At 42.3% G+C, this 57,009-nt stretch carries 33 protein-coding genes, 1 tRNA gene and 1 pseudogene; 14 read left to right on the plus strand and 21 right to left on the minus strand.

What is annotated here, in order from left to right; all coding sequences use genetic code 11:
- Nucleotides 1-220 precede the first annotated feature (220 nt).
- Nucleotides 221-655: an HU family DNA-binding protein gene (locus DWW90_RS13385; protein ID WP_115501430.1), complete on the plus strand. Its 435-nt coding sequence runs from the start codon at nucleotides 221-223 to the stop codon at nucleotides 653-655.
- A gap of 69 nt (nucleotides 656-724) precedes the next feature.
- A complete protein-coding gene (locus DWW90_RS13390; RefSeq protein ID WP_122345325.1) occupies nucleotides 725-1,174 on the plus strand; it encodes a glucosaminidase domain-containing protein in 450 nt (149 codons plus the stop codon).
- A gap of 253 nt (nucleotides 1,175-1,427) precedes the next feature.
- Here the strand turns inward: DWW90_RS13390 and DWW90_RS13395 are convergent, their stop codons facing one another.
- Entirely contained in the window at nucleotides 1,428-2,507 is a 1,080-nt protein-coding gene (locus tag DWW90_RS13395) for a mannose-1-phosphate guanylyltransferase (RefSeq protein WP_122345326.1), read from the minus strand.
- Nucleotides 2,508-2,672: 165 nt separating this feature from the next.
- On the opposite strand from DWW90_RS13395, the gene DWW90_RS13400 reads away from it, so the two are divergent.
- Nucleotides 2,673-2,756: transfer RNA gene (locus DWW90_RS13400), tRNA-Leu, on the plus strand.
- An 88-nt stretch (nucleotides 2,757-2,844) separates the two neighbouring features.
- Here DWW90_RS13400 and DWW90_RS13405 read toward each other — a convergent pair.
- From DWW90_RS13405 to DWW90_RS13465, 13 genes and pseudogenes are all read right to left on the minus strand, one after another.
- The gene (locus DWW90_RS13405; protein WP_122345327.1) at nucleotides 2,845-5,055 is read right to left on the minus strand and encodes an AAA family ATPase; all 2,211 of its coding nucleotides are present in this window, start codon (nucleotides 5,053-5,055) and stop codon (nucleotides 2,845-2,847) included.
- A 29-nt stretch (nucleotides 5,056-5,084) separates the two neighbouring features.
- Nucleotides 5,085-7,997 carry an N-6 DNA methylase gene (locus DWW90_RS13410; protein ID WP_122345328.1) on the minus strand — a complete coding sequence of 971 codons (2,913 nt, stop codon included), beginning with the start codon at nucleotides 7,995-7,997 and terminating at the stop codon, nucleotides 5,085-5,087.
- Nucleotides 7,998-8,002: 5 nt separating this feature from the next.
- On the minus strand, nucleotides 8,003-8,893 hold the full coding sequence (locus DWW90_RS13415; protein WP_122345329.1) for a site-specific DNA-methyltransferase: 891 nt from the start codon (nucleotides 8,891-8,893) through the stop codon (nucleotides 8,003-8,005).
- A complete protein-coding gene (locus tag DWW90_RS13420; RefSeq protein WP_122345330.1) occupies nucleotides 8,883-9,173 on the minus strand; it encodes a helix-turn-helix domain-containing protein in 291 nt (96 codons plus the stop codon). The genes DWW90_RS13415 and DWW90_RS13420 overlap by 11 nt, the downstream gene beginning before the upstream one ends.
- Nucleotides 9,174-9,406: 233 nt before the next feature.
- Nucleotides 9,407-10,723: a MobV family relaxase gene (gene mobV, locus DWW90_RS13425; RefSeq protein ID WP_122345331.1), complete on the minus strand. Its 1,317-nt coding sequence runs from the start codon at nucleotides 10,721-10,723 to the stop codon at nucleotides 9,407-9,409.
- A 224-nt stretch (nucleotides 10,724-10,947) separates the two neighbouring features.
- Nucleotides 10,948-11,853: a toprim domain-containing protein gene (locus DWW90_RS13430; protein WP_122345332.1), complete on the minus strand. Its 906-nt coding sequence runs from the start codon at nucleotides 11,851-11,853 to the stop codon at nucleotides 10,948-10,950.
- A 265-nt stretch (nucleotides 11,854-12,118) separates the two neighbouring features.
- A complete protein-coding gene (locus DWW90_RS13435) occupies nucleotides 12,119-13,309 on the minus strand; it encodes a primase-helicase family protein (RefSeq protein ID WP_122345333.1) in 1,191 nt (396 codons plus the stop codon).
- A 4-nt stretch (nucleotides 13,310-13,313) separates the two neighbouring features.
- Nucleotides 13,314-13,628, minus strand: a complete 315-nt coding sequence (locus DWW90_RS13440) for an AlpA family transcriptional regulator (protein ID WP_118866624.1) — start codon at nucleotides 13,626-13,628, stop codon at nucleotides 13,314-13,316.
- 172 nt (nucleotides 13,629-13,800) lie between these two features.
- Nucleotides 13,801-14,724: a DUF6043 family protein gene (locus tag DWW90_RS13445; protein WP_122345334.1), complete on the minus strand. Its 924-nt coding sequence runs from the start codon at nucleotides 14,722-14,724 to the stop codon at nucleotides 13,801-13,803.
- Nucleotides 14,725-14,732: 8 nt separating this feature from the next.
- A complete protein-coding gene (locus DWW90_RS13450; RefSeq protein WP_122345335.1) occupies nucleotides 14,733-16,070 on the minus strand; it encodes a site-specific integrase in 1,338 nt (445 codons plus the stop codon).
- 399 nt (nucleotides 16,071-16,469) lie between these two features.
- On the minus strand, nucleotides 16,470-17,306 hold the full coding sequence (locus DWW90_RS13455; RefSeq protein ID WP_115501448.1) for a hypothetical protein: 837 nt from the start codon (nucleotides 17,304-17,306) through the stop codon (nucleotides 16,470-16,472).
- A gap of 37 nt (nucleotides 17,307-17,343) precedes the next feature.
- Nucleotides 17,344-17,553, minus strand: a pseudogene (locus tag DWW90_RS13460) (ORF6N domain-containing protein); the annotation flags it as partial.
- A gap of 43 nt (nucleotides 17,554-17,596) precedes the next feature.
- On the minus strand, nucleotides 17,597-18,142 hold the full coding sequence (locus DWW90_RS13465) for a hypothetical protein (protein WP_122345336.1): 546 nt from the start codon (nucleotides 18,140-18,142) through the stop codon (nucleotides 17,597-17,599).
- A 167-nt stretch (nucleotides 18,143-18,309) separates the two neighbouring features.
- Here DWW90_RS13465 and DWW90_RS13470 point away from each other — a divergent pair, with 167 nt between their 5' ends.
- The 9 genes from DWW90_RS13470 to DWW90_RS13505 all read left to right on the plus strand — a co-directional run bounded on the left by DWW90_RS13470 (nucleotide 18,310) and on the right by DWW90_RS13505 (nucleotide 38,809).
- On the plus strand, nucleotides 18,310-19,098 hold the full coding sequence (locus DWW90_RS13470; protein WP_122345337.1) for a patatin-like phospholipase family protein: 789 nt from the start codon (nucleotides 18,310-18,312) through the stop codon (nucleotides 19,096-19,098).
- A gap of 28 nt (nucleotides 19,099-19,126) precedes the next feature.
- The gene (locus DWW90_RS13475) at nucleotides 19,127-20,290 is read left to right on the plus strand and encodes an acyltransferase (protein WP_122345378.1); all 1,164 of its coding nucleotides are present in this window, start codon (nucleotides 19,127-19,129) and stop codon (nucleotides 20,288-20,290) included.
- Nucleotides 20,291-20,449: 159 nt separating this feature from the next.
- Complete coding sequence (locus tag DWW90_RS13480; RefSeq protein WP_233547752.1) at nucleotides 20,450-23,539, plus strand: ATP-binding protein; 3,090 nt, start codon at nucleotides 20,450-20,452, stop codon at nucleotides 23,537-23,539.
- Between the two features lie 172 nt (nucleotides 23,540-23,711).
- Complete coding sequence (locus DWW90_RS13485; protein ID WP_233547754.1) at nucleotides 23,712-26,654, plus strand: PAS domain-containing sensor histidine kinase; 2,943 nt, start codon at nucleotides 23,712-23,714, stop codon at nucleotides 26,652-26,654.
- A 27-nt stretch (nucleotides 26,655-26,681) separates the two neighbouring features.
- Entirely contained in the window at nucleotides 26,682-27,893 is a 1,212-nt protein-coding gene (locus DWW90_RS13490; RefSeq protein WP_122345340.1) for a sugar MFS transporter, read from the plus strand.
- Nucleotides 27,890-28,042 (plus strand): hypothetical protein, encoded by a 153-nt coding sequence (locus DWW90_RS20520; RefSeq protein WP_158582842.1) that lies wholly within the window; start codon nucleotides 27,890-27,892, stop codon nucleotides 28,040-28,042. The genes DWW90_RS13490 and DWW90_RS20520 overlap by 4 nt, the downstream gene beginning before the upstream one ends.
- A gap of 589 nt (nucleotides 28,043-28,631) precedes the next feature.
- Nucleotides 28,632-29,582 (plus strand): site-specific integrase, encoded by a 951-nt coding sequence (locus tag DWW90_RS13495; RefSeq protein WP_122345379.1) that lies wholly within the window; start codon nucleotides 28,632-28,634, stop codon nucleotides 29,580-29,582.
- 747 nt (nucleotides 29,583-30,329) lie between these two features.
- Nucleotides 30,330-34,736: a DUF6383 domain-containing protein gene (locus DWW90_RS13500; RefSeq protein ID WP_122345341.1), complete on the plus strand. Its 4,407-nt coding sequence runs from the start codon at nucleotides 30,330-30,332 to the stop codon at nucleotides 34,734-34,736.
- A 20-nt stretch (nucleotides 34,737-34,756) separates the two neighbouring features.
- Nucleotides 34,757-38,809: an Ig-like domain-containing protein gene (locus DWW90_RS13505; RefSeq protein ID WP_122345342.1), complete on the plus strand. Its 4,053-nt coding sequence runs from the start codon at nucleotides 34,757-34,759 to the stop codon at nucleotides 38,807-38,809.
- A gap of 122 nt (nucleotides 38,810-38,931) precedes the next feature.
- Here DWW90_RS13505 and DWW90_RS13510 read toward each other — a convergent pair whose 3' ends face one another.
- From DWW90_RS13510 to DWW90_RS13535, 6 genes are all read right to left on the minus strand, one after another.
- Entirely contained in the window at nucleotides 38,932-39,810 is an 879-nt protein-coding gene (locus DWW90_RS13510) for a PfkB family carbohydrate kinase (protein WP_122345343.1), read from the minus strand.
- Between the two features lie 63 nt (nucleotides 39,811-39,873).
- Nucleotides 39,874-42,987 (minus strand): FAD-dependent oxidoreductase, encoded by a 3,114-nt coding sequence (locus tag DWW90_RS13515; protein ID WP_122345344.1) that lies wholly within the window; start codon nucleotides 42,985-42,987, stop codon nucleotides 39,874-39,876.
- A gap of 75 nt (nucleotides 42,988-43,062) precedes the next feature.
- Nucleotides 43,063-44,718, minus strand: coding sequence for a RagB/SusD family nutrient uptake outer membrane protein (locus DWW90_RS13520; RefSeq protein ID WP_122345345.1), 1,656 nt, complete (start codon nucleotides 44,716-44,718; stop codon nucleotides 43,063-43,065).
- 12 nt (nucleotides 44,719-44,730) lie between these two features.
- Nucleotides 44,731-48,045 (minus strand): TonB-dependent receptor, encoded by a 3,315-nt coding sequence (locus DWW90_RS13525; protein ID WP_122345346.1) that lies wholly within the window; start codon nucleotides 48,043-48,045, stop codon nucleotides 44,731-44,733.
- Between the two features lie 144 nt (nucleotides 48,046-48,189).
- Complete coding sequence (locus DWW90_RS13530) at nucleotides 48,190-49,179, minus strand: FecR family protein (protein WP_122345347.1); 990 nt, start codon at nucleotides 49,177-49,179, stop codon at nucleotides 48,190-48,192.
- 90 nt (nucleotides 49,180-49,269) lie between these two features.
- Entirely contained in the window at nucleotides 49,270-49,842 is a 573-nt protein-coding gene (locus DWW90_RS13535) for an RNA polymerase sigma factor (protein ID WP_122345348.1), read from the minus strand.
- Nucleotides 49,843-50,032: 190 nt separating this feature from the next.
- On the opposite strand from DWW90_RS13535, the gene DWW90_RS13540 reads away from it, so the two are divergent.
- The gene (locus DWW90_RS13540; RefSeq protein WP_122345349.1) at nucleotides 50,033-52,954 is read left to right on the plus strand and encodes an alpha-L-arabinofuranosidase C-terminal domain-containing protein; all 2,922 of its coding nucleotides are present in this window, start codon (nucleotides 50,033-50,035) and stop codon (nucleotides 52,952-52,954) included.
- A 25-nt stretch (nucleotides 52,955-52,979) separates the two neighbouring features.
- The gene (locus tag DWW90_RS13545) at nucleotides 52,980-55,220 is read left to right on the plus strand and encodes a DUF2339 domain-containing protein (RefSeq protein WP_122345350.1); all 2,241 of its coding nucleotides are present in this window, start codon (nucleotides 52,980-52,982) and stop codon (nucleotides 55,218-55,220) included.
- Here DWW90_RS13545 and DWW90_RS13550 read toward each other — a convergent pair.
- Entirely contained in the window at nucleotides 55,209-56,468 is a 1,260-nt protein-coding gene (locus tag DWW90_RS13550; RefSeq protein ID WP_122345351.1) for an ATP-binding protein, read from the minus strand. The genes DWW90_RS13545 and DWW90_RS13550 overlap by 12 nt on opposite strands.
- Nucleotides 56,469-57,009: the final 541 nt, after the last annotated feature.

Consider the following 57,009-nt stretch of genomic DNA (forward strand, 5'->3'; position numbering starts at 1 on the left):
ATGCGGAAGGTTGTTGTTGTCATTTTCTTGTGTTTTTAATTAATCAAATATACAGAATAAATCTCACATTATCAAATGTTTCCGGTGGTAATCGGTAATAAAAGGCGGGGATGTCACGCCCTGTCGCCCGTGTCTTCAAAGAGGGGTGGGCTGCGCTGTATCTTTACAGTGTAATTAATTACAAGACAGTCCTTATTAATCATTTAAAAAAGTAACGTTTATGGGAATAAAGTATCATTTGGTTTTGCGGAAGAACATAAGTAAGAAAGTGGAAGAGGGGAAGGAGTTTCTCTATTATGCACAGACACGCGCCACGCGTACCTGCACCTTTGACGAACTCTGCGATTTGATAGCGGAGAGCTCGACGGCTTCGAGTGGCGATGTCAAACTGGTGGTAGACCGGATGACAAAATTCATGGCAAAATCGTTGGAACGTGGCGAAGTGGTGCAGCTTGGCGAGTTGGGTAATTTCCAGTATATATTGGGCAGTTCCGGAAGCACGTCGGAGGATGTGTTTCAAGCGTCGCAGCTTCGCCGGCCCCGTCTCTGTTTCCGTCCGGGCACTTTGTTACGCAACCTGACACTGACGGTAAAAGGTGAACACATACTGCTGGAACCGGGGAAACCGCCTGTTGAGAGACCGGGAATCCTTTGAGAGTTGAGAGTTGAAAGGGGAAAGTTGAAAGTTTAAGATTAAGATTAAGAAATTAAGAATTAAAAGATTATGGAGAAGGGGGTGTTTGTGAAAGGGTATGGCGGGGCGGCGCGTATGGCGGGTGAGCTGTATGGGATGAATCCGGTGGTGATATTGGCGCAGGCGGCAATCGAATCGGGTTGGGGAGAGAGCACGTTAGCGGTGAAGTATCATAATTTCTTCGGGATTATGGGCTATGGGGTGACAAATGCGTACTGGCATGGCGGGAAGACGGACTTGGGGAACGGGGGCTTGTTGTTTCGCCGCTACGACACGCCGGAGCATAGTTTTCTGGATTTTGCCCGCCTCGTCTTTACCGCTTATCCGCAGGCGGCGGCAGTCAGTGCTTACCCGGCGGCCTATGCGCAGGAGATCGCCTACAGCCGCTACATCAGCGAGGTGAACGGCGACAACCGGGCGGCATACCGGAAGATGTTGGTGTCGATCGCACGCCAGATTCAATTATTAATCAGTAATTAAAAAAAGAAAGCGTATGAGTAAAGTAAGGTCGATTTTGGAGTTTGTGAGGTCACTGATCGAGTTCCTGTTGGGGTTGGGAAAGAAGAACGGTTAGTTTAAACGTGGCTGTATCAAAATATCCTTGTCCCCGCGCTTGACGCGGGGCCGCAAGAGAACAGGTCTTGTCAATCAGTTGTTATACTGCCAGTTCTAATGCGATCCCGCGTCAAGCGCGGGAACGAGGGGTTTTTGATACAGCCTTTTTGTTTATTATTTAATTGAATTCTTTGCCGAACTTCATCTGGACATCGGCTACATATTGTTTGATCCGCTGTTCGTCTTCTTTCTTGCAGATCAGAAGGACATTTCCGGATTCGGCTACGATGCAATCATTAAGCCCTTGTATGACGGCGAGGCGTTTGGGATTGTCGAGTGCAATGATATTGCCGGTGCTTTCGTACAACATCGCTTCGCTTTTGAGCAGCGCATTGTTTTGTTCGTCCCTCTGGGCGAGGTCGAACAGCGATCCCCATGTCCCTAAGTCGGCCCAACCGAAGTCGACGCACAACATATAGACATTATCCGCTTTCTCCATGATGCCGTAGTCGATGGAGATATTCAGGCAGTAGGGGAAGTTTTCGGTAATAAATCCCCGTTCTTCTTCCGTATTGAATTTCTCTTTTCCCAGGTCGAAACGGAGGGAAATATCGGGGAGGAATTTTGCAAATGCCTCCAGTATCGAGTTGACGTTCCAAACAAAGAGGCCGGAGTTCCAGAAAAACTCGCCGCTTTCCATGAATACTTTAGCTAACTCGATATTCGGTTTTTCGGTGAATGTCTTTACTTTGGTGAACTCTCCTAACATGACGTCGCTGCTCTGGATGTATCCGTAACCTGTCTCGGGGCGGCTCGGGCGGATACCTAAGGTCACTAAGGCGTTGTTGTCTTTTACGAAGTCGAGGCTCTTTTGCACGTCTTTCAGGAAGACATCTTCCTTCAGTATCAAATGGTCGGAGGGAGCAACGACAATATTCGCGTTCGGGTTGCAAGCCCTGATATGATAGGCTGCATAAGCGACGCATGGAGCTGTGTTCCGGCGTGCGGGCTCCAATAGGATCTGCCTTTCTTCCAGTTCGGGCAGTTGTTCTTTTACAAGTGATGCGTATTGTTCATTCGTTACGATATAAATATTTTCGACCGGAATAATTTTAGAGAAACGATCGAATGTCATCTGTAGCAGCGACCGGCCTGTGCCGAAAAAGTCGAGAAATTGTTTCGGGTAACTTTCTCTGCTGAAAGGCCAGAAGCGGCTACCAATCCCGCCGCCCATGATAACGCAATAATTATCTTTCATGATGATTCAGGTTGTTTTTTAGTTTTACTCTTACAAAGTTAACGAAATATTCCGGTATTTAGTCTGCCTTCAACTACTAAGAAGATATAAAATGAAAAAAAAGCGACAAACCCTTGCAGGTTTAAAAATAATGCCTACCTTTGCAACGCATTAGAAAAAACAAATGCCCAGATGGCGGAATTGGTAGACGCGCTGGTCTCAAACACCAGTGGATTCACTTCCATGCCGGTTCGATCCCGGCTCTGGGTACGAAGTAAAAAGCTAAGTGATTTATTGCCAAACACTTAGCTTTTTCATATTTTATGAATGTTCCCAAATTGTTCCCAATCGGCATTTGTTAACCAGCTTCTTCGATACCCATCATCATGTTATAATGCTGTACATGCCCAGTAACTTCAAAAACTTGTTTAAACACTTCTAGATATCTTTCAGCTTGCTCTTGGTCTGGAATTACACTATAATCATCGGGAACACAATGAGAGCCATCATTTACCCAGCATAACAGAGAGCGACATATTTCTTTTTCTTGCAAACTGGGAAATTTTTGCAGAATGTAATCATCATCATATTTCCCCAATACCTTAAAATAAGTTTCATAAACTCTTCGCATTGTATTTTGCAATGTTATAATTGAAATCTTGTCCTTATTCCTTAGCTCATTCCACAAAAGCTCATAAGACCCTTGAATTGGGTTTTCCTGCTCGAAGCATTGAATAGTTGTTCTATTATTATTCTTCCTTAAAATCCAAAACCATGTATCTTTATTCTTACCTGTCCTTCCATCAATAAATGAAACCTCTTTATGAAAATATACATTATGGGTTAATAATATCAACTGAAGGATATTACTTTCTCCTCTTTTTATCTTCTTGATTTCTTCCTTTATCAAGGAACTTACAACAAACAATATTGTACTATCTAGACTGGAAATAGGATCATCTATTACTATTATTCTATCGCTATTAGCTGTCTCTGGCGTTTTTCCTCCCTTAACTAACTGCATAAAATATAGAAATGTAATAAAAGTAATTTCTCCTTCACTTAATGTACTGTTAGCAATTTCACCATTTTCTCGTTTTATTTGATAATAATGTTCTTCAACAGGAACTATCGAAAAACTTGTGTATCCATATGCTGATAATGTCTTGTTAATTTCATCAACGGATGCTTGAACGCTTGTAACATTCTTATTACCTTCTTTGATTTCGTCGTTTAGTACAGAATATTGATAGCGCAAGTTATTTAACCCCTTATCAAGATTGGATATACCAGTCTCGCATCCAGACTTTATTCTCATAAAAGAATCGATTAAATCTTTTTCTTCCTTTATTATATAATTCCAGACATCATCTATTAGCAACTGTTTCTCCTTTGAAAAGTTACTTACAATATCATTATGTGATTTTATTTTATCATTAGCTTGTGTTATTGCCTCATTAAACCATGAAATTAAGTTCTTAGAACTCTGCAAAGTCAAACTACGGCTTGGCTCCTTTAATTTGTTTTCAATAATTTCTTTATTACGTGAAAATACCTGAATTAATGAAGTCCTGTTAGCATCGAAGAGATCTAAATCAAGCATAGTTGGTGATAGTCTTTCTCTTTCAAGAATATTAGCTAATTGATTAGAAATACTTTCTTTTAGTCCCAAATATAAGTTAGAAATTTCCTTTAACGTCCTTGAATCCTGTGTAAAAGTTTCGTCAAAGTATGCTTCAATATCTTCACGAAAACGCTGATCAATCGTCTTCTTCTGACAGAAAGGACAAACTTCAGAATCTTTTTCTAAAAGTAATCTACCATTATTTACCCAGTCGCTAATTCCTAAGCGCTCAATAAGAGGAGCGATAGCAACATCAGCTTTACCTACGATTTTCTTTTCCCAAATCACATTCTCTTCTAATTCTTGTATGTTTCCTACCTCCATTAATAGCGGTATGGGTTGTATAAGAGAGGGCATTTCGCCAAATAATGTTGCCGCACGAGAAACCAAATCATCATATTTGATTCCAGCACCACTCCCTGCTTTTTCGGCAGAAGCTATAACTTTTTGAGCAAAGTTTACTTTACTATTTAAGAAGCCTACGAAGGCTTCCTTAAATAAAGAATTATATTTGTTTTTTATACGCGTCCAACAACTTTCATAAAATTGTTTTTTTACTTCCTCCAGTTCTTGTTTCTTTTTTTCTAGCACATTTCTTTTTTGTATCCCTTGCTGGTTAAGCTCGTGCAGCTTTTTCTTCTTTTGTTCTAATTCTTCTATTTGTTCTTTAGTTGCTTCACCCAAAGTAAAAACTCCAGGGATATTATTCGTTCCAAAATTCTTTTCACGAAAGGCTTTATTATATACAAGAACATCATCCTTATTATCTGATATCCAAACAACAGAGCTATCTACATATTGATCTGGAGAAGCAATAATGTTAGATATGGTAGTTTTGCCACAACCATTTGCTCCGTAAATAAAATTAATCTTTTTGAGATTATCAATTTCCACACCTTCTGTATCAAAGGTTGCTGTATTTTTAATAACAATCTTTTGTATCATCCCATATGTCCATTATTCAACAATACATCCTATCTTCCAGACATAGAAACTCTATCTCTAACGGAAGTGATTAGAATATTATAAAGAATATCAAGTAAATTTTCGTCCAATCCAAAACACTTCATAATAGTAGTATCAAAATTACGTCTGTCAGTACGAGTTACTTCATCAATTACAGAATTAATGGCTCGGTTTTTTAATGGCTGAAATGCTGTGATTATTGCATCTGCATCTTTTTTACTCAATAAGTTAGGATTTAGAATATTAAGCTGCTTAAGGAAGTCAGCATTCAAATCTAAAGCACCTAAATTTCGTGAAGTGCCCCGCATTTCGAGAATTAAGAATGTAATGACAGAATTGAGCAAAGCCGCTATCAGTTCTACATTATAACCTTCTTGTACCTGCATTGCTATCAAACGCTGATCAATTACAAATGGCTCTTTAGAATACGTAAAGAAAAAGCGTTCGTATGGATTAACAGCAGTAATGATATGCGCCTTCTTTGGATTCAAAGAGTACCAATATGGACGATGCCCTGCGCATGCTTCAGGTATCGTCTGAGTTCCATTTTTATTTAGTGCTTTCACAAACTTATTAATCCACGATTTAGTCCCTTTATCCGTTGAATTTATTTTGTCTTGACAGACAAATGCTCTAAAGTTGTAATCTCCATCAAACTCTATTTGTTGTAGCTCCGATGAAGATTTCACATACGGAACTAAATACTTTTCGTTAATGTGTGAAGCCTTTACATTTTCTCCTTTGATAACAAACATTGGATTCCAACCTGTTCGCTCTCCTCTAAACACTTTTACGATGGCTGGATAATATTGGGTTAAACAACTTTCAAAGCTACCAAATAGATTGGTGGAAAGAAAAAACTGTCCCCAATTAGTCTTGCTTTCAAGACTATCTAACAAACATTCCTTAGATGCCAAGCAAACAGATAAACTTCCATCTTTACGTTTATATAGATCATCAAAGAAATTGTCCTTCTCCCACAAATCATTACGTGGGTCATTACAATTATCTATATCACTATAAAAATCTTCAATTTGCTGTATTTGTTCGTTTTTAGATTCTCCCACAAACAATTCGCTCAACTTACGATTGAGCGTGATAAACCTTGTTGGCTCACTGCTTTGTGTCTTGTCCAATACAAAATATATAGTGGACACCAGAGAATCCTTAAACCAGTGTTCTGCATTGCTCTTTACAACATACCGTATATGGAAGTTATCTAATAAGAACTTCTTGAATTGGAATCCATATTCTTTTCCTAACCACGCATTCGATGTTATTGCAGACAAACAACCATCAGGTTTAAGGAATCTATCTGCATTATAAACACAATATGTAAAATAATCAGAACGCTCATTGATTTTGAAAGTATTATCTTTCAAAAATGCCTGTTGCTCACTCTCAAATTGCTCTCTAAAGAAAGCCGACAGCTTTTCATTGGGAATATCCTCCTGCTGTATGAATGGGAAATTGCTTGCTATACCATCAAAAGTTGGTAGAGGTACATCAATATGCTTATTATGGTCATGCGAATCAGGAAAAACTACCTTTTCTCCAACTTCCAAATTAAAGAAATCATTACGCATAACACGAGGGAAGTTGTCTGTAGCCACTACATCTTGCTTATATAAGTTGATAACAGATAAAATTGCAGGGAAATGAGATACATCATTACCCCATATCTGCTTTAGTAGTTCCCCATGCTCCTTTGTACCTAAAGCTCGTAAAATCTCATAAAAAGAATTTAGAAAAGTACCAGTCCCACAAGTAGGGTCGAACAATACGTCCTTATTAGTCTTAACAACAGGGAAAGCCACAAGGTTTGCCAATACCTCATTAGTAAAATATTGACCAAATTTCTGCTTTTCATCATCAGGCACAAGGTTTTCCAATATATGTCCAATAACTTCTGTTGGTAACACCTTGAAATCAAAAGCGGTCAGCACCTCCAATAGAGCATAAATCGCTTTATCGGTCAAATCAGAATATTCTATACTATCTGTAAAATACGGTCTAAAGATAGCTTGATAATCTATCTTCTTTGCTTTGTCAAAATAGCTATTCAATAAATCTTTAGCAGACTCACTTTCATCAAAAGTAATTGGTTCCAACTCTCCACTTAAATTCTCACAAAGAGTCAAATAGAAAATGGTTTTGCCTATCAAGTTGTAGAACGTAAACTTTGCCAACACCTGCTCTGGTATGACATGTTCTCTCTTTCTTGATGAGGATTCTAAAATCTTCAAAGTGGAACTTTCATAAATTTTCCATTTATTAAACTCATCTCTAAACGCACGATTATTACCCTTCTCCTGAATTATCGCCTTTTGAAATTGTGGAATAATAATAGTAGATGCTTCTCGTACTGCAGAAATTATATTTTTAGAAATATCAAGCGCTGGTTTCAAAGCTCCATTGCGGTACAAAGAATCTAAATCATGCAAAATTTCCTCTGTACGTGCTTTCAATAATGGCTCATGCTGTGCAAACTTTATAGGATCGGCTAAGTCTTCACGACTATTGATTGTTGAAACTTTTGGATAAACCTTTAATTTTGACAGGTTGTCAAGTGTATATTCTTCATCGTTGATATGCCAAATTATAGCTTCTGCACCATTCCATGTAACAAAGGAATCAGAATGTAATTTCTGTGCCTTTTCAAGTGCATTCTCCAACATAACAGCATCATCAACAGCAGTATCTGGAAATTTCAATTCCCATCCATTGAATATTACACCAGAAGTCTTATCAACGAAAAGAAGAACATCAGGAAATTTAGTTCTTCCTGATTTCATCTTTACGCCAGTATCATTGGTCGCATCTTGAAAAACTGTAGTTTTTCTATCTATGGCAGACTTTATCCAGCTAATCAACTGCCCTGCCCAATCTCGCTCATTCCTCTTTATATCAAGTTTTGCCATGACTGCTATTTAACTGTTGATGCATATACTTTGTTATCAAATAAACCTTGTATAACAGGCTGTTTTTTTTCATCGTGCTGCCTTGCCGTAATCTCTGCAAGACGATCAGCACATACTTGAATGTAGTCTATTGCTTTGACTTTATGAAGCATTACGTTCTGATTTTTTTCGATTCCGATATACTTTCTATGCTCCATTGCTGCCGCAACTAAGAAGCTGCCACTACCACAAGCATTATCAAGAATAATATCCCCAGGATTAGAGAAAGTTCTTATTAAGTATCGTCCTAACTCAATAGGCTTTTGAGTAGGATGATATACTGGTCCTTCTGACTCTGCCGTTTTAACATACAAAAAGTCTTCTATTGGCAATTCATTATAGTCCATGAACAGAACGTCATTTGGATAACGCATACCATTACTTTGAACATGCCGTGGCTTAAAATCTCCATAACTTCCTGTATATTGATTTTTGCGAATACCCTTATCATAACTCTCTCCCTTTGTCATTTGAGGATTATATGTGGGTTGTTGTTTATAAAACACACAAATATCTTCATGTTTTCGCAAAGGCTGTTTCTTGGCATTTAAGAAATTCGTTGATTTTGATTTTATCCAAACTATTTTATATTTGAACCAATCCTCGTTGCTTAAAATCAGTTTTGCAGTAAAAAGACCTTGTGCTGTCAGGACAATAGCACCATTATCTTTTATTATACGCATATACTGTTGCCAAAGCTTATTTAAGTCAATGACAGAATCCCACTTATTTTGTGTTGTCCCATAAGGTAAATCGCACAAAATCATATCAATAGATTTGTCTGGAATATTTGGCATGACTTTCAGACAGTCATCTTCAATAACTTTATTAACAAAATCTTGAATATTATTTTCCATATTCGCGTATATTTTCTGCAACCATATTAATTACTCCATCAGCACAATCTTCTTCTGCTAAAACGTCATAGACTTTATCTGCGAGCCATAATTGCAAAAGTTCCTTTTCGTTTGCGCCAAGTAACTTTGCCAATAAAATGACTTGTTCTCTTTTGGCTTTTCTTTCCCCCCTTTCAATACGGCTATACATAGGGGTGTCTATCTCCAATGCAGAAGCCAACTGCCTTTGAAGCAATCGTTTCCCTTCCCTTAACTCTTTTAATTTATCAGCAAACAACATATTTGTCAACAATTGATTTGTCTTTATTTGGCAAATATAATACTTCTATTTGAAATAAACAAATTATTCTCACTTTTTTACTCATCATTATACTGTAATATAAAGAATGCCCCAAGATTCAATTTAACTGCAATAAACATAAATAGCCACTCTCTATGAGTGTAAAAGAGTAACATCCAACTTCAAAAAATAGAATTAGATATTACTCCTTTAATATGCGAAAATCATAAAATTTACATTCTTCTCCCCCTTGAAGTCCTCTGTAACCTTTCGATAGCTTCCCTTTGCTTCCTGTCAAGATACCATTGGTTACGCCTATTCTTTATCATATCATCAACAGATACGCCATTGATAAACAAATCACGATAGCCTTGCTTCACAGTCTTGGAAGAGAATACTGCATTATCGAGCTCAAACGGAACTTTCTCACCCATAGGTCTGAACTTTCCAGAACATAAAACACTTTTTCCACCCAATAACTGTTTGACAACCTCATCACTGATCCGATAGGAACATGAACACCTATTGGCAAAAGCCACATTGATGCAGATTCCAGGATACCATTTCTCTATATCTCGCCTAAATTGTTCCAATTCCTTTTCTGCTGATTCCACATTGCCTCTCTCCGTTTCAATCACAGCTTCACGTTCACGGATGGTATTCTTAAGCGTAGTGATTACCCTGTCTTTTTCGAAGAGCTGTTTGTTAAGGTCTGCTATAACCTGTTGGTCTTTGCTTGTGAAAAGAGAACCAATGGCACGAGCCACATTAGAACTCGCATTGCTAATGTCCTTTTTCAGGGTGGTCTGCTTCAGTTCTGATTTTGCCTTTGACAAATCTTCTGCTACTTTCTCCTTTTGCTCTGCCAAAAGAGAAATATCCTCTTTAAGATTTTCAGCCTTTCGGTATTGCTCGGTGTAATACTCACGAGTAGAGATGTGTCTTGCTTCCGAACCATCAATGCCACGCTCCAAACCAAAAGGCTGCATGGCATTGGCATACGATGTCTGGTAATTCTTCAACTTGGCTTGTGTCATCAAATCATCTGCACACAGTCGTGCGCCCTCTGCTTTCTTGCGATAATGCTTCTTCACGTTTTCCTCCGACTTCTTCTTTCTTCGAGTAGCCGTTACAATGGGAACGATGGTAGCATGGATATGCGGAGTTTTTTCATCTAAGTGCAAAACGGCTGAAACAAGATTTTCCTTGCCAAAGGTTTCCTGCATCCATTCTACCGATTGCTCACACCAATTATCAAGTCTGCCTTCCTGCTCAATTCTCTCCATTGCTTCAGGACTTGCAGAGAGCATCACACGGATGGCATGAACTTGATTCTTTCCCACCTTCCGTTTGAGGTTGGCATTCTTGATTCTGTGCTCGATGGCTGCCGACCTTGATTTCACACTTTCGGGAAAAGCAATCAACTCTCGGTCGAGGTGTATGCGACTTTCATCCACGTTAGCAGCAATGAAAGTCCGTTCGATATGGGCAGACATCTTGGCATCTGCCCCCTTTGCTTTCTCCAGATGGAGAACTACAAAATTTGCCATATCATAAAAATTTTTTAGTTCGTTGTAGAGGTACTTACATCATCAACTTTACAAGATGATGTAAGCACCGATTATTAAAACTGGAAGTCCAGAGGGGTGTAACGCCCTTGGCTCATTGGGAATTTTTAGCATTACTTGTAATGCGGCTCGAAAAATTCCCTAATGAGCTATGGCATTTTATTGCCATAAAAACTCCGTAGGCAAGAGGGAAAAAGACTATGGTTTTATAACCCTCTTCGTAAATTCCTAACAGGCTTCTGCGGGAGCGTGTTCTGACGGCAAAGGAACTCGTTGAGATCCTTGCAGCCAGCATAAAGCCTTGACGAGTCGGTGACATGAATTTTAAGATCGGTAAGCAACGCTTGGTATACTTTCCGTCCTGCTTCGTCATTATCCAAAAAGCATTGAACATGCTCATAGTGTGATAATGGCTCTAATGCCTTGTGAACATTCGATACGGAATTGAGTACCAAATAATCTTGCCGTTTCAGTCCGTCATTCTCTTTTCTTCGGAGCGTCATAAATGACAGAAAGTCCATGAAGCCCTCAAAAACAAAACATACTTTCTTCGGCTCCTCTGCATAGAAATGGCTGATGTCTTTTGGGGCAATGCAGCCTTTGAAGAACGGATTGCGTATTTCGTAGCCACCTGCGATATTGGGGAAACCAATACCAAAGTAATGTTTGCCCCTTGTATCAAAGTGCAGCTCCTTACATATGGTTCTTGCCGTTTCAACATCAATACACCTTTCTCCAAGATATTTGATTAGGGCTGGATGAATGAGAGGAAGCACTTGAAGATGCTCAAAGGAGTTCTGCGGTGTGATTGGCTTGGCTGTGGGCAGACTGACTGATACACTGCTTGGTGCATTACGCTCAATCTGACGAATGAGATAAGATACATCAGAGGAATTGTAGAGCAACTCTGCAAGGGTGATGATATTGCCACCCCTGCCAATACCGAAATCGTACCATTGATTGATTTCTGTATTTACTTTAAACGATGCGTGCTTCTCTTCTCTTAGTGGCGAGAGATACATGAGGTTTACGCCATATTGTTTTACAGGCTTACAGCCTATTGCAGCAAGAAAGTCATGCAACTTGATTTGCTTGATATCGTTGATATTCATAATTGTACGGTTTTGAAGAGTTGATAATTTTGATGAATTGATGAATGAGGATTTATCTGTGTGTTTATCAGATAGTTAACCTCTCATCATGTTTTCACCAAATTACTCGTCAAATAGATAATGCTGGCGAAAAGAAAAAATATCCTTTTCTTTTTTCATCAGCAAAATATCCATGATGAGCAAATGATGAAAGTATAAGTTGCTTGTATTATGTGCTTTATACTGATTATTCATCATTTCATCAAAATAATAGATATAAACTTGTTTAGAAATTCAATAGTCGTTCTTTGGTGATTGTATAAAATCTGCCAGTCCTTCGTATGGGCGAATAATACAAGGGAGTGTTGTAACTTAACTGATATGTTGTATAAGTCAGTGTATTGGACACAGGTGTGAGTTTCCAGATGTCCTGCACTATCCTCCTTATCTGTCCTTTGTCGTACTTGCATTGCGTGTTACTCAAAAGTGGCATCATGTCATTGATACAGAAAGAGACTTCCTCAACGTTATTCATTTCCATGATGTCAAGACACAGTTCTGACATTTCAAGTTCCAACTTGTTTCGGTTACTGCGGATGATGCGCTGCAAAGCTGGCGTAAAGGTCAGCTTGGGCGCAAACCACATACGGCTTTCCTTGTGGGTGGACAGCGTTCGGTGCTGCAGGAAATAGAGAAAGGCAGGAATTTCGGCTTTCAGCTTTTGCAGAAAGTCGGTGTCATCGCTTTTAAGACGTTCTATCTTTCTTACCCAATATCGGGTTTCTCCCATATCTATGATGACTGGGAGCAACTCGTTGTTGGAACACAGCACGAACTTGGCAAAGAAGGAGATTTCGTCTCGGTCTTTGCCTTTTGCTTCCACCTTATAGGAAAGCGTTGTGCTGAGATTCTTCAATCGTTCACTGTCTTCCTTGCGATTGAGCAATACCTCGTCCACCACAATAAGCAGTTTACCTGCCCAATCCGCATTGAACTGACTGCGGAAGTCTTCGTTGGTGTTGAAAGTTACGTTGTTCTGGAATACGGCTTTGAGGAAATTGAGGAACGTACTCTTACCTGTATTGCGTTCTTCTGACACCATCAGTAGGATGGGGAGTTTTTGCACTGGTTGGAGATAGAGTAACTGCAAGTAGTCCATACCTAACTCGTATTGTTCCCCGAAGATGTGTCTTACCAGGGAGTCAATATGCAGAAACTCTCCTTCTTTTGGCTGGTGTCCTATCGGCTCATAGAGATTCAGGAATTTATCAATCACAGGCTGATAATCCACATGATTAGGGACTGTGCAGAAACCATCGTACTTCGGGACTGTGGCAATGAAATCCTTGCCATAGTCCTGCCGTAGCGTCTCATTGTTCCACACGATACGCTTCTTGACAAAACCGCCATTGATGCGTGGTTGGTTTACAATCTTGTATAAGGTTGTGCCAACACGGATAAAATCTTCCTGTACCATGATATTAGATGTTTGAAGTGTGGTTTCCTAAAATCTTTTGCACGTCAGACATTTTATATCTGACTTTGTTACCAACCTTTATTGGCTTCAGGTAGTTCTTTTTACCCCAATGCCATAAGGTTGCATCACAGACACCACAAAGTTGTTTTACCTCTTCCTTTGAAAGAAAGCGTTCTTTACGTGCTTCTTCGACAATAGTAGTTAGCTCGTCTTTGGCACGGTTAATGAGGTCGTTCGAAAATGCCAACAAATCCTCACCAGAAACCTCTAATCGCACATGTGCGTTAGAGCCTTGAATGATAGACAAAATATCCGTCATAATTTTTAGACTCCACCTGCTTGTTTGACTTTCTGTTGTCGGTGGGTTAATAAACAAAAAGTCGCCACCTCATTTGAGATGACGACCGCAAAATTATATCGTGAAATGATTGCTTTTCAATGATTTACCAAACGCTTAATTCATATAAAGATTAAGCGAATTAAACGAACTTTTATTCTGATAAAAAGGCTTTGATTTCATCTATCGAAGTACGATCTTCTCCTCTGTCCATTAACCTTATTCCAGTCTTTCCTATGCTCTCGGAAAGTTCCTTGTAGGCATTCTGAACACCTCGAAGTCCTATTAGACGAACATTGAAATAGTCTGACAATGCTCTGTAGAACGGTGCAATATCACATTCTTCGAGTAAGCAATCCTCTTCCAAAGCAATTTTAAGATAAACAATGTCTTTCTCCTTTGGCTTGGTTAATATCCGAGTTCTTATTTTTGAAATCAACTCTTTCTTTTCTACAGGCTTTAGAAGCTCTTCTAAGGTTCTCTCATCTTTAGGTCTGCCACGCCTTTTACTACTTACGGCTGGTTTATCAATGATGGAGGCTCCCTCTTCTAAAGCAGATTCGATAAGTTCATCGGAGTCTATAGCTTTTTGGTATTGTTGAAACTCTTTCCAGTCTTCCTTTGTTCTTTCCCCCGATGATACACTTCTGCGAATAATGTATTTTATCATCAACGAAAGCATCCATTTGTGCAGTCGGTTGGTCTTGCTGTTTTGAATAAGGCTCTCACCATGTTCTACCATACATTCATAACTACGACCAAAATATAACCATGCAAGCATTGCTGGAACTATTGATTTCCTGTCAGTATTATGAAATTCATGTATCAAGCGTTCTGCAAGGTCTGAATTAGTTAGCATATTTTCCAAAGAGGAAAATTCCTTTAATGTATCGTTGAACATTCTTTTCTTGACCTCGTCTTTATATTTCGGTACAATCTTTACAACCAGCATAAAGACTTTTTGGAAACCTGCACTATCTTTACGGTTCATTTCCTCAACAAATGAGCCATATTCTTGCGGATGCGTATCAAGCCATTCTTTTATAAGTCGCTTAAAATCTTCAAAACTTTCTTTCATTGTTGGATTTAGTCTAAAAGTTTTACCAAGTCTTTCTTCATTTCTTCGTCAATATCTCTATAACGCCTAAATGCTTTACTTCCCTCCTTGTGTCCTGATAGCACAGAAACCAGATTGGGGTCTTTTACTTTTTTATAGATATTGCCAATGAATGTTCGTCTTGCCAAATGGCTACTTGCTACCTCATATATCGGTCGCTTCACCTCATCATGTGTCAAAGGATCTAAGATTGTTACAATCCTATCTACACCTGCTTCTTGAAAAATGCGTTTGATAGCCACATTATACTTTTGTTCTGATATAAATGGAAACAACTTTGCACCCCCATAGTCCTTATAGCGAGCTAATATTGTCTTTGCTTTGCTATTCAAGGGTACTCTAACAGTTACAGGATTACCCTCTCTGGTCTTTTTAGGGATATATTCTATAGCCTCATTGACTATGTTTCTTTTGGTCAGCCGATATAAATCGCTAACTCTACAACCTATCAAAGTTTGAAAAATAAAAATATCTCGTTGAATTGCAAGCTGTGGGTGTTCAGATAAGTCTGCATCAAATATTTGGTCACGCTCATCTAAGGTAATATAATAAGGTGTCCCATAGGTACATTCGTCTAATGGAAATTCATCAAATGGGCGATTGGTTGTGATTTTCTTATCGTAACACCATATAAAGAATGTCCTGATACGAGAAAACCTATCTATCAAAGTATTCTTGCCTCTTGGTAAAGGTATCCGTTTTTCAGGAAAAGCCTCATACAACTTAGGATATTTCTCATAGTAGATATGTTCATTTTCAAAGAAATCCCACATATCTCTCAAAGTATCAGCTGTTACATCATCAACATCAAGAATGAAGTCACGACGACCACGTTTGACGGTTCTGACATACATTTCATATCGAGCCAAAGAACGCTGAATAACTTTAAAGTTTTTCACACGTACTGCAGATAATTTGTGTTCAACAAGAAATTTAGCAAAGAGTTCCAAAAGTTTAGGCTTATTTTCCAACATCAACTCTTCCTCAGTCTTATATCGATTGGGGTGATGATATTTGTCGATAATCATTGCCAACCATTCATTATCAGCTTCTGCCGTATATTGCTCGGTAATCATTGACACAATATCTTGTACGCTTTGTGTCAAATGCAATTTATTCTCTTCAGAAACCAGCGCAACACGATCTTTGTAACCCTGCTTTTCACTACTCCAATGATTCGGATTGATAACAAGTTCACTTGCAGCCTTAATATCTTTCTTACCATCACGCAAGCGAAAATAGATTGTTGCCATACTATCTGTATCGTTCTTTTTTGCCGTCTTACGAATGAATGCTGTAACTTTCATAATTAATGCTTTTAGTTCTGCTGCAAAGATAATAAATTGTTCCCAAATTGTTCCCAATCATCCTAAATTTATTTTTATCTTTTTCAATCAGAATAAACATAATATTCTTTTATTACGTTGATTATAAGATAATTATGTTTAACTATTGAGTTTAATAGGATTAATTAAAATATTCCAATATTTAATATTTCAAATGCGGGTCTGGGTACTGAAACGGAGAAAGTAGGAATACTCTCTCCGTTTTTCTTTTCTACTCCTCGCAACTCGTTGGTTTGGGATATACTAAGTGAACCATAAATAATGATTTATCGGTGAGATCTGCCGGGCTTACAGCCCTAAGACAACGTCGCTATTTGGGCGGTTCGCGAACCGCCCCTACGAGGCCGTTATATTTGCCGATCATTGTTTTATACCCATCGAAAAATTTGTATATTTTAGTGTGTACTTTCCGTTGATAAACAGGATTTCCCATGGGTGAATAGATTTCAATGTCTCTTTGAGAGCTATTACCAAAGGATGATTGCCATCCTCTATTGTTTTTCGCATAGGACGTAGGGAAATGGAATATATTTCGCAATCTTTCAAATGTCCGTCATCGGTCATTTGAATATTTTTTATTGCAAAAATTATTTGCTGACCTTTATATTCAGGGAAACGCTCCCATGGAAACCTGCGAATAATTTCATCTTGTACATCCTTCATATTCAGTCCGGGCTTTTTATAGTTATGGAAAGTAGCCGTTTCCACTACTTTTCCATTGGTAATGTGTAGTATTCGCTCTGTTGCCATGTTACGGTCGAATCCCGAGTGTACATATCTTACTAAATCACCTTTTCCGGCTCGAAATTCACCGCTTAGCCAACGTGCTTGGATTTTTCCATTCTCATAATAGGAGGTAAAGGGCATTTGTAATGCTTCCGTATTGTATATCAATGTGGAATCTTCCTGGCCTGTCTTATCATATACATATACTTCTATGTGCTGCAGACAAAGATAATCGTCCTGTATTTCCCAAAAGGCTGTATATCCTTCCCAATTACCTGTTGAGACAATATGATTATCAGGAATAAAAGCCATCAAATGCTTATACAAAGCGGAATCCATATTTATCGGTTTAGCCATTAAAACCCAACTCTCTCCATCGAATGAGATAATATCTCCCGATAGCCCTGTTGCCTTGGCTTGTAAAAAGACGCACAGGGACAAGATAGCGATGAAATAATTTTTAATGCGCATAAGTCCTCCTTTTTAATAGTGTGTATTATCTTCAGTAGTTTGAGGACGCAATTTGCGACCTCAAACTTTCAAACTCTTCCTTCGTTAGTTCGAACATGAAATCGCTGGGGAAACGTTTGAGGTTTCTTCTTACGGCTTCTTTTAGTCGTTTGGTTTCACTTCCATAAAGTTCAGCCAAATCAAAGTCGAGCATCACCTTTTGACCTCTGACTTCATATATTTTATTCTGAATAACCTGTAATTCCATAATTTGATTCAAAGTTCATATTCTGGTACTTTGTACAAAAGTACTATTTTCGATTAAAAGGTAAAATAACCGGTTCTTTTATAATAGAGAATACACCGTATTGTGTGTCGATCTTTTTCCCGTTTAAAAGAAATTCCCGATTGAAAACAGGTTCTTTTTTCGACTTCCAGGTCAGCTTGCTTGAAAAGTTGATCACATCCTTAGTTCCGTCATTCCAGTCGATTACTACTTCTTCATGGTCAAAAGTATCATCGCCATTAAACTCCCCGAATGTTAGGATATACTGTCCGTTTTCAGCTTTTACCGTTTGCAAACCACCAAAGTGGGCCATATAAGCTTTCGTAGGATTTATGACAGAATCTTTTTCATAGGTAACGCCTTTATATATGGCTTTTATGCCGGAGTTGGCGATAGATCCGGGTGTTTCAGGATTCAACAGGTCATTACCCTGAGCATCTTGTACGGCTATCTGAAGGATAATCGGGTAAAAATCCCATATTAAATATTCGTCTTCATCGTCACTGCAAGCGGTGAAACAGGTTGCTGATAAAAACAGCAGCAACATTCCGTATAAATATCTTGCTTTCATATCTGATTAGATTTATTTTTGATGATTCGATGATTTACAAAGGTAACATAAATAAATTATTATTGAGTGTTGGATCGTAAAAAGAATACTTTTAATGGGATGTGTGTCCTGAAAATATTACTTTTATGCGCTGAAACAGTCTATTAAGATTGATTTTCTCAAGAATTATGGATAAACAAAAAGTAGCTTTAGTTCTTTCGACCGGTGGGGCACGTGGAATAGCCCATATCGGTGTGATTGAAGAATTGGAGAGGCAGGGGTATGAAATATCGTCGATAGCCGGATGTTCGATGGGGGCTTTGATCGGGGCGGCTTATGCTACGGGTAATTTGCAGAAGTGCAAGGAGGCTTTGTGCGGGCTCGATTTGCGCCGGATATGGAAGCTGTTGGATATTAGTTTCTCTAAGAAAGGCTTTCTGAAGGGGGATAAGATATTGAAAGAGCTGGAAGGGATTATGCCGGATTTGAATATCGAAGAGTTACCGCTCCCTTATACGGCTGTTGCGACAAATCTCCTGACTGACGGGGAAGTTGTCTTTGAACAAGGCAGCCTCTACGAAGCTGTCCGGGCATCCATTTCGTTGCCTTTTGTCTTTAAGCCTGTTGAAAAAGAGGGCATGCTCCTGGTGGACGGCGGAATCAGTAACCCTTTGCCTTTGTCGCGGGTGAAACGTACGGAAGGCGATTTGTTGGTGGCTGTCATTGCAGGAGCTCCCGAAGAACGTGTGTCCGGCAATCCCAGGCAGCTTAAAAACAATAAGTATTCTCTTTTGATCGAATCCATGACCACCCTTGTGCAGCGGCTGATCCAGTGCTCCGTGTCCGCTTGCCGACCGGATATCGTCATACGTGTGCCGGGCAGGAAATACAGCCTGTTGCAATTCAATAAAGCGGCGGGGATGATAGAGGAAGGTGCGGAAGCTACCAGAAGAGCTTTACAAGAAACAGAAGAATAGAAACACTAAATAAATATCTAATATCATGATGATGCAGAGTCAGAATCCGGCCGTTCGCCAATCGGGACATATCGTTTGGCTCGATGTCGTACGTTTTGTCGCTATGTTTACCGTGGTTTGTTGCCATTGCGCGGACCCGTTTAACTTCTATCCGGGCGAGCCGCCTGCCAATATCGAACAGATTAAATTCTGGGGAGCAGCCTATGGGGCTTTTCTCCGCCCTTGCGTGCCCCTGTTTGTGATGATTACGGGGGCTTTGCTGTTGCCGGTTCGTGGCGATACGTCGGTTTTCTACAAGAAAAGAATCAGCCGTGTTTTCTGGCCCTTCCTGATCTGGTCGGTTCTTTATAATCTTTTTCCCTGGATAACGGGATTGCTCGGCTTGTCTCCGGATGTGATCCTAAACTTTTTCCCTTATTCGGGCGAGGAGGTCACCCGGCAGTCGTTGGCTGTTTCCTTGAAATACATTGCTGAGATTCCGGAGAATTTCTCAATTGTGGATGTGCATATGTGGTATATCTATTTGCTGATAGGTCTCTATCTTTATATGCCTATCTTCTCTGCCTGGGTGGAGAAAGCTTCTGAACGGGCCAAGCTGTGGTTCCTGATTGCCTGGGGCGTGACGACGTTACTGCCTTACTACTATCAGTTTGTTTCGCCTTATATCTGGGGCGGTTGTTCCTGGAACTCCTTCAATATGTTGTATTATTTTGCCGGCTTCAACGGGTATCTGCTGTTGGGGCATTATCTGCGTAATCGTGATTGGGAGTTGGGCCGGATTTTAGCATTTGGAATCCCGATGTTCCTGGTTGGCTATGCCGTGACCTTCTTCGGCTTCCGGTATGTTACGGCATTGCCGGAATACAGCGAAGAGTTGCTGGAACTGTTCTTCACGTATTGTTCCCTGAATGTCGTGATGATGACCCTGCCGCTTTTCCTGTTGGCGAAGAAGGTGAAAGTGCGCTCTGAAAAGATGAAAAGTTTGTTGGCAAACCTGACAGTTTGCGGGTTCGGCATCTATATGATACATTACTTCTTCACCGGTCCGGGCGTTGTGCTGATGCGTGCTTTGGATGTGCCGGTCGCTTTGCAGATACCGGCGGCGGCAGTTGTCGCGTTCTGCGTTTCATGGCTGATTGTGTATGCGATTAACCGTTTGATGGGCAAAAAAGCCCGTTATATTGTCGGGTAATAAGTCAATTCTTACTAATTTATGCGCTAAAGTTTTATTGTTGGGAATAAATCAATACCTTTGCGGCCATTATTTACTTTGATTTTCATAGGTTTTATATGATTGATCTTAGGTGAAAATGATGACATGAATTTGTTAGATCGTTATAAAAGTAGTTTTTTGTTAACCTGCTTAATGGTATTGGCATCGTTAACATCTGCCTTTGCTTCTCCCGCGACAAAGCAACCTGATTATGTTCTCATCATAAATTCTTATACGGAATCTACTCCCTGGAGCCGGGTTTTTACAACCCCTATCTATGAGCGTATGATTACGGATAATGACAGTATCAATGCTTATACAGAGCATATGGATGTGATGCTGATGAAAACAGAGGAGGATGTAAATGCCTTTATCGATGAACTATCAGAAAAATACAGGGAGAAACCTCCTGTTATGGTTGTCCTTTTAGGGAATAGTTCGTATGTCTTGCTGCGGGATGAACTGGCGCGGCGTTGGGGAGATGAAATACCGCTTCTGTTCTGCGTCGAAAAAGATTATATCTGTCCGAGCAGTTATTATCTGTCGAAGCAGGCTTGTCCGGTTGATGAGAGGATACAACTTGGAGATATTGTCAAAAGCCGTAAGAACCTGACTGTCGTATATGTTCCGGAATATATTAGTGAGACGATTTCTTTAATGAAACGGTGTCTTCCGGATATGAACCGTCTGTTGTTTCTTGTAGATAAACAATATATCAGCGCCCAGAACCAGAGCACATTGGAGAACGTGATGCAGACGTTCCCGGAAGTGAAGTTGGAAGCACTGACTGCCGGAGAAATGCAGACAGATGAGTTGATCGATGTTCTGCAGAACTCGGGACCCAATACCGGGATTCTCTATTATTCATGGACATTGATGAAGACGCGGGGAAGAAATACAATGTTGAGTTCCGACACCTACCGGATGCTGAGTTCTTGTACCAATCTTCCGATATTTACATTGGACGATATGGATATTGTGAAAAATGGCATGATTGGCGGTTACTATTATCCGAAAGCCAAGATATCATCCCTTTTGTTCAAGACAATAGACGAACTGCTAAAAGGTAAAATATATGATGCGGTCATCATGCCGGACGGTCCTTATCCGGTATTGAATTACCCGGTTTTGGAGAGGTTGGATATCCCATTGGAGGCTTGCCCGGCCGATACGGTTTTTTATATGAAGCCTCCTACGTTTTGGGAGCAATACGGTACATACGTTTACGCAGGTGGAACTGTATTAATCTTTCTGTTGCTGATTCTTATTTTTAGGATTCTAAGTTTGAGCGCAAAACGGGAATTTCAGGAAAAGGAACTGAAACTGATGAGCAGCTATAGCCGTCTGGTTAAGAATATGCCGATTTGCTATATGAAGCAGCGTGTGATATTTGGTCCTGACGGAACTCCTGTCGACTATATAATAAAGGATATAAATCCGGAGTTTGAAATGCGATTGGGAACGAATGCGCTTTTTGTCGGAAAGAAAGGTTCTGAGTTACCAAACCAGCAGTTCGGGCAGTATCTGAATGTGTGCAATCTGGTCCTGGGGCAAAATAAGAAAGTGAGTACGCAGTATTATATCGAGTCGGCAGACCGTTATTTCAGCGTGATGATTATTTCAGCCAGCGAACAGGATTGTGTGGATCTTTTCATGGTCGATACAAGCGAGCTTTTCAAGGCACAGCAATTGTTGCGCACTGTCAATAAGAAATTGTCGATGTCCCTGGATGTCGCAAACGTTATTCCCTGGAAATGGGATTTAGAGAGAAAAACAATCCTTTGCGATGTAAGCCGGGAAGCCAATTTAAGCGCTTCCGACTTGTTTGATGAAAATCAATTGAGCGTACCGGAGGCTGATTATTTCTCTAAAATATTCAAGAGCGACCGGAAGAAAGTGAGAGAGGCTTATCAGTCACTGATAGCCGGAACTATTGATAAGGTAAGAGAAGAGTACCGTGTTTATAACCCTGAAAAAGGCGTGCATGGCTTCGATTGGGTGGAAGCGCGTGCGACCATAGATAAGAGGGATGAAGAGGGGCATCCTCTCTCGCTGATCGGTTCTTCCCTGATTATAACCGATCGTAAAGCCATAGAGCGGGAATTGATCGATGCAAAGAACAAAGCGGAAGAATCTAACCGCCTGAAATCGGCATTCCTGGCTAATATGAGCCATGAAATTCGTACTCCGCTAAATGCTATTGTCGGTTTCTCCAATGTCTTGGCGACAACGGATGAACAGGACGAAAAAGAAGAATATATAAGTATTATTGAGAATAATAATGCGCTTCTTCTCCAGTTGATAAGCGATATTCTGGACCTTTCGAAGATTGAAGCCGGAACATTGGAGTTTGTCTATTCGGATGTCGATATCAACAATCTGTTGTATGAATTTGAACGGATGATGCAGCCTCGTGCGGCGAAAGATGTGAAAGTGCAGTTTGAGCAACGGGCCGAAGAATGTTATGTCTCTGTTCCAAAGAATCGTTTGATGCAGGTTTTGACCAACCTGACGACCAATGCGATTAAGTTTACGACGGAAGGTAGTATCCGCTTTGGCTATACCCGGGAACGTGATAATTTATTGCGATTCTATGTGACGGATACCGGTTGTGGGATTGCAGAAGATATGCAGGCAAAGATATTCGAGCGTTTTGTCAAATTGAACGCTTTTGCCCAGGGGACAGGTCTTGGCCTCTCTATCTGCCAGATGATTATCAACCATCTGGGTGGCGAACTCGGAGTGGAATCGAAAGAAGGAAAAGGGACGACATTCTGGTTTACCTTCCCCTGTTCTGCTGCCAATAAGCCGGAGAAGCATCAACATCAGTTCGAGAAGAAAAAGGTTGAGAAAGACCGGTTAACCGTTTTGATTGCCGAGGATAATGTCGGTAACTTTAAATTATTCGAGTCGATCCTGAAACATGAATATACTCTGCTTCATGCATGGAACGGGAAGGAAGCGGTCGAACTGTTTAAAGAATTCGGACCCCATATTATCCTGATGGACATCAATATGCCGGAAATGAATGGCTATGAGGCAACAGCCGAAATTCGTAAGATATCGGCAGATGTACCTATCATTGCTGTGACGGCCTATGCTTTCGCTTCGGACGAGCAACGGATTATGAATTGTGGCTTCGATGCTTACACCTCAAAGCCGCTTAATGCACCGGCATTGAAACGGCAGATGGGAGATTTGTTGAGCAAACGGCTGTTTTTTGTTTAGAGAGGACTTCATTTACAAAGACTTTGAGCCATTGATATGAAAAAAATACTGTACTTTTGCAGATGCGAGTTATAACAGTATAATGGTAAAGTCAAGCAATAAATCTACAATAAGCGGGTTAATAATATCTTTCCTTGTTTTCGTTCTTTTCTTTTTCCACATACAGGCGGGTATGGCGGAAGTGAATAGTTCGAAGATACTGGTCATTAGTTCTTATTCTCCAATTAAAGAAGAAGGGAACCGGGTGATTTCGTCTTTTATCACTCAACTGAGAACAGATGCAAGGGTGAAAATATCCGTCGAATATATGGACTCCGAATCGTCTTCATCCTTTGAAGATTGGTCTGAATGGATGCGCCAGTTGTTCGATGCATATAAGACACGGCCCAAGGTCGTGGTTTTGATGGGGAATGAGGCTTGGTCGGTTTATCGGGTTACTTGCCCTGATGACTGGCATGATACGCCTGTTGTTTTGGGATGCGTGAAAGGTTCGTTTATCGACTATGAATGCCTGAATGCCCTGGATCTGCTCACTGTCAGGGAAATGCAGCAGATGGAGGAGTCTTTTGGTGGTTTTAAGGTGACGGGATATGCTTATAAAGATTATTTGTCCGAAAACTTCAGGTTGATAAAAAGGCTTCAGCCACAAGTGGAACACATCGCTTTCTGTTATGATAACCGTTATAATCTGTCCTTTTTCGAAAACTACCTGAAAACCCTTTGCGAGCAGACCGATTCACTCGGTTTTTGTTATCTGGATGGCAATAAGCTGTCCACGACACAATTGCTCGATTCGATCTCCCGGATGGATGATACGTACGCATTGCTGACGGCGGGCTGGTACACGGATGCGCTCCAGTATCCCCATGCCCATTCAAAGCTCCATAATGAATTGCCGCATTATACTTCGATACCGCTTTTCCAAGCCCTGGATCAGGGAAAAGCAAACATGAATTATATCGGTGGTTACTACATCTCAGGGGAGGAAATGGGGAAAGATCTCGCTACTCTTACCAGTAGTGTCCTGACCAAAGGGATCGAGAACAGTCCCGTTTTCCAGTACACCCCTTCCCAACCCCGTTATTATATTAATTATCCGACTTTTGTGGCGGCAGGACTTGATTTATCTCTGTTGCCGGAAGGTACGGTGTTCTACAATAAGGCCCCTTCTTTGTGGGAGGAGCATTCGTTGGAAGTCGTGCTCCTCATTTGCCTGATTATCCTGATGATCGTTATTTTCATTGGAGTCCTGCTATATCGGAAGCGAAAGGAAGATGCCTACAGGACCGCTAATGCCAGGATGCTCGAACTTTTAAGCCGGATGCCGGATATGGCGACTATTTATGACTCGGAACTGAATATTCTGGATATTATCAATCCGCAGGAGCATGTGCTGCACGGGGGCAATGACAAAAGCATGATCGGGCGTAACTTGTTGGATGTAGGCGAAGAGTATAAGGCGTTCGATGATATGATGGATTGCCTTATCAGTAATCTGAGGGCTACGATAAAGACCGGCGAGGTGAGGGTCTTTAATTATAAATATGCAAAGGGAGATGTAATCTATTACACCAAAGCGCGTGTCGTTCCTTTCGGAAAAGATTCCATCATTTGCTTTTCGCATGATGTCACCCCTCATGTCGTTGCTGAAAAGGAAATATTACAGTTGAAGACGTTCCTGCAATCGATTATGGATAACCTGCCTGTCGGCCTGTTCATTAAGGATGTCGATGACCAGTTCCGCTATCTGTTTTACAATAACAAAGTCTCCGAATTTTATGAGGAAGACTTCGGTGTCATGTTAGGCAAGAACGATTTTGAGGTAAATGATCCGGAAGCGGAACGGTTCAGGGAGGAAGACCTGAAAGTGTTGGAAAGTGCTGAACCGATCACGTTTGACCGGATATTCTATGATCCTGAAACCGGAGCTCCTAAACGTTGGGGAGTTACCACAAAGACGCGGCTCGAAGACCAGGAGGGCAAGTTGTATATTGTCGCAACGACAGTCGATACAACGGAAATCCGTAAGAATGAACAGGAACTGAAAGAAAACAAGTTGAAGCTTGAGTTTACACTGGAGGCGGCACAGATCATATCGTGGGAATATAACGTAGATGCCCGGACTTTCTATTCCCCGAATTCTACTGTTTTTGAAGAAACGATCATCCCGTTGGACGATTACCTCTCTTTTGTCTTTCCGGAAGATACCACTCTGTTGAGTGCAGGACTGGAAGACCTGGCCAGTGGGAAAACACAGGTGATGGATATCCAGATCCGCCTTATTACGCCGGCTTTGGGAGAACGTTGGTTTGAAATGCATGCCGTACCGTACGGGCAGGAGGAAGATGGAAGGATCAGTAAACTGATCGGTCTGCGTACGGATATTACAGACCAGAAAATGACGAACGAACTGATCCGCTTGCGTGATAAGGCCGAGGAGGCTAATCGCCTGAAGAGTGCGTTCCTGGCCAATATGAGCCATGAGATACGGACACCGCTCAACGCAATTGTCGGGTTTTCCAACCTGATAGTGACGACTGACGATAAGGAGGAGATAGGCGAGTACGTCAAGATCGTGGAGACAAACAACGAACTCCTGCTCCAATTAATCAGCGATATTCTTGACCTTTCGAAGATCGAAGCCGGGCAATTGGATTTCAATTATACGGATGTCGACCTGTCGGACGTTTTCAATAATCTGTATCAAGTCTATAAATGCCGGGTAAAAGACAGTGTCGAACTACTTTGCCGGCAACCTTCCCCGGGTTATGTGATTCATTCGGAAAAGAACCGTTTGACACAGGTCGTGTCCAATTTCTTGAGCAATGCCTGCAAATATACCTCTAAAGGCTCTATCATCATGGGATATGAGCTGCAGGGCGACAGGCTTCGTTTTTATGTGACGGATACGGGAAAAGGAATTTCCGGGGAAAATATGCCACATGTGTTTGAACGATTTGCTAAATTTGACAGCTTTGTACAGGGAACGGGACTGGGGCTTTCCATTTGTGAGTCGATTGTTCAATCTCTGGGCGGCGAAATCGGTGCTGAATCGGAATTGGGCCGGGGATCTACTTTCTGGTTTACGATCCCGTATGAACCGGCAAGCAAATAAATAAGTATAAAAACAAATAACAATAGAATGGAAAAAGTAAAGAAATCACTGGTAAAGAAAGAGTATCTTATCCCTTTTATATTAGTCACTTCACTGTTTTTCTTATGGGGTTTCGCACACGCCATATTGGATGTACTGAACAAACATTTCCAGGAGGCGCTTGTCATGACAAAAGCCCACTCCGCCTTGATCCAGGCAACGATGTACACCGGCTATTTTACGATGGCGATCCCTGCCGGACTTTTTATCAATAAATACGGATACCGCCAGGGAGTCGTGTTCGGACTGATCCTTTACGGTATCGGTTCGTTGCTCTTCATCCCGAGCGAGCAATTGATGTCGTTCAACTTCTTCCTCTTTTCCCTCTTTGTGATTGGTTGCGGGTTGACTTTCCTCGAGACGGCAGCCAATCCCTACGTGACGGAATTGGGCGACCGTGAGACGGCTGCCAGCCGTTTGAACCTGGCACAGTCTTTTAACGGCCTGGGGTGTATCTGTGCTCCGGTGATCGGCGGTATGTTGCTGTTCTCCGGCAATGGGGAGGCTAATATCGCGTTGCCCTATACCGTGATGGGTGTTGTCGTGCTGACTGTGGCTCTTGTCTTTTTCCGTATCCGCTTGCCGGAGATCAGCCATGACGATTGCGAAGAAACGGCTGTCGAAGCGAAAGCCGGGTTAGGCGGATTATGGAAGCACCGTTGTTTTACGTGGGGAGTCATGGCTTTGTTCTGCTACGAAATTGCGGAGATATCCATTAATAGCTTCTTCATTAACTATGTGACGGATGATGGCTGGATGGATGCACACGATGCTGCGATTGTCCTCTCTTTCGGCGGATTGGGGTTGTTTATGGTCGGACGTGTCATCGGTAGCTGGATTATGAGTTATATCCGGGCGGAGAAAGTGTTGTTCGTTTGTGCCATCTTTACCGTCCTGGGTGCTCTGTTGATTACGCTGGATTTGGGTGCCCTCTCGAAAGGAGCTTTGTTTGCCTGCTATGTATTCGAAGCCATCATGTTCCCTACCATCTTTGCCATCTCGCTGAAAGGCTTGGGCGATTACACGAAACGGGCCTCTTCCTTCCTGATGATGTCACCGATAGGAGGGGCGGTCGGTCCCCTGCTGATGGGCTATGTGGCGGATGTCTCGACAATGGCTCTTTCCTTTATTGTCCCGTTGTTCGGATATGCGGTCGTGTTGATCTATTCTTATATGGTGATGGCGAAGAAGATACGGTGAGTTCACTAACGGACGAGCAACAGCCTTATGAATACAGCAAAGGCTACCTCATCCCCTATACCGCCGACGAACGGCAACTGGTCAAAGTCGGTGTATCCTTTGATGCCGGCGAACGGAACGTCGGGGAATGGAAGGTTGTTGGATTATAATACAATAACCCTCTGTTTCGGCTGTTTTTCTATTTCGTCTGAAATCTTGATCGATTTTGGATTGACTCTTTTCATGGTTTTAACCGGCTCGGATGACAATAGAGAAAATGAGGTGCCGAGCTTATTCCAAAAAGCGTGCAATTTGATTATCGAAAACCGGAAACACCGTCAAAGTGATAAAGCTTAACTCCCGGAGAATCGAATATTTGCGAACGAAGACGGACGGCGTTCCAAATATCCCAAGAAATTTATGAGAGCTTGTTGCCGTGAGGTGCGCAGAAAATTGCCTTGAAGTAACGCTTCATCGCTCTGAAGGTTGACTTCGTGCTATATGAAGTCCGACTTCAGGGCAACAAAGTTCCGGATCAGAGCGATAAAGTCCCTCTTCGCGGAAGTGAGGTCCCGGATCATAGGGAAAAGCCCCTTTTTGACAGCTGAAAAGTAGATTAACATTTGTTTGAATTAGGGCCTCTTTTGGGATTTGAAAAACACGTTTTATACAATAAGCCTGCGGCAAATATTCTTACAACTGACAAATAATCCTATTCCTTTGTTTGTTGTATATTCGTTTTATATAAATAAAAAGACTATGACAACAAACAGAACAAAAAGGCGCCCTTCGGAAGTATATCTGTTCCGCACGATCGATACCCTGATCTTCCGCCGGCGAAGTGCGGGGAGGGATGCCACCGCCGATCTGTACCGGGCTGCCGGTAACTGGTTCAGAAAATTCAGAAATGGCCGTGATCTCTGCCTGTTAGGAATGACTCCTTCCCTTGTGGATGGCTTTATCGCTTTTCTGCAGACTGGGAAAAAGCTGAAGGTAAACTCCGTGAACAGCTATCTTTGCGCACTCCGGGCGATGTACAACATCATCATTCGAGAATTGGGATACATCCCCCGTGTCCATCCTTTCGCGCATGTCACGATCCATCCGGAGAGGTCCGCTAAACGTGCCGTCGACCTGAAAGTATTTGAACAGATTTCTGCCCTGGACTTGAAGGAAGAACCCGGCTTGCAGTTTGCCGCCGATCTGTGCACCTTCTCGTTTTTAGCCTGCGGGATGCCGTTTGTCGACCTGGCGCATCTCACACATGCCAATATCGAGGGAAACACGCTTGTCTATAACCGGACGAAGACCGGGTCGCCTATCCGGATCGGTGTAACCCAGGGGATGCGTTGTTTGCTGGATAAGTATGCATCCCCATCGAGTCCGTACCTTTTCCCTATTTTCCCACCGGAAGGTCCTGTCTCTTATGAACACTATAAGAAGCTCCTACATAAATATAATGTAGCGTTGAAGAAGCTCGGTGCCCGCCTGCGACTACCGGCTCTTTTCACCTCGTATGTCGTCAGGCACTCATGGGCAACCATCGCTTATCGGAAATATACGCCGATAGCCCTGATCAGCCAAGCCTTAGGGCACACATCGGAGCGGACAACACGGCATTATCTCGCCCAACTGGACCAGTCGGAATTGAGTAAAGCAAATCTCTTGGTAATAGGAACGGTGGACAATCTTGTGAGGTTACGGGCGTGACCTTAATTCTGATTTAAGGTAAGGTGTTAGGATTAGAGATAATTTGATAAACAAGGGTTATCTTCAATCTTGTTGGGGCAAAGATATGAATCTTTTCTTTAAAAAAAACATTTATCCACTTTATTTTAAGTGGGAGGGGGATTTTATGTGATATTTTAATCTATTCGATGTTTTTCAACACAAGTAGGAGTGTGAAAAACTTGGACAACCGGTATCGGCCATCCTAAAAAAAAGCATTCGCTTTTTATATCCGGCCTCAGCCGATGAGCGTTAAGCGGAGTGACCGCAGTGAGCGCCCGGAGCATCTGCTGTTTGAGCGAAGCGAGTTTCAGATGCGACAGCGAACGAAGGAAACGGAGTAGTGAAACGGGTGAAGCCTTGATTTTTGGTTTCTTTTGGATCAAGCCAAAAGAAATAATCCGAACCTTAAATCAGAATTAAGGGTAAAAAACGAATGTATTGGTAATTTCCGTCTCACCAACGGACAACTTAAATTTGGAATATTATGGCTACTGACAAGACTATCTTATCTGTAGATTTGTACGTCAACGTATTATTAAATGCCGCTGCTATCCTCTATTGCAAAAGCGTTTTCGACAGTAGATGCCCCGGAGTACTCTAATCTCTGGGGTATAGTTCCTTCAACCAATGGAATACGGTCATCCCAGTCAACTGAGGACCCTATCCAATGAATAAATATCAAGAACTTTTTCAATATTAATAACTCACTTTTAAAATCAAGAGCTTATGAAGCGAAAATTACACTTTTTGCTTGCTGTCGGTATAGGGCTGACGACGAGCGTAGGTTGGCTGCATGCGGCAGACACTCATCATGTTTTCAATGTTCCTGCCGGAGATGTCATGGCATTGAGGGATTCGATCGCAAAAGCCGCTGAGGGCGATACGGTCAAATTGCCTCCTGCAGATTACAACTTGACTTCCCCATTGGTGATTAATAAACCCATAGTTATAGTAGGTACTATTCCTGACGGCCGTGGTTTGGAAACGAAAATAATAGCAGTTAAAAATGACGATTGGCCTAAAAATGCGGAGGGCGAGATTATTAGTAGTTCTGCTAATCTAGTTACGATTTCAGGCGGAGCATCCGGGAAAACAGTAACATTGAAGAATCTGTGTGTTATGGGATCTATGGCATCTGGAATCAATGTCCAGTCTGCTATGAAGACGGTACTGTATGAAGTTGCTTCAATAGATAATGCACATGCTGGTTTATTGGTCCATTCAACTGTTGAGGCTACAAATTTTCAAACCGATCGGAACGTTTGGGGGGGTGTTAATGTAGATAAAGGTACGCCTGAATATTCACTAAGTTTCACATTCAAAAATTCAACTATTGGAGAGCCGTACAAGATCTGGACAGAACAGACAACAGCGGAAAATATCGTTACTGTACCTGATGGTGAGAGATGGAAGACATACACGATAAAAGGTTCTGATAAAGAAAAGACAAAGATGTACTGGGTACACTCGGATCTGGATATGGAATACGTCGAACAATTCCCTCGTAACACAAATCTGAAAGCAGGTTATACATTTGTTTATGCAAAGGGAGCTCCTATTACTATCCAACAAAGTTCCAATGAGGGATTTATATCCATTAATAATAAAGATGGTAACTCGCTGCTTGAATTACCAGAGAAGTGTAATCCTGTTATCTTCGGTGGCTCTAAAGAAGCATTAGAAGGAAACACGAGTATCACGATGAAAAGTGGTCGGGTTTATGCGTTGATAGGTGGTGGATATAATGCTAATGTGAAGGATGTTTCTTTGACAGTGAATGGCGGAAACATCACACAGTATTTAGTTGGTGGCGGATTTGGACCGAATGATGCATCTACAAGTGCTAAATATGCAGATGCTGCAGCTGTAACAATGAATGTTGAAGGAGCTAGTGTTAGTTATCTGATTTCAGGAGGTATGGAGTTCTCTAAAGTGACATCGACGAATGTTACACTAAATAATGCAACTGTGGGTTATGCTCTTGGTGGCGGTTTTGCTCCATCAAGTTTAGGCCAAAATGAAAATACGGTTTCTACAGACTATTTTAATAGTATAGGTACTTCTGTTTTTACAATGACAGGCGGAGTTGTGAATAAGGCTGTCTGTGCAGGCGGTGGTTATAGTTATTCTGCTATGGGCACTGCTACGGCAACCTATAATAATGTTATTTTTAACGGAGGCTTGTATGGTGCTGGCTGGAGAGGTTATACTGGAACTTCAACGGTTAATGCTAACGGATGTACATTTAATAGTAGAGCCGGTGATTATAGAACGATTGCTGCCATGGTTCGTGGAAAAGCAGAGAATATATCACTGACATTTGATGACAAGTGTACATTCGATTCCCAATATGAATGCTATCTTGGTACAGATCGGGATAGTGAACAAAAGAATCCTATTCCTACATCTGACAATATAACAATTACGTTTAAGGGCACTAGTACTCCGATTGTCAAAGTGAGTGATGGTATGCAGAATGTTACAGTGACTGGTGCAAAGGTAAATGTGGCTCCATTCCTTTGGAAGGCCAGTACTCCTAACGATTTGGTTAAAGACTTTACGATTCCTTCCGGTAAAACCTGGACCTTCAACGACGGTCTCTCAATGGAAAGCGGTGTGAAGCTGACAAAGAACGGTACATTGAAGTATGGTAAATCATTTGATACCAATGTTGCAACTGCTGATGAATTAAAAGCAGCTGTTGCTCTTGGAGCAGATGTTATTAAGTTGGCAGATGCAACGTATGATCTTAATTCTACGGTATTAGAGATAAATAAGAGTATGACCATACAGGGAGCAGATCCTGCAAAATGTATTATGGAAGGTGCGATGGCCATCAAGCCTGCTTCTAATACTGAAAAAACAATTGTTGCCATAAATGGAGTTAAATTTGACTACACTCCGTCAGCTGCGGTAGCAAATACAAAATGTACTCCTGTAATTGAGGTTCATAATGGAAATGTAGATTTGCAGGTGAATAACTGTCTGGTAGATAATAATACAGCAGGTACAGGTGGTCGTACTGCTGCAGACTTTAAGTACTTGTATAATGTTTTTCAGATGGATTCATTGGCATCCGGTTCCATGATAATAGAGAATTGTGTTGTCAATTTGAATGCAAATAGCCAGATCGCAGTTTTGACCGAAGCTGAAAAGAGTACAGTTCTTCTTAAAGATACGAAGATACAAACATCTAAAAATGCAGATGGTACACCTAAAGGAGATAGTAATATAGGAATTTTCCCTCATAATAATGGCGTGACTGTTACGATGGATAACTCTACTATTGAATTGAAGAACCATTACGGTATTTATTTGTGGTCAGGGGATAATAGTGGAAAGGATGAGAAACTGATTGAGGATCTAAAAGTATATCTTACAAATAAATCTGCTATCTCTGCTTATGGTGCTATTCGTGTGAGATACACCAAAAATACTTATGTCTCTATTGCTGGCGGGAGTACCTTAACGGGGACTACCTTTAATGCAAAAGGTGGATCAAATGACTTTGGAACATTAGTTATGCAGGGAAATATCGGCGCAGTAGTAGACATTGAAGATTCTAATGTTGGAACTGTATTTGGAAAAGAAAATGCAGCTCCTATGACTCCATTCCTATTTAATAACTATTATGGATTGGAGAAAGGTACGATTATAAACTTAAAGGGAGCCACTGTAGTACAAACACAGAGTAATGAAAAGGCTCCATATATGGTAAAATATAGTGAGTATCCAGATCCGGATACATTGAAGAGCTATGTGAAAGTAGCGGAGGCTGCTCCTGTAAAATTCCTGGATGAAGCAGGAAATGATTGTCTTATCATCAAAGATTATCTGGATAAATCTTTCAGGAATGCAGCTGTTTCTATCGCAAGCGCTGTCGCTTTTGGAGAAACTTACGTTTATAATGGTACAACTTACTATGATTTCTATCCGGTTGCTCAGTCCGGTGATGTTGTTTTAGCTAAAGATACGACAATAGCAAAAGTCCTTCTATCCTTAAACAATGCTAAAATGTTGTTTTTTGAGAATACAGGAAATGCCTCTGATTGGGAAGCTTATACGATTCCAGATAGTCTTATCTTTGACTGTAAAGACGGTTATTTGGTAACAGGTAAAAATGCAGCTGACTTATTTGCAAATAGTGTCACTAATAAAGCCGTTTTCTATCTGAAACAAACAGCAACAGAGTTTACTGCTATCGCTGCTGGTAACAATCACGTACAAATCAAAGCTAACGATAACGTAGCATGGAACGTAGCCTCTAATGCGAACCGCTCTGTTGAAATCGCTGCCGGTGCTACATTGACAATTAATGTGGCTATGCCTCTGGATACAGTCTTTATGGCAGAAAGTGCACAACTGGTTGCTAATGCAGCTGTAACTGCTAATGCCGTTCAGTTGACTTATGGTACAACGAAGGTTTGGAAGGCATTCGGATTCCCGTTTGCGATTGGTTCTGTTAAGAATGTAGCAGGTGATAAAGAGATCAAGACTACAGCTTCTGCCAAAGACGGTGTTTGGACAGCTGGTATTGACGACAAGGAACCGAAATTTACCGTAACGGGTGAGAACGCTACCCCTGCGGCAGCATGTATCATAGCCTCCGAAAAGGATAGTTCGATTGTCGTTACTTCTACTGGTTCTACTCTTTCTTTGGCAACAAAAGCTGAACCGAATGCTCCGGTTGTAACTCCAGCCGCAGCTCCTGCCAGCTTAAAATCAGGAGAAACTGTCAACTTCAAGATTTACTCCAATCCCAACCTGTCCGATATGACGCTGACACAGACAGCTTATGTCCTGAGTGACGACGGAAAGACGTTTGATCGTATGGTTAATCCGACAATCAAGGCATTCCAGAGCTTCGTATTGGCTGACGAGGCAACGACAAGCACACTGCGTTCGTTGCGCATTGGCGATACGCCGACTGGCAATGAGATCGTTCCGGTGGAAGGTTACTTTGTGGAAACAGGACATGGAACGATCACGATCCATACGGCCGAACCTACGCAGGTTATCGTTGTCGATATGTTGGGACGTGTTCACTACAATGCCCGCGTAAACGATGGCGCACAGATCGCTGTTCCTGCCGGTATCTACGCTGTAAACAGACAGAAAGTAATAGTTAAGTAACAATTAAAACGATAGTAAATATGAAAAATATAAAATCCGTTATATCCCTCGCCCTCCTCGCAGTGGCCCCGACGATATACGCACAAAATATAGATACAAAAGCTGCGCCCGACGTCCCGACGTTCTCGGTGACGCTGAATGTGACAAATAATGGGGGAGGAATCGACTCACTGATGACAAAGAAATCAGGATCATCTACATATGATTCTGTTCTTTACAGAGGTGCAGTAAGAGACCAGAAGCTGGTTTATGGTACTCCAGTCCAAGTCGGAATGAAAGCCGATGCCGGAAAGATGATCTCTGTCTTTACTGTTAATGGCGATAAGAAAACATTTGAAGCAGCAGCCCAAACGACTACTTCTGATATTAAAGGAACAGTCTCTTTCGATAAAGTAAACAACTACTCTATAGACCTGGGAGCCTTGAGTGAGAAAACGGATATCGTGATCACTTGGGCTGATAAACCGGAAGTAAAGGTGACGGTTTCAGGGACGGAACAGATTGTGAATACAGGTTCAGCTGCAACAGTTTCCGTTACAACAAATGTTCAGAATTTGAATCCGACAATTGCCTATTATACAGATGCTGCTTGTAAGACTACGGCTGATGAAGATGCCAGAAAGAAAGTCGGTACTTTCTATGTAAAGATTACTTCACCGGAAACAGCCGATCATAAAGCGATTGATATGGTAGTTCCTTTGGTTGTTAATAATAAGACTGAACTGGCTGTCGGAACAAGTGACGATGCTCCCAAATGCGAAACGATCCTGATGCAAGGCCAGCCGCTTTCTGCCGCTGCTATCACTGGTGGTAAGGTGACGGTTAAAGACAAGACAGATCATATTATCAAAGGAACTTGGTCTTGGGCAGATCCGAATGCGTTGGTTGAGGCTGGCATGGCTTCCTCAAAGACGTATGCCGCCATCTTCACCCCTGATTCCGCTGCTGTCTATAATACAGTAACAACTACAATCGGTGTAACCGCTAAACCGGTTATGACAGTAACTGTCAACCAGACGGCTGGCGGCGTTGTCGCTATTGAGAATGCTTCGGCTGATAATAAGTATATTGGTAGTATTAGTAACAGTTCCTCTACAGCCAATCCGAAGATCACCGTAACAGCAACTCCGGATGCCGGATATAAGTTTGATAGCTGGGTTGGAATATCAAGCAATACTCCGGGTTCGGAAGTTAATAAAGAAGCAAAAGTAACTTCAGATGAAGTTACTATCACTGCTGACGCTGTTGTTTCCGCCAAGTTTGTGAAGGCAACTCGTACGATTACAATTACATCTCCTTCGGATAACGGCAATACCTTGAAGGTCCTGAATGGAACCCAAGAAGTAGCAACCAATGCAGCTGTCCCTGTCGGTACAACTCTGACAATCGTTGCGACTCCGGGCTATGAACAGGAAGTTGTAAAGGTGGGATATACACAGATAAAGGCAAAAGTTGATAATTCAACTGATCCTCAAACCGAAGCCACCAGCTTTATCGTAAGCGGTGCTGCCGGAGATTCATATACGATTGCTGCAACTTTCCAGGCTAAGCCTAGAAATAAATACCTCGTATCCGTTGCCGATATGACAAACGGTGCCTTGAAGTTGGAACAGGATGGAAAGATTATCGCTCCGAACTCATCTGTAGAAATGGATTCGTACGTTTCTATCATTGCATTGCCGAACAAAGGTTATAAGCTGAGTACATTGATTGTCGGTAATGATAATATCAAAGAAGCTTCCGGTCTGACTGTAACAAAGGATGTTACGATTATTGCAACATTTGAGAAAGAAACATATCCGGTGTCAGTTGTTACCCCAGAAGGAGTAAGCATCAATGTAAAGTCTGATAATAAAGTCGCTTTTGAAACCTCTTTAGGTGCTGTAACCGTTACGGAAACAGATCCCGACAACTACCGTCTGATCAACCTGCTGGTCAACAACAAGCCTGTTGCCAACGGCAGTGAAGTGATTGTAAACGGCCCGACCAACATCTCTGCACAAGTGAAGAAGCTGGCGCCTCTCTCTATCCTGAACGATGACGTGACAACAGTTACCTATAGCGGAAAAGCACAGGAATATGCAGTTAAGACAACTGCCAACCTGGGTGGTTTCTCCGTTAAATATCTGTTGAATGGAAAAGATACGATCCCGACAGGCGTAGGTACTTATACTGTCGAAATCACTCGTCCTGCCGACGATGTCTATGCTGCTACTACAGCTTCCCGTACGCTGGTGATCGAACCGGGCGTTCCGGGTATTAAGAAGATACCGTTTGCTGATGCTGCTGCCAGCAGCACAGGAAGTATAACTGGTGATGTTGCCGAATCTGCTACTGTAGCAGGTAAGTGGATGGATTATAATCCGAGAGCAACAAGAGCTGCCAACGGTTTGAGAGCTGACGGTAGTTTGAAGACAATCTATTTTGTCCCGACCGATGAGAACCTGATGGTTGTTGCTGCAACGACTCCGGCGGATGAGACAACAGCTAATAATTTGACTGCATCTGTTACGCTCCCGGCTGTTTTAAACGGCTCTCTTGTCTTGATGAACGGTGATATCGCTGTTGCTGCCGGACAATCTGTTTATAAAGGACAGGTATTGACGATCAAATTGATTCCGGATGCCGGATATATGATCGGTGGAACATTGGACGGGGCACAGACTACATCTGTAGCGGGTGAATATGCGCTTACATTGAACGGTTCGCATACGATTACAGCAAATGGTGATCTTTTTGTTATGAAAACAGCCTTGTCTAATGCTAATATTAACAATACCAATAATGCAGAAAGGACGTTTACCGGTAACCCGATCGAATTGAAAGCAAGCGATTTGACACTCCCGGCAGGTTTCCCGACAGACAAGTGGGTGATCTCTTATCAGAAAGATGGTAATACCGTTACTCCGACAACTGTTATTGATGGTGGATATGATATCTTTATCAGTCGTCCGGAAGATGCGAAGTTTCAGGCGTTTGCTGCTACACGCGTTGGTGCTTTGACTATCAAACAAGCTGTAATAACCAAAGACAATGTGACTGTTCCGACTGCAACAGCTGTCACAACCGGTGAGACATTGCTCGCTTCCACTCTGACAGGTGGTAGTGTAATCGTAAACGGTGCATCGGTCCCCGGTGGATTCTCTTGGAAGGAGAATACAAAGGTTGTGGAAACTGCAGGTACGTATGATATTACATTTACCCCGACAGATCAGCAGAATTACAGTACAACACAGATTCAGACAGGTCTTTTCTCTTATGTCTCTCTGAAGGATGTCACTTCCTATGTGATGACCTTGAAGACTGTAAATGACGGTGCAATTACGATCACAGATGCCGCCGGTACGACAATCGACCAGAACGCTCCTTCAATCAAGATTGCTGCCGGTATGAAACTGTCTATCGAGACAGCTGCAACCGGAACGAAGATCGATAAGATCGTGGTTGTCCCGGAAACAAAGGTGACAACAGAAACAACTGGTGACAAACAAGTCTGGTCATTTATTGCACCTGCCGAAAACTTTACTGTAACCGTTACATTCACGAAGGAAAGTACCAGCGAAGGTGGCAATACTCCAGGTGAAGAAGGCGTAGCCGTTACCGGTGTCTCCCTTAACAAGACAACGCTTACGTTGCCGCGCTTGAAATCAGAGAAGCTGGTAGCTACTGTTACTCCGACAGGTGCAACCAAGAAGGATGTGAAGTGGACCAGTACGAATCCTGAGGTTGCTACGGTGGATGCCGACGGAACTGTGAAAGCAGTGAAATACGGACAGGCTATGATCATCGCAACAACTGTGGACGGTGGTTTCACTGCCATGTGCCAGGTGAATGTGGACTTTGCGACAGCTATCGAAAAGATACTTTCTGAAAGTCTGGTTTACAGCCGCAATGGACAGATCATTATCGAACCGGCTGCTCCGGTAGAAATATCAATCATAAACCTCGGTGGACAAGTTATCTATAACAACTCCATCAGCAGCACAGTACAGGTACCAGCCAACAATGGCGTTTACATTGTCCGTATGGCTGCTGCCGGTAAAGCAACGACAACGAAAGTTATTGTGAGGTAGTAAAGATCCCTATATCAAACTATGCGCTCCTCTGAATGAGGAAACCGTTTGATTAATAAGAAAGGGGGGAACCGTGAGGTTCTCCCCTTTTTGCTGAATTGCCGGATAGAAACGGTAATTTATTATCCTTTCCTCACAATCTCCCAAACCTCCTCTTCCGTCCCGTCGAAAGGGCCGGAGGCTTCCAGCTTGATCGTGCACATGGCGGCGGCGAAGCAACCGGCTTCTTTGTAGGAGGCGCCTTTGCCCCGCATATAGAGGTAGCCGACCATGTAGGTGTCGCCGCATCCGGTGGCGTCTACTACTTCTGTAGGCGGGTAGGCGGGGATCTCATGAAATTCACCGTCGGCATAGATGACAGAGCCCATGCTGCCTAATGTCAGCAGCACTTCTTTGACACCCCAGTCGGCAAGCATCAGGGCCGCCTTCCGCGGGTTTTTGCATCCGGTAAGGACTTCCGTCTCGTGTTCGTTGGCTTTCAGGATATGGATATGCTTCAGGGCTTCCTGCTTTTCAGGCCAGTCGACAGCGAAAACCTTTTCACCGCGAACCTCACGCAGATAACCCTGGGCGTCGACCGACAAGATGCCTTTGGTCGACAGGTATTTCACCACCTCGAGCGAGAAGTCGTCAGCCAGGAGGCTGCCTAAATGGTAGATACGGGCGTTTACGTCCTGCAGCCCTTCCACCGTAAACGGATCGGCTTTCGCCAATACCCGCTGTGTCCGGTTGTCCTGGTTTTCGCCATATGTGTTTTCGAAATAAACGGAATGGGCGCTTGGCAATACTTTCACCTCGATACCTTTACTGCGGATATCTTCGACGGCAGCCATCTCGCTTTCGGCAAGGGCTGTCACCAGTTGAAAGTTGGAGGCGTCTAAGTGGCTGATTGCATGTGCGAAATAAAAAGAAGTTCCTCCCGGCATATGTATGGTGCGTTTCGGGGTTACAATCTTATCCAAAGTGATGTGCCCGATGCAACAAAGATCATGTATGTTCATATTACTTATTTAATCAGGCTGCAAAAGTAGGAAAAAAACAATTATACGTGGTATAATATACTCTTATAACTCAATCTCTTTGGAAAAAGGCGTTGTTTTATTCAGGACCCCTTTATCCGTATTAATCAGATTAGTCCATTTGTCATAGTCGAATTTCATATCCTTTTTAAGGATGGCGCTCAACTCCTGATTAGCGAAAAACCTGAAATCCGAATGTACATCTTTCAGATACTCTATTAAGGTTTGAACACCTTTGTTAGAACCGCACCGTCCCAAGGCTGCTGCAATCGATAATTCCAGAAGTCCCCCGTACAGTCGCCATCTGGTATGATTGTAATCGGATGTCTGGTAACCAATGATATTAGTATCCGTAGCCAATTTCTCAAGCCCTGGTATAAAGAGAGGATCAGGCATACGTTCAATATAGAAACAGAGATTCAAAATGCGATTATAATACGGGATTAATAGCAAATCGATTCTGTTCTTGTTATAAGTATCGCTTGCCTTGACTTTTTCTCCCCCGGAGTGGGTTTTACATAGAATCAGGTTTATAATCCGGTTGGAATCTGAATTTCCACACATACCGAGCAGTGCGATATCTTGGTTGATTTTCCAATACAGGTTGTCTGCTTGATATTTCTCGAAATACTGTTGCGGATGTCCTGTCTGAGCCTCATCGGCAAACAGCTGTTCCAATTCGGAAATAATCAATCCGGCTCCTTCCGCATCTTTGAACCAGGCTAATGCTTTAGCTATTAAAATCGATTTGTCTTTCTTGTATGCTTTTCTCAGAAGAGGAAGGATATCCTGTTTGGCTTTCCGGCAGCATTTAAATAAGTATTCGTTATCTCCTTCAATTAGTTTGTTTACGATATCCTGTGCTGAGAGTTTTTCCTGTGGATGGTTAGGCAATAAAAGTCCGCTTTGCAGCCATTCTTTTTGTAATTGAGAAACAGAAAAATCTCTTGGACGTTTCTGTCGGCTGATAATAGAAGCTGCAATAATACCTGTCGCATATCCAAGTAAATAAACATCGGCGGACATACGCGTAAATTGTAGTGCGTTATGTGTCTGGCTGATACCTCTTCCGGAAAGCAAAAGGCCGTCGATTGTTTTGGGAACAATTGCACGGTAAGGAATATTTACCGTGATTTGGTTGGAATGAGGTAACAGGAATGCACAACGTGAATATTCGGAATGACCAAAATGATGGGGGTCGAAATCGCTGTGTGCATTAATGATCGTATCTTTGAACCATGTCTTCTCCAATGCGTCGATCAGGTTTAACTTGTATTTGCCTTCCGGTCTTCTGGACTCGCGGACTGTCAGCATAGGATAAAAGTCGTAGAAGAATGATTCATAATGAGATAGATACAAACCTCGCTGCAACTCTGTTATCTTTGTGTTGTCGATAATATCGTAGTCTTTGTTGATCGTTTGCATAGGTGCATTTTTACTTTTGAAGGGGAGATCCCATTGGCTGTAGTTCTGGGTTGTATACATTCTTGTATTCCCAATTTCAAAATTTTCTCCTGCGAAATAGGCGATATCTCCATCTCCGGTTGCATCTATCGTAAGTTTTACCTGTATCCATTTTAATTCTCCGTCGACACAGATAGCGACTTTTTCCAACCTTTTCCCGTTGGTCTGGGCTCCACAGATAATAGCTCCGTTAATCATACTATAGTCATATCGGTTTAAAGAACGGACACTATGGAAACACCTGCAGATGCAGTTGAGAGCTATGTTGTAGTCTTTGGCTGTTTGTCGTATCCCTTTTTCCAATGCCAGAATATAGGAATGCTTGTTTTGCCCTAAGTAATAACCGGTCACACCTCCCATAGTCTTACTTCCCCCTAAGTCATTAAAATATTCGACAATAAGAGGTTTTGCCCCTTTTTCTGCAGCTGATAGGGCAGCTGCTATTCCGGCAGTTCCTCCTCCGGCAATCAATAGGGATTTATTGACTACGGGCAGTTGCATACCCTCTATTGAGTAAGCTGTCAAAGAGAGTGTATGCCCGTATTCGTTTACAGTTTGGTTCGTAGAAGTGTTGAATGGCTTGTTTTTTCCTCCTGCATAATAAACAGTGTCCATAGTTCTCCGGATGTCTTGCTTTTTGTATCTGCTGATGCTGTTCTGGGCACTTTGGATCAGTTCGAGTATGGAATTATAGCTGTGTTCTGTCGGGCGGTTTTCGATACAAATATAGTCTTTGAGGGTGATATCCGGAAGTTTGTAATTGTCCAGATAATAGGAACATTCCTGTGCGTAATAGCGTAACTTGGCATTGGCCAGACCTTTTGCCAACAAAGGGAAGTCCTTGCTGATCTGTGTTGCAATAAGCCTTGCTTTTTGTTCGATTGCACTGAGATTATCTGTCTCAACAGGGAAATTGAATGATAAGAAATACTGATCTTGGGATTTCTTACCATGATGGATTTCGAGCCTGTTATCTGAAAGGCCATAAGAAGAACTAAGAGTCAAGTATTTGTCATTTAAATATTCTGCGTCTTGTACTTCCATCACGAATCCAGCTTTATCAGGTTTATATGGTTGTCCGAATAAGTGTCGTGTGAATGAGTTGTTGTCCGATGCATCGATGAACCCCATAGTAGGGATGGAATAAACCCCTTGTTTGCAAGCGACGATTATTCCTGAAACCTGTCTCTTCTGATTGGAAATGATACCGCAAACGTCGGTCATTAGTAATAGGTTGATATTATTGGCGAGGAGGGAGCGGAGTAATCCCTTTTTCAAGCTCCCTGCAAACAAAAGTGTCTCGTCTCCGATAGAACTGTTGTAAGGTGCGCTAAGTTGGGTATTAAATATCTCTTTCTTTTCCCCTTCCGGGAAGAACAATTGGACCAGGGTATCCGGCCATTTTTCGTATCCGGCAGTATTTAGCCATAATTTTCTCTTGGCTGCGATATCATAGCCCGGTGAAGTTCTTTTATCGATGACCAATACTTTCATCCCTTGCCTGGATGCTTCGATTGCTGCAAAGCAACCGGAAAGTCCGGCTCCATTTATGATCAGGTCATAGTCGCTTTGTTCCGTCACATGTTGGAATGACTGCGATATTTCTTCCATAGCTTGTGTGTACGAGAAATGATTATTGATTAACACGCCTCCTAATGCTGCTATGTTGATGTGGATGAAGTCTCTTCTTTTCATATTGTCTTAAAATTAATTGTTCGTATTTAAATCAGCCATGAAATACAAATGTCTGTATTTCATGGCTGTTCTTAATTAGTAATTGGGGTTTTGTTTCAGATTTTTGTTAATATCCAATTCTTTTTGAGGAATCGGGAATAGATAGTCTCTATCAGGATTGAATGTTCTGTTATCGAAAGAACGTAATGCTTCAGCATACGCATCATATTGAGGCATGCCGTTTTGGTCGAATGTCGGGATATAGTTAGGCAGGTAATCCCTTACAGGTCTTCCATACAATTTCCCGTTCATTACAGATTCTGCAATTTTCCACCTTCTGATATCAAAGAAGCGCAAACCTTCCATTGCAAATTCTACTTTTCTTTCCTGACGAATCAACTTTCGGATATTTTCCTGTGTATCCGGTTTGATAGCCGGCATTTGTGCCCTTTCCCGAACTAAGTTTAAGGCTTCGTATCCAAGATTATCCATTCTCCCTAATTCATTGATCGCTTCCGCATACATTAATAAAATTTCCGCGTAACGGATCAGGATGATATTCAGCTCGCTTTTCAGCCTGAAAGTTTGTTCTTCATCCGTGTATTTTCTCCAGCAATATCCGGAGAATGTAGCATAGGGATTTGTTACGTCCTGATTGTTTCTGCGTACCGCAGGAGTTACATTGTAATCCCAGCATTCCAAACTGTCAGGATGTGTTTCGAACTGGTAGCCCTGGAATGTACTGCCAGGTACGACAACGGTTGCTTCCAGCCGTAAATCCCGGTTTTTGAATGGAGTGGCTGCATTGTAAAGACTTGATTCGTTAATAGGCAAACCGTCTTTACAGTAATAAGAATCGACAAGTGATTGTGCAGGAACTTTGTTGGAATATCCGGAAGCCATACGTGAGAATAGGTTACCAGGAACACCGTGAGTCTGTTGGTTTACGCGCGAATATTGCACGAAGAAAATAACTTCCTTGCTTTGCTTATTCTGCTTATTGAAAAGGTTATTGTAGTTGGGATCCAGAGAATAGACACCCGATTTTATTATACGTTTACTGGCATCGGCTGCAATATCCCATTTCTCGGAAAATAAGGCTTCCCTGGCTTTTACGGAAAGCGCACATCCTTGAGTTACCCTGCCAATATCATCGCCTGTATATTGTATCGGCAATAGCTTGGCCGTTTCCTCCAGCTCATTTAAAATGAACTCGGTAACTTGGTCTCTGTCGGTTTGGGCCGGTTTATCAGTGATAGATTGAGGCTCGGTCAACAAAGGTATATTGCCAAAGAAGTTAACCAATAAATGATAGTGGTAAGCTCTGAAAAAACGAGCCTCACCTTCTATTCTCGTATATATCTTAGGATCTGTGATAGACTGTGCTTTGTGCATATTGGCTAAAAGCATATTGCATTGGTTGATCACAGTATAACAGTTGAACCATATTTTATTAAAAGTTTCATTTGTCGGTACATGCAATCCTTCACCTAACAATTGTAGGTCACTACCTTGATCGCGGTCCCAGCCGATATCGGAGGCACAATCCAAAACAAGGTTCAAAGGAGAGGCTGCTTGTTGGAAATACATACTCTTAAAATAAATGCCGTTAACAGCCATCGTTAGTTCGCTTTCCGTACTGTAGAAGGTCGCATCCGAAGGTTTATCCAATGGATACTTCTCCAAAAAGTCTGAACATGAAATACATCCGAAAGTAAATGCGCCGATTATAAGTTTTATATATTTATTCATGGTGATTAGTTTTTAGAATTTTACATTAAGCCCGAATGAATAGACTTTCATCATAGGATAGAAATCGCCTCTGCCAATAGGAGCTTCTGGGTCGAATCCATCATAAAAGCTTGTAATGGTAAAGAGGTTCTGTGCACTGAAGAATACGCGGCAATAATCCAGGAATACCTTTTTAACAAACCGGTTGGGTACCGTATATCCTACTTGGAGATTTTTTAGCCGGAGATAAGATGCATCCCTGATCCAATACGAAGATACTTGTTCATTGTTCGGGTAATTGAATGTAAGTCGTGGATAAGATGCATTCCGATTTTCTTCCGTCCAGTGATCCTTATGCCATTCTTGTGCCGTACCTCCCATATAGAATGCCAATACTCCTTGTTGGTCGATGTACCCGTCTGCTTTGCCTACTCCTTGCAACAGAAAAGACAGATCTACATTTTTATACTTTCCGTAAAAGTCGATACCATATGTGTAATGTGGCATATAGTCTCCCATTATCACCCGGTCGTCAGCATTGATGATCCCGTCTGCCTTATCCATAATACCGTCACCATCTGAATCAATTGTCAGTTGGTCTTTATATTTGATATCTCCAGGTGCCAATATTGTTCCAAATTGGGAAGCATGGTCTTTTATTTCATCTGCATTTTGGAATAGTCCCTCTGCCTCTAATCCATAGAGTGAAGTTATAGGATAACCTTCTTTGTGGATTGTCCGGTCGTAAATGTAAGGCCCTGTTTCTGCCAGATCTGTTATTTCGTTATGGACATCCGACAGATTAACACCGATCCCATATTCGAAATCGCCGATTCTATCATTATATCTGAGTGTAATGTCCCATCCTTTGTTTCTTACTTTTCCGGCATTTTGATAAGCCGGATTTAACCCGGAAGTTCCAGGTATCGGTAATTTAAGAAGAATATCGGATGTGTTTTTAACATAATATTCCGCTGTGACCGATAGTTTGGAAAAAAGGGTCGCGTCGAATCCGATGTTCGTCATTGCTGTTGATTCCCATGTGATGTTGGGATTGGCTGCGTCTGTGACCGCCCCGCCCGGTGCTGAAACTGCACCGTTGAAAACATAATCCATCCCCAATGAAACGGACGATACAAATGGATAGTTCCCAATGTCCTGATTCCCTAATTTTCCCCACGAGGCTCTTATTTTCAGGTTATTGACCCATTCGATATCTTTCATGAAGGATTCTTCGGATATTCTCCAACCAGCGGAAAAAGAAGGGAATAAGCCATATTTTAATCCGGGAGCGAAACGAGAAGATCCATCGTAGCGGATATTGGCTTCGAGAAGATATTTTTGATTGTAGTTATAGTTTATGCGGCCGAATACGGAGCGTAGGGCCCAATCGCTGGCAGAACCTGTTGCAGCTTGGTTTGCCGGTGAGCCGGCATTTAGCACTTCGTAGTTCTCCAATAAATATTGATCCCTGAACCCGTTTAGCCAATCTCCCCGGAAGTCTATTTGTTCGAATCCCGCCAATAATGATAGGTTATGAGCATTGAATGATTTGTCATAAGTTACCAAAGCTTTCAGATTATTGGTGACATTCTTGCTGTACTTTTCAGTCATATTTGCCCTATATGGAGTCGGATTGTATAAATCTCCGCTTGGATAGTATAAGTTAACCGTTTTTCCGAACTTCTTGTAGTGGATGAAATTCCATTTAGGAGCATATTGGAAACTTAAGTTTAAACCATCTACAGGCTGGTAATTGACTTTGAAGTTGATGTTGGCGGAATAATTTTTTTCATGTGTCATCCCTCCATCATTCTCTTGCGCCCAGGTGTTCGTACCATCCCATCCGATTCCCCAGGAACCATCTTCATTTTTACCTTGCAGGTTATTCGGATAACGGTTGAGGAAATACCAGGGCATACCGGCAGAAGGAGTAGCATTGTCATCCGTCATAAAGTAAATATCAAAATTAGCGGAGAGTCTTTTATGCAGGTTTATATCGGAATTCAATCGTAGGTTTACACGTTCATAATTCGTGTTGATTGTTATACCGTCCTGATTCAGATAAGAAAGAGATCCTAAGATACTTACTTTTTCACCACCTCCGTTGATACTGACATGGTGGTTATGCTGCAGGGCTTTCTCTTTCAGCATGACTTTCCTCCAATCAGTTTCAGGATAGAGGTCCGATGGTGAATTTTTGCGGTATTCATCGATATATTCTTGTGTAAAAGGTTCTACTTTTCCCACATTCCGGTTTGCTTCGTTTATCATCACCATATGGTCATATCCTGAAACGTTTTGCGGCATGGATGTTGGGGATTGCCATCCGATGTAGTTGTCATAGTTGACTTTAAACGAACTTTTTTCTGCACGGTTTGTCGTTATCAGGATAACTCCGTTTGCAGCTCTCGATCCGTAGATTGCAGCTGATGCCGCATCTTTCAAAACTGATATGCTTTCGATGTCACTCGGATCTACCGAATTGATATCCGATTCGATACCGTCGACCAAAATCAGAGGATTGGCAGAACTTAATGTGCCGATACCGCGTATGCGGATGGTCCCGTTATCTTTACCCGGCTGTCCTGATGTTTGTTGGACGGTAACACCCGATGACATCCCTTGTAAAGCCATCGATGTTTGTCCCACGGGCTTCTTCGCCAAGTCTGATCCTGTGATATTTTCAACGGAACCTGTCAGGTTGATTTTCTTTTGGACACCATATCCGACAACAACAACCTCTTCCAGATTTTGTGTGTCTTCTGACAGCTTTATATTTAAAATGGATTGATTGCCCGTATGGATTTCCTGGGATAAATAGCCGATGTAAGATATGACAAGAGTTGCTCCTTCCGGTATTTCAAGAGAAAAGTTACCGTCTACGTCTGTAATGATGCCGTTGGTTGTCCCTTTTTGTACTACATTGGCACCGATGATCGGTTCACCTCTGTTGTCAGTGATGGTTCCGTTCACTTTTTTCAGCTTATCTTTTTGTGTCTGGATAAGTTTGACGGCAATCGTATTTCCTGTCCGGGTATATTCCATTCCTTTACCGGGAAGGATGCGATCCAGTAATCTTTCGACCGGTTCGTCCTGGATATTGATGGTAATATCTTTTTTGTGGTCGAGATTCTTTTCGATGTAAGAAAACCTGACATCCGACTGTTTCTCGATATTTGTTAATAACTCTTTGAGTGAAACATTCTTAACAGAAATACTGACTTGAGAATTTTGTGCGTAAATTTCTGTCGGATAAACTAAAAAAATAGAGATAAGTAGCAGCGGTATAAATCTGAAAATAGTATCTTTACACACTAAACTGCATTGGATAATTTGATAGTACATAGATTTAAATAATTATTTGTTGATACTTAAAGCCTTACGTGGTGGTTCGGCTTTTATGTTTAAAGTATTGACTTTGCCGGAGATCTGTATGGGTTCTCCGGCTTTTTTTAAGAAGAATTCATAATGCCTGTTCTTTTAGAATGATTATTTAGTGAATTTAAGAGATATCTCGTTTCCTGATTTTTGATATTCGAATGCATAATGTTGTTGCAGGTTTTTTAAAACCTGGATGATGTCGTTCTCGTGATAGCTTCCCGTAAATAGCTCTTCCGGATATTCTCTATCTGCAGTTATATTGACACCATAGAATATTTCCAATTGCCCGATTATTTCTTTGAACGGTTGATTTCTGAAAATCAGATCTCCCCGCTTCCAAGCTGTTTCGACTCTAAGGTCCGTTCCCATTACGTTTATTTCTCCCGTTTCATGGTTGTAGCGGGCTTTGTGGTTTGGAGAAAGATGTACTTGTTTTTCCGGATTTCTATAAGGGGTAACTTCTATGCAGCCTTCGACTAAGGAGGCTTCGAACCATGAATCGTCTGGATAAGCATATAAGTTGAAAGTCGTTCCTAATACCTTTATTTGGATTTCTTCAGTTTTTACAATAAAAGGTATATCTGCATCATGTTTAACTTCAAAATAGGCTTCTCCGGTCAACTGGACAGTTCTTTCATTTAGTGAGAAAGAAGCCGGATATGATAAGGTGGATTTTGCATTGAGATAAACTTTTGTCCCGTCAGGGAGGGTTACCGATGCACGTTCTCCCTTTTCGGCAGATATTGTGTACATTTGTGCGATTGCTGTTTGTATATGTCTCTTATCTATATAGAGATAGCCGGTTAAAGTGATAAGTAATAAAAAGATTGCGGCAGCAGCGATTCTATTCAAATATCCCAATAAGCTTATCCTTTTTTGCGGTTGAATGATCTCTTCCATGTTTTTCGAGATAGTATCGAACGCTTCGATATTTCTTTCTCCGGAAATATGGCAGGTATCCCACAGTTGGGATAGATTTTGTTCTAAAGAACGGTCATCCATATTTTGGATAAGTGCTTTCAACCGTACAACTTCCTCACTTTTGAGTTGTCCGTATAAATATTTTTTGAATAATGTCTTGATCTCCTCCTGAACCATAGTAATAGATTGTTTATCGGTAATACGATAGAAAGACAAAAATCTACCTAATGATTTTGCATGTTATAAAACATGTCTTTATTGAGATATTCATGAATGTAAGAAGAACATCAAAAACAGGGTGTAAAAAGCAGACATCTCTTTTCTGAGAATGCTTAATGCCTGATGAAGGTAATTGTAAACGGACTGTTCGGATATTTGTAATCTGTCGGCAACTTCTGTGGCGGACAGTCCTTGTTCTTTTGTCAGCTCAAATATCTGAACCTGCCTGGGGGACAGTTTTTCTTTTGCTTTAGTCAAAGAGTGATTGAATGCCTCGAAGTCGAAGCTATCCTGTTCGTTGAGGGATAATTGTTCATCGGAGCAATGAATTAGGTAATCTTCAAAAATAGGATTGTTGAACTGCTTTTTCAGTTGGTCCTTCAATTGGTTTTGTGCCATTTTAAACAACCAGGCTTTAAAAGATAAGTTCAGATCTATTTTTTGCCGGTTGATCCATACTTTTATAAAGGCTTCCTGCACCAATTCCCTGGTTTGCTCATGCGAACGGGTGAGTCCGAAGATAAAGCCATATAACAAGTCAAAATATTGTTCATATAAAGAATTGAACGCTTTGTAAGATCCTTCTTTTAGCTGTCTTAAAATTTCCGGATGTTGATTCATGCTGGTGGATATGAATGTATAATCGATGTACAAATGTACATAAAACAAATAGAAATGCTTAAAAATAGTCTGTTAAAGCTCTTTCTCCACCATTTTGAATAATAAATAGTGTATATTATTACACTTTTTCTTTATTTTTGCCGGAGTGATAAGTTCTTGATTTATGTAATACCTGAAAAGCAGTCATCTTATGAGAAAACATCTTTCCTTCTTTATCTTGATTCTGTTCTTGTTGCCGGGAGTATTTTCGCTGGCAAAGACATCGTCTTCTTCCGATATACGCTATCTGTTTGCCTATTTTACAGATAAGAATGAAAACCGTAACGGGATGCATCTGGCCTGGAGTGAGGACGGATATACCTGGAATCCTATAGGCCCGGAACATAGTTTCCTGAAATCCGATTACGGGACCTGGCATGCCGACAAACGCATGCGCGACCCTTTTGTCATGCAAGGGCCGGACGGGCTTTGGCATTGCATCTGGACACTTAACTGGGACGGCAATGCCATCGGGTATGCCTGCTCCAAAGACCTTGTGCACTGGTCGCGCCAGTCCTATCCGAAGGTAATGGAGGGCTATGAAGTGAGAAACTGTTGGGCTCCCGAAATGATCTATGATGAGGAAAACGGGCAATATGTGATCTATTGGGCCAGTACGATCAAGGAAAACGGCGAATGGAAAACCGAGCCGGGAGAGAAATACGACCACCGGATGTATTATACCACGACAAAGGATTTCAAGACATTTTCTCCGGCAAAGATATTTTTCGATCCGGGACATAATGTGATCGATGTGACCATCCAGAAGAAAGACGGGAAATATTATATGCTCTATAAAGACGAACGAATCTGGCCGAAGGCGAAGAAAGAACTGTCGGTTGCCGTGAGCGACCATGCGGCAGGTCCGTACATCCCGACCGGAGATAAGCCTTTCGCGACCGACTGGGTGGAAGGACCAGCCGTCTGTCCGCTGTCCGACGGCAGCTATGTGGTTTATATGGATGCCTATACCCGTCACCGCTATGAAGCGAAACGGACACGCGATTTCCATACCTGGGAGGATGTAACCGACCGTATTTCGATTCCGAAAGATGCCAAACATGGCTCTATCATCACTGTTTCGGAGGAATTTGTCGATAATCTATTGTCGGAAGTCTCCGCCTTCCAGCACCGTGAAAAGTTGCGCAACGAGCGCCTTGCCCTGCCGGATTCCCTGAAAGGGGCTATCCCTGTAGAGGCGGAAATTACCGTTCATGGCAACCGGGCAAAGAAGATCAGTGATAACCTGTTCGGTATCTTCTTTGAAGACCTGAACTATGCGGCCGACGGCGGTCTGTATGCCGAACTGATCCAGAACCGCGACTTTGAATACTCCCCCGAGGATGGTGCGCGTCAAGGCTGGGATAGCGGTTATGCATGGAGTGTCAGGGAAGGAGGGCATTCTTCACCTGTTACGATAGCCGTTGAGAATCCTTTACACGAAAATAACCCGCATTATGCAGTGCTTCAGGCAAATCCGGGAGTTGCTTTGCAGAACGACGGTTTTGACGGGATTTCTTTGAAAAAAGGGGACAAATATGATTTCTCGCTTTTTGCGCGTCTTCCGGAAGGCAGCAAGGGGGGCAAGATGATTGTCCGTTTGTTGGATCAAGACGGCAGGGAAGTGGCACAGTCGGCAGTGAATGTCTCTTCCAAGGAATGGAAGCGGCAGCATACGGTATTGGTTGCCAATGCGGATGTACGCGCAGGAGTGTTGTCACTTGAACCGAAACTGACAGGTACGGTACATCTGGATATGGTTTCGCTTTTTCCTCAGAACACATTTAAAGGCAGGAAGAACGGCCTGCGTGCCGATCTGGCGCAGACCATAGCCGACTTGCATCCGCGCTTCATGCGTTTCCCCGGCGGATGCCTGGCACATGGCGACGGCGTGCATAATATATATAACTGGAAAGAAACGATCGGCCCGCTGGAAAGCCGTAAACCGCAGCGGAACCTGTGGGGCTATCACCAGACAAAAGGATTGGGCTATTTCGAATTCTTCCAATATTGCGAAGATATCCATGCGGAACCTGTCCCGGTGATTGCTGCCGGCGTGTGTTGCCAGAACTCGCAAGGTGGCGGACAACAGGGAATCCCGATGTGCGACATGGATGCCTTTATACAGGATATCCTGGACCTGGTGGAATATGCAAACGGAGATGCCTCTACTGAATGGGGACGGAAGCGTGCCGAAGCCGGCCATCCCGAACCTTTCCGCTTGAAATATATCGGTATCGGCAACGAAGACCAGATAACGGATGCCTTTGAGGAACGTTTTACCATGATCTACCAGGCATTGAAAACAAAACATCCCGAGATAACCGTGATCGGTACGGCCGGACCTTTCAATGAAGGGACCGATTATGAAGAAGGTTGGGCCATTGTCAATCAGTTAGGCGTGCCGATGGTGGATGAACATTACTACCAGACACCCGGTTGGTTCTTGAATAACCAGCATTTCTACGATTCCTACGACCAGAAGGGAGTGAAGGTTTATTTGGGCGAATATGCCGCCCATCTTCCCGGGCGTCCGAACAACCTGGAAGTCTCGTTGGCTGAAGCGGCTTATATGACTTCCCTGGAGCGCAACGGCGACGTTGTCAGCATGGCTTCCTATGCCCCGCTATTGGCGAAAGAGGGGCATACGCAATGGAATCCGGATTTGATCTATTTCGATAATCAGACTGTGAAACCGACGGTGAACTATTACGTCCAGCAGCTATACGGGCAGAATGCAGGTGACGAATATCTGCCGAGTACGGTGAAGCTGTCCGATTCGTCGGAAGACATTGCCAAACGTTTTCCCGTATCAGTTGTAAAGGACAGCAAGACAGGCGACCTGATTCTGAAAATGGTGAATATCCTGCCGTCTGCAACCCGGGCACGGATTCGTCTGGAGGATGTTACGGCTGCCGGTTCACGCGCCGTCAAGACTGTTCTGTCCGGAGCATTGGAAGATAAGAACCTCGAACCTCAAAGCTCTGATTGCGAAGTTGGACAGGAATTTACCTGCGAATTGCCGGCATATTCGTTTACGGTAATCAGATTCAAGATAAAATCCGTATATTAGTCGCTGTTAATTAAACAGTGACATTATGGAAGCTGCATTTTTCGTCTTACTCATTCTTGTCGTATGGATCAGCCTGTATAATCATATAGGTAAAGTTTCCACTAATATCGAATCTCTCAAAAAAGAGATCGACAGTCTGCGGAAGCAGTTGGAAGGACATCCGGTGGCAGAGAAAGAGAAGAAGGAGGATGCAGTTTCGGTTAAACCGGTTGAAGAAGAATATCACATACCGATATTGTCCGTAGAGGTTAAGCCGGATGACGTTCTTCCCCATGAAACACCGGTAACGTTAGAAACGCCGAAGCCGCAAGCTCCTAAAAGGCAACGCAAACCCGTTAATTACGAGAAATGTATAGGGGAAAACCTGTTCGGAAAGATCGGCATCCTGATATTGGTTGTCGGCGTGGGCTTGTTCGTGAAGTATGCGATCGATAAGGATTGGATTAATGAAGTGTTCCGCACTGTGTTGGGATTCCTTGTCGGCGGTGGTTTGTTGCTGATCTCGGGGAAACTGAAAAAGACATACCGCGCATTCAGTTCCTTGCTGGCAGGTGGCGCTTTTGCCGTTTTCTATGTGACGGTTGCGATGGCTTACCATTATTACGGGTTGTTCAATCAGGCGGCGGCCTTTATCATATTAGTGGTGCTGACGATCGGGATGTCGGTGCTGTCCGTCCTTTATAACCGGAGGGAACTGGCCGTTATCGCCCTTGTCGGCGGATTTATTTCTCCTTTCCTGGTCAGTAACGGTATGGGTAGTTACCTGGTGCTGTTCAGCTACTTGACGATATTGAACTTAGGGATGTTCGGGCTTTCCCTTTATAAGAAATGGGGCGAGCTGCCGCTTGTATGCTTTGCGGCCAGCTACCTGATCCTGTTGGGTTATTCGTGTGCGGCCGATCTGGAGATTGCCACCCATACGCAATTAGTGCACCTGCTGCTCTTCGTTACCCTATTCTATCTGATTTTCCTGTTGCCGATTGTTTCCGTGATTCGTTCGGACAGCCGTAAGATCAACCAGCTATTGATGGCTGTCGTGGTCCTGAATAATTTCCTTTTCCTCTTTTTCTGTCTTTGGTTCCTCCGGGAAATGGGTCCCGAACGGCCTGTAAAAGGGATGTTTACACTGTTTATTGCCGCTGTTAATGCTGTGATAGCTTTTGTTCTCAACCGGCGGAAGACGGAAAACGGTTTGTTGCCCTCTGTTTTGATCGGGTTGGCACTGACCTTCCTTTCTATCACGATTCCGATCCAGTTGGACGGGACGTTCATCACTTTGCTGTGGGCGTCGGAGATGGTGATTGTCCTGTGGCTCTTCATCAAATGGAGGATACCGGTATATGAATATTTTGTCGCGATACTTTTCTTTTTGACGAACGTTTCCTATTGGATGGATATTGAAGCTATATTGGGTGCTGACTCGAGGCCGTCCCTGTTTGTGAATGGGATGTTTGCGACGGGCGTTTTCGTGGGTTTGGCGTTTTTGTTGGTTGCCTGGTTCCTGTTCAGGGAGAAAGAGTTGTTTGGCACGACTTCCGTACTGAAATATTCGCCGTTCAATGCCATCACCCTTTTGGATGGCTGTGCGGTTCTTTATACGGCATTTATGATCGAGTTTGCGCGGAATGTGGATGACTGGTATTTGTCGCAAGGGCTGATGCTGTCGTTTACGGCTGCCACTTTTCTTATCATGCTTATCGTTATGCGGAAACGTTTTCCGGTGGAGCGTTATTACCGGCTGTATGCTCTTTCGCTGTTCATTTCGGTAGTCTGGTATATGGAGGTTGTTTTGCTGAACCGTTATCTTATGTGGACGGATTTGGAGACGCTCGGATGGTTGACTGTGGCTATTATCGTGGCGCATATCTATTGGCTGGCAAGGGAATATTATGCCGTCTTCAACTACCGTTCCGGGGCGGCTAACCGGATGACGGGCTATATCAGTATCCTTTCGACTGTGTTATTGGTGCTTGCCGTCCGCAGTCTGTTGGGGCAGTTTTCACTTGCCGACGAGATGAATGCCGGTTTCTCCATTTCCCTGATTATTGCCGGTTTTGTAGAGATGGCAATCGGTATGCGCCTGCATCTTAAATCTTTGCGAATGATCAGCTTAGGCACATTCGGCCTTGTCCTTCTCAAACTTGTCATTATCGATTTATGGCTGTTACCGACTATCGGCAAGATCGTCATCTTTATCATCCTGGGCGTTATCCTGCTGCTTCTCTCGTTCCTTTACCAGAAGTTGAAGAAGGTTTTATTTGAGTAACCATTTCCATACAGGTATAACGTCTATGGAGACTCCGTTGACTTCTATAGTTCTTTCGTCATCATAAGTAACGATGATAGCCTTTTCTATATCGAAACTATTCGCAATTTTTACGAGCGCTTTGGTTTCGCGTTCAAATGTAGGGCTGTCGGTGATACTGAATGAGGCTTGCACGGCCATCTTTTGCGACGGAAGGTAAAAGTCTACTTCAATGTTCTTATTATAATAAAATAGTTCTTCGTTGCCGTATTGTTTCATTAGAGTGAGAGCGACGATATTTTCCAATAGCTTGGTTTGCGGATCAGCCAAAAAGACATTGAGCAGCCCGTTATCGCAGAAGTATCGTTTTTGCGATGTTTCCCGATCGCTTAGTGAGTCGGTGAAATTTGAAATGCCAAAAATGAGATAGGCGTCTTTCATGTATCCGATATAGTCGGTAACGGTATTCCGGCTCACCTTTCCTCCTGCCGAACTTATGATATGTTGCAGTCGGCTCAGAGTTGTCGGTTGCATCACACTTTCCGCCAGCTTTCTGGCAAGCAAACGAATGGCTTCTGCATTTCGAATCTCATTCCGGGTAATAATGTCGCCCAATAAAATCTTTAGATATAATGAGTTTATCCAGCTCCGTTTATCTTTCAATTCGAATGTTTCAGGAAATCCTCCAAAATAGAAATACTCTTCGAAGAGCTTTGCAACCAAGATTCTTTTATCGCTGTATTCCCAGTTTTTAGAGAGTTCAATCTCTTTGTAGGTAAGATACTCGGCAAATGAAAATGGGAAGATTTCTTTAATAATGTATCTTCCACCGAGTGTTGTAGCAATGTCGCGACTCAACATCTTGGCATTACTGCCGGTAATATAGACTCTGTATTTGGAGTCCGCCAGCCGGCGGGCAAAATGTTCCCATCCTTCGACGTTTTGTATCTCATCCAGATATATCAACGGTCGCTTATTTTCGTACATTTCACGATAGGCTTCAAGAAGCAGATTCAGTTCATCCGCTTTGATAGAAACTATTCGCTCATCCTCGAAATTGACATAAAGGATATCTTCGATAACCGCTTTACCCGTTTTTATTGTCGATTGAATATGCTGGTACATCAGATATGATTTTCCGGCACGGCGAAGCCCCACGAAAACATAGTTGCAAGACTCTTCCAAAAAGATGGGTCTCTCAACTAATTCAGTCGAAGCAATCTCTTGCTGCTTTTCGTGGATAATAGTTTTAATAATTCTTTTTTCCATAAAGTTGCTCTTTATACAAAGCAAAAATAAGCAATATTTGTCAATATGGAAAGCATAAAATCGATTATTATGCTCTCCATGTTGACAAATCATCATAGTTTATTCAATATCTCATCTTTCAATTTTCACCTTTCACCTCTCAATTTTCAATTCTCCCGGGGGACCTTATTGTAAAAAACGCATTTTTTAGGTTCAAAAGACATCCGAGAGTAAACAAATGTTAATCCACTTTTTTAACCTCAAAAAGGGACTTTTTCTCCTTTTTTGAGTGTTTTCCCCAATTACGACCGTCCTCTTTGCCACCGCGACCGTGCTAATGTGTAGTGCACTCGGCACCTCGCGAAGATTATGACGGTCACAATGGCGATTTGGACGGTCGTAATTGGAAAGAGGACCGTCTTCAGGGCAAAAAAGCCCCTGAATTTCCTTGCGATATTTGGAACGCCGTCCGTTTTATTTTCAAATATTCGATTCTCCGGGAGTTAAGCTTTATCACATTGTCGGTGTTTTAGCCTTTTAGCAATCAAATTGCATGCTTTCC

The organism is Parabacteroides sp. AF17-28 (assembly GCF_003479205.1).
In the GTDB taxonomy this organism is placed as follows: Bacteria; Bacteroidota; Bacteroidia; order Bacteroidales; family Tannerellaceae; genus Parabacteroides; species Parabacteroides acidifaciens.

What these genes read in the sequence shown, in the direction of transcription:
- DWW90_RS13385 (WP_115501430.1), top strand. Translation starts at nt 221, where the DNA reads ATGGGAATAAAGTATCATTTGGTTTTGCGGAAGAACATAAGTAAGAAA.
- DWW90_RS13405 (WP_122345327.1), bottom strand. Translation starts at nt 5,055, where the DNA reads ATGATACAAAAGATTGTTATTAAAAATACAGCAACCTTTGATACAGAA.
- DWW90_RS13550 (WP_122345351.1), bottom strand. Translation starts at nt 56,468, where the DNA reads ATGGAAAAAAGAATTATTAAAACTATTATCCACGAAAAGCAGCAAGAG.
- DWW90_RS13465 (WP_122345336.1), bottom strand. Translation starts at nt 18,142, where the DNA reads ATGAAAGCAAGATATTTATACGGAATGTTGCTGCTGTTTTTATCAGCA.
- DWW90_RS13505 (WP_122345342.1), top strand. Translation starts at nt 34,757, where the DNA reads ATGAAAAATATAAAATCCGTTATATCCCTCGCCCTCCTCGCAGTGGCC.
- DWW90_RS13450 (WP_122345335.1), bottom strand. Translation starts at nt 16,070, where the DNA reads ATGAAAGTTACAGCATTCATTCGTAAGACGGCAAAAAAGAACGATACA.
- DWW90_RS13495 (WP_122345379.1), top strand. Translation starts at nt 28,632, where the DNA reads ATGACAACAAACAGAACAAAAAGGCGCCCTTCGGAAGTATATCTGTTC.
- DWW90_RS13515 (WP_122345344.1), bottom strand. Translation starts at nt 42,987, where the DNA reads ATGAAAAGAAGAGACTTCATCCACATCAACATAGCAGCATTAGGAGGC.
- DWW90_RS13455 (WP_115501448.1), bottom strand. Translation starts at nt 17,306, where the DNA reads ATGCGCATTAAAAATTATTTCATCGCTATCTTGTCCCTGTGCGTCTTT.
- DWW90_RS13545 (WP_122345350.1), top strand. Translation starts at nt 52,980, where the DNA reads ATGGAAGCTGCATTTTTCGTCTTACTCATTCTTGTCGTATGGATCAGC.
- DWW90_RS13470 (WP_122345337.1), top strand. Translation starts at nt 18,310, where the DNA reads ATGGATAAACAAAAAGTAGCTTTAGTTCTTTCGACCGGTGGGGCACGT.
- DWW90_RS13520 (WP_122345345.1), bottom strand. Translation starts at nt 44,718, where the DNA reads ATGAATAAATATATAAAACTTATAATCGGCGCATTTACTTTCGGATGT.
- DWW90_RS13420 (WP_122345330.1), bottom strand. Translation starts at nt 9,173, where the DNA reads ATGTTGTTTGCTGATAAATTAAAAGAGTTAAGGGAAGGGAAACGATTG.
- DWW90_RS13510 (WP_122345343.1), bottom strand. Translation starts at nt 39,810, where the DNA reads ATGAACATACATGATCTTTGTTGCATCGGGCACATCACTTTGGATAAG.
- DWW90_RS13540 (WP_122345349.1), top strand. Translation starts at nt 50,033, where the DNA reads ATGAGAAAACATCTTTCCTTCTTTATCTTGATTCTGTTCTTGTTGCCG.
- DWW90_RS13435 (WP_122345333.1), bottom strand. Translation starts at nt 13,309, where the DNA reads ATGGTACAGGAAGATTTTATCCGTGTTGGCACAACCTTATACAAGATT.
- mobV (WP_122345331.1), bottom strand. Translation starts at nt 10,723, where the DNA reads ATGGCAAATTTTGTAGTTCTCCATCTGGAGAAAGCAAAGGGGGCAGAT.
- DWW90_RS13415 (WP_122345329.1), bottom strand. Translation starts at nt 8,893, where the DNA reads ATGGAAAATAATATTCAAGATTTTGTTAATAAAGTTATTGAAGATGAC.
- DWW90_RS13475 (WP_122345378.1), top strand. Translation starts at nt 19,127, where the DNA reads ATGATGCAGAGTCAGAATCCGGCCGTTCGCCAATCGGGACATATCGTT.
- DWW90_RS13390 (WP_122345325.1), top strand. Translation starts at nt 725, where the DNA reads ATGGAGAAGGGGGTGTTTGTGAAAGGGTATGGCGGGGCGGCGCGTATG.
- DWW90_RS13485 (WP_233547754.1), top strand. Translation starts at nt 23,712, where the DNA reads ATGGCGGAAGTGAATAGTTCGAAGATACTGGTCATTAGTTCTTATTCT.
- DWW90_RS13530 (WP_122345347.1), bottom strand. Translation starts at nt 49,179, where the DNA reads ATGGTTCAGGAGGAGATCAAGACATTATTCAAAAAATATTTATACGGA.
- DWW90_RS13440 (WP_118866624.1), bottom strand. Translation starts at nt 13,628, where the DNA reads ATGACGGATATTTTGTCTATCATTCAAGGCTCTAACGCACATGTGCGA.
- DWW90_RS13535 (WP_122345348.1), bottom strand. Translation starts at nt 49,842, where the DNA reads ATGAATCAACATCCGGAAATTTTAAGACAGCTAAAAGAAGGATCTTAC.
- DWW90_RS13430 (WP_122345332.1), bottom strand. Translation starts at nt 11,853, where the DNA reads ATGAATATCAACGATATCAAGCAAATCAAGTTGCATGACTTTCTTGCT.
- DWW90_RS13395 (WP_122345326.1), bottom strand. Translation starts at nt 2,507, where the DNA reads ATGAAAGATAATTATTGCGTTATCATGGGCGGCGGGATTGGTAGCCGC.
- DWW90_RS13490 (WP_122345340.1), top strand. Translation starts at nt 26,682, where the DNA reads ATGGAAAAAGTAAAGAAATCACTGGTAAAGAAAGAGTATCTTATCCCT.
- DWW90_RS13445 (WP_122345334.1), bottom strand. Translation starts at nt 14,724, where the DNA reads ATGAAAGAAAGTTTTGAAGATTTTAAGCGACTTATAAAAGAATGGCTT.
- DWW90_RS13525 (WP_122345346.1), bottom strand. Translation starts at nt 48,045, where the DNA reads ATGTACTATCAAATTATCCAATGCAGTTTAGTGTGTAAAGATACTATT.
- DWW90_RS13500 (WP_122345341.1), top strand. Translation starts at nt 30,330, where the DNA reads ATGAAGCGAAAATTACACTTTTTGCTTGCTGTCGGTATAGGGCTGACG.
- DWW90_RS13410 (WP_122345328.1), bottom strand. Translation starts at nt 7,997, where the DNA reads ATGGCAAAACTTGATATAAAGAGGAATGAGCGAGATTGGGCAGGGCAG.